General features: G+C 65.4%; 60 protein-coding genes and 1 tRNA gene (2 of these 61 cut by a window edge). 18 read left to right on the top strand and 43 right to left on the bottom strand.

Annotated features, from left to right (window positions below; translation table 11 throughout):
- Together J0H39_06750 and J0H39_06745 are read right to left on the bottom strand one after the other, a co-directional pair.
- A protein-coding gene (locus J0H39_06750) for a hypothetical protein (GenBank protein MBN9496434.1) crosses the window boundary here: on the bottom strand, positions 1-2 show a 2-nt sliver of it. The gene continues 625 nt to the left of window position 1, outside the view; a 2-nt sliver of its 627-nt coding sequence is all that appears in the window; its start codon straddles the left edge of the window (only 2 of its three bases are visible, at positions 1-2); its stop codon lies off the left edge, out of view.
- Between the two features lie 2 nt (positions 3-4).
- On the bottom strand, positions 5-913 hold the full coding sequence (locus J0H39_06745; GenBank protein MBN9496433.1) for a sel1 repeat family protein: 909 nt from the start codon (positions 911-913) through the stop codon (positions 5-7).
- A gap of 106 nt (positions 914-1,019) precedes the next feature.
- Here J0H39_06745 and J0H39_06740 point away from each other — a divergent pair, with 106 nt between their 5' ends.
- From J0H39_06740 to J0H39_06730, 3 genes are read left to right on the top strand one after another with little or no spacing between them, the layout of a single operon-like run.
- Complete coding sequence (locus J0H39_06740) at positions 1,020-1,487, top strand: RidA family protein (protein MBN9496432.1); 468 nt, start codon at positions 1,020-1,022, stop codon at positions 1,485-1,487.
- A 26-nt stretch (positions 1,488-1,513) separates the two neighbouring features.
- A complete protein-coding gene (locus tag J0H39_06735) occupies positions 1,514-2,665 on the top strand; it encodes an N-acetyltransferase (protein ID MBN9496431.1) in 1,152 nt (383 codons plus the stop codon).
- The gene (locus J0H39_06730) at positions 2,662-3,801 is read left to right on the top strand and encodes a DUF3095 family protein (GenBank protein MBN9496430.1); all 1,140 of its coding nucleotides are present in this window, start codon (positions 2,662-2,664) and stop codon (positions 3,799-3,801) included. Before J0H39_06735 ends, J0H39_06730 begins: the two co-directional genes overlap by 4 nt.
- A 3-nt stretch (positions 3,802-3,804) precedes the next feature.
- On the opposite strand, the gene J0H39_06725 is transcribed toward J0H39_06730, so the two are convergent.
- The 5 genes from J0H39_06725 to J0H39_06705 form a co-directional block, all read right to left on the bottom strand.
- Positions 3,805-4,257, bottom strand: a complete 453-nt coding sequence (locus J0H39_06725) for a cyclic nucleotide-binding domain-containing protein (protein MBN9496429.1) — start codon at positions 4,255-4,257, stop codon at positions 3,805-3,807.
- Positions 4,258-4,321: 64 nt separating this feature from the next.
- A complete protein-coding gene (gene clpA, locus J0H39_06720) occupies positions 4,322-6,688 on the bottom strand; it encodes an ATP-dependent Clp protease ATP-binding subunit ClpA (GenBank protein ID MBN9496428.1) in 2,367 nt (788 codons plus the stop codon).
- A gap of 183 nt (positions 6,689-6,871) precedes the next feature.
- Positions 6,872-7,207 (bottom strand): ATP-dependent Clp protease adapter ClpS, encoded by a 336-nt coding sequence (gene clpS / locus J0H39_06715; GenBank protein ID MBN9496427.1) that lies wholly within the window; start codon positions 7,205-7,207, stop codon positions 6,872-6,874.
- Between the two features lie 141 nt (positions 7,208-7,348).
- Positions 7,349-7,801, bottom strand: a complete 453-nt coding sequence (phaP, locus tag J0H39_06710) for a TIGR01841 family phasin (protein ID MBN9496426.1) — start codon at positions 7,799-7,801, stop codon at positions 7,349-7,351.
- Positions 7,802-8,203: 402 nt separating this feature from the next.
- On the bottom strand, positions 8,204-8,890 hold the full coding sequence (locus J0H39_06705) for a hypothetical protein (GenBank protein ID MBN9496425.1): 687 nt from the start codon (positions 8,888-8,890) through the stop codon (positions 8,204-8,206).
- Between the two features lie 175 nt (positions 8,891-9,065).
- On the opposite strand from J0H39_06705, the gene J0H39_06700 reads away from it, so the two are divergent.
- Positions 9,066-10,340, top strand: a complete 1,275-nt coding sequence (locus J0H39_06700) for a D-alanyl-D-alanine carboxypeptidase (protein MBN9496424.1) — start codon at positions 9,066-9,068, stop codon at positions 10,338-10,340.
- Between the two features lie 15 nt (positions 10,341-10,355).
- On the opposite strand, the gene J0H39_06695 is transcribed toward J0H39_06700, so the two are convergent.
- The gene (locus J0H39_06695) at positions 10,356-10,616 is read right to left on the bottom strand and encodes a hypothetical protein (GenBank protein ID MBN9496423.1); all 261 of its coding nucleotides are present in this window, start codon (positions 10,614-10,616) and stop codon (positions 10,356-10,358) included.
- 114 nt (positions 10,617-10,730) lie between these two features.
- Between J0H39_06695 and J0H39_06690 the strand changes: the two genes are divergently transcribed.
- Positions 10,731-10,805, top strand: a tRNA-Thr gene (locus J0H39_06690).
- 34 nt (positions 10,806-10,839) lie between these two features.
- On the opposite strand, the gene J0H39_06685 is transcribed toward J0H39_06690, so the two are convergent.
- Both J0H39_06685 and J0H39_06680 read right to left on the bottom strand, forming a co-directional pair.
- Positions 10,840-11,607 carry a response regulator gene (locus J0H39_06685; protein MBN9496422.1) on the bottom strand — a complete coding sequence of 256 codons (768 nt, stop codon included), beginning with the start codon at positions 11,605-11,607 and terminating at the stop codon, positions 10,840-10,842.
- Between the two features lie 62 nt (positions 11,608-11,669).
- Positions 11,670-12,842 (bottom strand): acetyl-CoA acetyltransferase, encoded by a 1,173-nt coding sequence (locus J0H39_06680; protein ID MBN9496421.1) that lies wholly within the window; start codon positions 12,840-12,842, stop codon positions 11,670-11,672.
- Between the two features lie 147 nt (positions 12,843-12,989).
- Here J0H39_06680 and J0H39_06675 point away from each other — a divergent pair, with 147 nt between their 5' ends.
- On the top strand, positions 12,990-13,469 hold the full coding sequence (locus J0H39_06675) for a hypothetical protein (protein ID MBN9496420.1): 480 nt from the start codon (positions 12,990-12,992) through the stop codon (positions 13,467-13,469).
- Positions 13,470-13,478: 9 nt separating this feature from the next.
- Here J0H39_06675 and J0H39_06670 read toward each other — a convergent pair whose 3' ends face one another.
- Positions 13,479-13,781, bottom strand: coding sequence for a transcriptional regulator (locus J0H39_06670; protein ID MBN9496419.1), 303 nt, complete (start codon positions 13,779-13,781; stop codon positions 13,479-13,481).
- Positions 13,778-14,752, bottom strand: coding sequence for a sodium-dependent bicarbonate transport family permease (locus tag J0H39_06665; GenBank protein ID MBN9496418.1), 975 nt, complete (start codon positions 14,750-14,752; stop codon positions 13,778-13,780). Before J0H39_06665 ends, J0H39_06670 begins: the two co-directional genes overlap by 4 nt.
- A 123-nt stretch (positions 14,753-14,875) precedes the next feature.
- Between J0H39_06665 and J0H39_06660 the strand changes: the two genes are divergently transcribed.
- Complete coding sequence (locus tag J0H39_06660; GenBank protein MBN9496417.1) at positions 14,876-16,285, top strand: sodium:proton antiporter; 1,410 nt, start codon at positions 14,876-14,878, stop codon at positions 16,283-16,285.
- Here the strand turns inward: J0H39_06660 and J0H39_06655 are convergent.
- The 6 genes from J0H39_06655 to carA all read right to left on the bottom strand — a co-directional run bounded on the left by J0H39_06655 (position 16,254) and on the right by carA (position 23,821).
- Entirely contained in the window at positions 16,254-16,592 is a 339-nt protein-coding gene (locus J0H39_06655) for an RNHCP domain-containing protein (GenBank protein MBN9496416.1), read from the bottom strand. The genes J0H39_06660 and J0H39_06655 overlap by 32 nt on opposite strands.
- Positions 16,589-17,884 carry a chromate efflux transporter gene (gene chrA, locus J0H39_06650; protein MBN9496415.1) on the bottom strand — a complete coding sequence of 432 codons (1,296 nt, stop codon included), beginning with the start codon at positions 17,882-17,884 and terminating at the stop codon, positions 16,589-16,591. Before chrA ends, J0H39_06655 begins: the two co-directional genes overlap by 4 nt.
- The gene (locus J0H39_06645; protein MBN9496414.1) at positions 17,881-18,660 is read right to left on the bottom strand and encodes a chromate resistance protein; all 780 of its coding nucleotides are present in this window, start codon (positions 18,658-18,660) and stop codon (positions 17,881-17,883) included. The genes chrA and J0H39_06645 overlap by 4 nt, the downstream gene beginning before the upstream one ends.
- 119 nt (positions 18,661-18,779) lie before the next feature.
- Positions 18,780-19,253, bottom strand: a complete 474-nt coding sequence (greA, locus tag J0H39_06640) for a transcription elongation factor GreA (GenBank protein MBN9496413.1) — start codon at positions 19,251-19,253, stop codon at positions 18,780-18,782.
- A gap of 116 nt (positions 19,254-19,369) precedes the next feature.
- Entirely contained in the window at positions 19,370-22,627 is a 3,258-nt protein-coding gene (gene carB, locus J0H39_06635; protein ID MBN9496412.1) for a carbamoyl-phosphate synthase large subunit, read from the bottom strand.
- A gap of 3 nt (positions 22,628-22,630) precedes the next feature.
- Positions 22,631-23,821, bottom strand: a complete 1,191-nt coding sequence (gene carA, locus J0H39_06630; protein ID MBN9496411.1) for a glutamine-hydrolyzing carbamoyl-phosphate synthase small subunit — start codon at positions 23,819-23,821, stop codon at positions 22,631-22,633.
- 208 nt (positions 23,822-24,029) lie between these two features.
- Here carA and J0H39_06625 point away from each other — a divergent pair, with 208 nt between their 5' ends.
- Complete coding sequence (locus tag J0H39_06625) at positions 24,030-24,602, top strand: TetR/AcrR family transcriptional regulator (GenBank protein MBN9496410.1); 573 nt, start codon at positions 24,030-24,032, stop codon at positions 24,600-24,602.
- A gap of 95 nt (positions 24,603-24,697) precedes the next feature.
- Here the strand turns inward: J0H39_06625 and greB are convergent, their stop codons facing one another.
- The 5 genes from greB to ykgO form a co-directional block, all read right to left on the bottom strand.
- Entirely contained in the window at positions 24,698-25,243 is a 546-nt protein-coding gene (gene greB, locus J0H39_06620) for a transcription elongation factor GreB (GenBank protein ID MBN9496409.1), read from the bottom strand.
- The gene (glcF, locus tag J0H39_06615; protein ID MBN9496408.1) at positions 25,240-26,541 is read right to left on the bottom strand and encodes a glycolate oxidase subunit GlcF; all 1,302 of its coding nucleotides are present in this window, start codon (positions 26,539-26,541) and stop codon (positions 25,240-25,242) included. Before glcF ends, greB begins: the two co-directional genes overlap by 4 nt.
- Before the next feature lie 2 nt (positions 26,542-26,543).
- Positions 26,544-27,749: a glycolate oxidase subunit GlcE gene (gene glcE / locus J0H39_06610; protein MBN9496407.1), complete on the bottom strand. Its 1,206-nt coding sequence runs from the start codon at positions 27,747-27,749 to the stop codon at positions 26,544-26,546.
- A 1-nt stretch (position 27,750) separates the two neighbouring features.
- A complete protein-coding gene (locus tag J0H39_06605) occupies positions 27,751-29,232 on the bottom strand; it encodes an FAD-binding protein (protein ID MBN9496406.1) in 1,482 nt (493 codons plus the stop codon).
- Between the two features lie 142 nt (positions 29,233-29,374).
- Positions 29,375-29,500 (bottom strand): type B 50S ribosomal protein L36, encoded by a 126-nt coding sequence (gene ykgO, locus J0H39_06600; protein ID MBN9496405.1) that lies wholly within the window; start codon positions 29,498-29,500, stop codon positions 29,375-29,377.
- 241 nt (positions 29,501-29,741) lie between these two features.
- On the opposite strand from ykgO, the gene J0H39_06595 reads away from it, so the two are divergent.
- Entirely contained in the window at positions 29,742-30,371 is a 630-nt protein-coding gene (locus tag J0H39_06595; protein ID MBN9496404.1) for a DedA family protein, read from the top strand.
- 1 nt (position 30,372) lies between these two features.
- On the opposite strand, the gene J0H39_06590 is transcribed toward J0H39_06595, so the two are convergent.
- From J0H39_06590 to J0H39_06565, 6 genes are read right to left on the bottom strand one after another with little or no spacing between them, the layout of a single operon-like run.
- On the bottom strand, positions 30,373-31,335 hold the full coding sequence (locus J0H39_06590; protein MBN9496403.1) for a methyltransferase domain-containing protein: 963 nt from the start codon (positions 31,333-31,335) through the stop codon (positions 30,373-30,375).
- Entirely contained in the window at positions 31,335-31,682 is a 348-nt protein-coding gene (locus J0H39_06585; protein MBN9496402.1) for a hypothetical protein, read from the bottom strand. Before J0H39_06585 ends, J0H39_06590 begins: the two co-directional genes overlap by 1 nt.
- Before the next feature lie 16 nt (positions 31,683-31,698).
- Complete coding sequence (locus J0H39_06580) at positions 31,699-32,025, bottom strand: AzlD domain-containing protein (protein MBN9496401.1); 327 nt, start codon at positions 32,023-32,025, stop codon at positions 31,699-31,701.
- Positions 32,022-32,747 carry an AzlC family ABC transporter permease gene (locus J0H39_06575; protein ID MBN9496400.1) on the bottom strand — a complete coding sequence of 242 codons (726 nt, stop codon included), beginning with the start codon at positions 32,745-32,747 and terminating at the stop codon, positions 32,022-32,024. Before J0H39_06575 ends, J0H39_06580 begins: the two co-directional genes overlap by 4 nt.
- The gene (locus J0H39_06570) at positions 32,744-33,517 is read right to left on the bottom strand and encodes an amidohydrolase family protein (protein MBN9496399.1); all 774 of its coding nucleotides are present in this window, start codon (positions 33,515-33,517) and stop codon (positions 32,744-32,746) included. The genes J0H39_06575 and J0H39_06570 overlap by 4 nt, the downstream gene beginning before the upstream one ends.
- The gene (locus tag J0H39_06565) at positions 33,514-34,446 is read right to left on the bottom strand and encodes an aldose 1-epimerase (protein ID MBN9496398.1); all 933 of its coding nucleotides are present in this window, start codon (positions 34,444-34,446) and stop codon (positions 33,514-33,516) included. Before J0H39_06565 ends, J0H39_06570 begins: the two co-directional genes overlap by 4 nt.
- A gap of 143 nt (positions 34,447-34,589) precedes the next feature.
- Here J0H39_06565 and J0H39_06560 point away from each other — a divergent pair, with 143 nt between their 5' ends.
- Positions 34,590-35,819 (top strand): hypothetical protein, encoded by a 1,230-nt coding sequence (locus tag J0H39_06560; protein ID MBN9496397.1) that lies wholly within the window; start codon positions 34,590-34,592, stop codon positions 35,817-35,819.
- Here the strand turns inward: J0H39_06560 and J0H39_06555 are convergent.
- Both J0H39_06555 and J0H39_06550 read right to left on the bottom strand, forming a co-directional pair.
- Positions 35,816-36,850 carry a chemotaxis protein gene (locus J0H39_06555; GenBank protein MBN9496396.1) on the bottom strand — a complete coding sequence of 345 codons (1,035 nt, stop codon included), beginning with the start codon at positions 36,848-36,850 and terminating at the stop codon, positions 35,816-35,818. The genes J0H39_06560 and J0H39_06555 overlap by 4 nt on opposite strands.
- A 79-nt stretch (positions 36,851-36,929) precedes the next feature.
- A complete protein-coding gene (locus J0H39_06550; GenBank protein MBN9496395.1) occupies positions 36,930-37,322 on the bottom strand; it encodes a RidA family protein in 393 nt (130 codons plus the stop codon).
- 79 nt (positions 37,323-37,401) lie between these two features.
- On the opposite strand from J0H39_06550, the gene J0H39_06545 reads away from it, so the two are divergent.
- Both J0H39_06545 and J0H39_06540 read left to right on the top strand, forming a co-directional pair.
- A complete protein-coding gene (locus tag J0H39_06545; GenBank protein MBN9496394.1) occupies positions 37,402-38,202 on the top strand; it encodes a creatininase family protein in 801 nt (266 codons plus the stop codon).
- The gene (locus J0H39_06540; GenBank protein MBN9496393.1) at positions 38,202-38,762 is read left to right on the top strand and encodes a hypothetical protein; all 561 of its coding nucleotides are present in this window, start codon (positions 38,202-38,204) and stop codon (positions 38,760-38,762) included. The genes J0H39_06545 and J0H39_06540 overlap by 1 nt, the downstream gene beginning before the upstream one ends.
- On the opposite strand, the gene J0H39_06535 is transcribed toward J0H39_06540, so the two are convergent.
- From J0H39_06535 to pdxH, 7 genes are read right to left on the bottom strand one after another with little or no spacing between them, the layout of a single operon-like run.
- Positions 38,759-39,499, bottom strand: a complete 741-nt coding sequence (locus J0H39_06535) for an SDR family oxidoreductase (protein ID MBN9496392.1) — start codon at positions 39,497-39,499, stop codon at positions 38,759-38,761. The genes J0H39_06540 and J0H39_06535 overlap by 4 nt on opposite strands.
- A 22-nt stretch (positions 39,500-39,521) precedes the next feature.
- On the bottom strand, positions 39,522-39,881 hold the full coding sequence (locus J0H39_06530; protein MBN9496391.1) for a hypothetical protein: 360 nt from the start codon (positions 39,879-39,881) through the stop codon (positions 39,522-39,524).
- Between the two features lie 18 nt (positions 39,882-39,899).
- Positions 39,900-40,181: a hypothetical protein gene (locus J0H39_06525; GenBank protein MBN9496390.1), complete on the bottom strand. Its 282-nt coding sequence runs from the start codon at positions 40,179-40,181 to the stop codon at positions 39,900-39,902.
- Positions 40,182-40,231: 50 nt separating this feature from the next.
- Complete coding sequence (locus tag J0H39_06520) at positions 40,232-41,059, bottom strand: universal stress protein (protein ID MBN9496389.1); 828 nt, start codon at positions 41,057-41,059, stop codon at positions 40,232-40,234.
- A 32-nt stretch (positions 41,060-41,091) separates the two neighbouring features.
- Positions 41,092-42,612, bottom strand: a complete 1,521-nt coding sequence (locus J0H39_06515) for an AAA family ATPase (GenBank protein MBN9496388.1) — start codon at positions 42,610-42,612, stop codon at positions 41,092-41,094.
- Positions 42,613-42,635: 23 nt separating this feature from the next.
- The gene (locus J0H39_06510) at positions 42,636-43,580 is read right to left on the bottom strand and encodes a cation diffusion facilitator family transporter (protein ID MBN9496387.1); all 945 of its coding nucleotides are present in this window, start codon (positions 43,578-43,580) and stop codon (positions 42,636-42,638) included.
- Positions 43,553-44,167, bottom strand: a complete 615-nt coding sequence (pdxH, locus tag J0H39_06505) for a pyridoxamine 5'-phosphate oxidase (protein MBN9496386.1) — start codon at positions 44,165-44,167, stop codon at positions 43,553-43,555. The genes J0H39_06510 and pdxH overlap by 28 nt, the downstream gene beginning before the upstream one ends.
- 126 nt (positions 44,168-44,293) lie before the next feature.
- Here pdxH and J0H39_06500 point away from each other — a divergent pair, with 126 nt between their 5' ends.
- The 5 genes from J0H39_06500 to J0H39_06480 all read left to right on the top strand — a co-directional run bounded on the left by J0H39_06500 (position 44,294) and on the right by J0H39_06480 (position 48,622).
- On the top strand, positions 44,294-44,761 hold the full coding sequence (locus J0H39_06500) for a glycine zipper 2TM domain-containing protein (GenBank protein ID MBN9496385.1): 468 nt from the start codon (positions 44,294-44,296) through the stop codon (positions 44,759-44,761).
- A 161-nt stretch (positions 44,762-44,922) separates the two neighbouring features.
- Entirely contained in the window at positions 44,923-45,765 is an 843-nt protein-coding gene (fabI, locus tag J0H39_06495) for an enoyl-ACP reductase FabI (GenBank protein ID MBN9496384.1), read from the top strand.
- Positions 45,762-46,832 carry a chorismate synthase gene (gene aroC / locus J0H39_06490; GenBank protein ID MBN9496383.1) on the top strand — a complete coding sequence of 357 codons (1,071 nt, stop codon included), beginning with the start codon at positions 45,762-45,764 and terminating at the stop codon, positions 46,830-46,832. Before fabI ends, aroC begins: the two co-directional genes overlap by 4 nt.
- Positions 46,833-46,836: 4 nt before the next feature.
- Entirely contained in the window at positions 46,837-47,367 is a 531-nt protein-coding gene (locus tag J0H39_06485) for a hypothetical protein (GenBank protein MBN9496382.1), read from the top strand.
- 4 nt (positions 47,368-47,371) lie between these two features.
- Complete coding sequence (locus J0H39_06480; GenBank protein MBN9496381.1) at positions 47,372-48,622, top strand: nucleoside:proton symporter; 1,251 nt, start codon at positions 47,372-47,374, stop codon at positions 48,620-48,622.
- Here the strand turns inward: J0H39_06480 and J0H39_06475 are convergent.
- Genes J0H39_06475 through J0H39_06460 form a run of 4 tightly spaced genes read right to left on the bottom strand, consistent with a single transcriptional unit; the run spans position 48,619 to position 52,428 of the window.
- The gene (locus J0H39_06475) at positions 48,619-49,332 is read right to left on the bottom strand and encodes a TlyA family RNA methyltransferase (GenBank protein ID MBN9496380.1); all 714 of its coding nucleotides are present in this window, start codon (positions 49,330-49,332) and stop codon (positions 48,619-48,621) included. The two genes, J0H39_06480 and J0H39_06475, sit on opposite strands and share 4 nt — an antisense overlap.
- A 17-nt stretch (positions 49,333-49,349) precedes the next feature.
- Positions 49,350-51,296: a 1-deoxy-D-xylulose-5-phosphate synthase gene (locus J0H39_06470; GenBank protein MBN9496379.1), complete on the bottom strand. Its 1,947-nt coding sequence runs from the start codon at positions 51,294-51,296 to the stop codon at positions 49,350-49,352.
- Complete coding sequence (locus J0H39_06465) at positions 51,293-52,183, bottom strand: polyprenyl synthetase family protein (GenBank protein ID MBN9496378.1); 891 nt, start codon at positions 52,181-52,183, stop codon at positions 51,293-51,295. The genes J0H39_06470 and J0H39_06465 overlap by 4 nt, the downstream gene beginning before the upstream one ends.
- Positions 52,180-52,428, bottom strand: coding sequence for an exodeoxyribonuclease VII small subunit (locus J0H39_06460; GenBank protein ID MBN9496377.1), 249 nt, complete (start codon positions 52,426-52,428; stop codon positions 52,180-52,182). The genes J0H39_06465 and J0H39_06460 overlap by 4 nt, the downstream gene beginning before the upstream one ends.
- A gap of 303 nt (positions 52,429-52,731) precedes the next feature.
- Here J0H39_06460 and J0H39_06455 point away from each other — a divergent pair, with 303 nt between their 5' ends.
- Positions 52,732-54,468 carry a hypothetical protein gene (locus tag J0H39_06455; protein MBN9496376.1) on the top strand — a complete coding sequence of 579 codons (1,737 nt, stop codon included), beginning with the start codon at positions 52,732-52,734 and terminating at the stop codon, positions 54,466-54,468.
- Here J0H39_06455 and sthA read toward each other — a convergent pair.
- Positions 54,465-55,464: the 3' portion of a Si-specific NAD(P)(+) transhydrogenase gene (gene sthA, locus J0H39_06450; protein MBN9496375.1), read on the bottom strand. Its footprint extends 416 nt past the window's final position; the window shows 1,000 of its 1,416 coding nt (coding positions 417-1,416); the start codon falls outside the window, past its right edge — the gene reads right to left on this strand; it ends in the stop codon at positions 54,465-54,467. The genes J0H39_06455 and sthA overlap by 4 nt on opposite strands.

The raw sequence follows: 55,464 nt of genomic DNA, 5'->3' as shown, positions 1-55,464 counted from the left end.
AAGCTCAGGAGCCCCGCTCCGGATCGAGCCCGGCGGCGCGCCGATAAAGCTTCGCCGCCTCGGCGGGATCGCGCGCCACGCCGCGCCCGGTTTCGTACATGCCGGCGAGGTTGTTCATCGCCCCGCGATCGCCCAGACGCACCGCACGGCGGAAAAAATCGACCGCGCGCCCGTCGTCGCGCGCGACCAATCGTCCGTCGCGATACCAGCGGCCCATATTGTTGAGCGCGGAGGCGTTATTGAGCGCCGCCGCGCGTTCATACAGCGCGAAAGCGGCGGGATCGTTGCGATCGATGCCGCGTCCGGCGGCGAACAGCGAGGCGAGATTGTTCATCGCGGCGGCGTTGTTCTGCGCCGCCGAGCGGCGATACCAATCGACGGCGATCTTGGCGTCTTGCGGGCCGCCCTCGCCGATATCGTTCATCACGCCGTACATGAATTGCGCGCGCGAATCGCCCAGTTCGGCGCCGCGCAAACTCCACTCGCGCGCCGAGGCGAGGTCGCGCGTCACGCCGCGCCCGTTGTAATGCGCTTGCGCGAGAAAAAACGCGGCCGAGGGCAGGCGCGCGGACCATGCGCGCTCGAACATTTTGACGGCCGAGACTTCGTCCTTCGGCACGCCTGCGTCGCCATTGGCGGCGAGCAAGCCCATCTCGACATAGGCGACCGGCTCGCCCTTGCCCATCGCTTGGACGAGCAGCTTGCGCATTTCGCCCAGATCCTGCGCCACGCCGTCGCCGCGCCGATGCATCATGGCGAGGCGTACCAGCGCCAAGCCTTCGGGCGTCGAGCGCAGCCCCGGTTGCTCGGAGGCGGTTTGCGGACGAGAGCCATCGCCGGGATTGGCGACGCAAGCCCCCAAGGCCAACGCCATCCCGGCCGCGACGCCAATGCGGAAAAGTTTCGAGCGCATGGAAAGATGATGGGCGAGCCGCGCCCGCCCGGCAAGCCCCCTGGCGTAACCCGAATGGGGCCGCTATCGTCGCGCCCTTTTCCGCCTCCAGCGAAGGGAAATACCCATGACCGGCACGATCGACGCCCGCTTGAAGCAACTCGGCATCGAATTGCCCCCCGGCTCCGCCCCGGCCGCGAATTACGTGCCCTATGTCGTCACCGGCAAGCTCGTGTTCATCGCCGGCCAGATTTCCCAGAAAGACGGCAAACCGGAATTTTTAGGCAAGCTCGGCCGCGAATTCGGCGTGGCGGAAGGCCAGCAGGCCGCGCGCCTGTGCGCGCTCAGCATCCTGTCGCATCTCAAGACCGCCGCCGGCGGCGATCTCGACAAGGTCGCGCGCTGCGTGCGCCTGGGCGGCTTCGTCAACGCCACACCCGAATTCACCGACCACCCCGCCGTCATCAACGGGGCGTCGGACATGATCGTCGAAGTTTTCGGCGACAAGGGCAAGCATGCGCGCGCCGCCGTCGGCACGTCGTCGCTGCCGCGCGGCGTGGCGGTCGAGATCGACGCGATCTTCGAACTCGCATGATCGCGAAATAGCGCTATCCTGGGCCCATGCCCGATGGCGCGCTGACGCTGAAGATCGACGCGGTCGAAAGCCTGGCCGCGATCACCCCCGCCGAATGGGATGCGTGCGCGGGTACGGATAATCCGTTCCTCGGTCACGCCTTCCTGTCGGCGCTGGAGGATTCGGGCAGTGTGGGCCCGCGCACCGGCTGGGCGGCGCATCACCTGGTCGCGCGCGACGACGCGGGCACACTTGTCGGCGCCGTGCCGCTCTACGCCAAAAGCCATAGCCAGGGTGAATACGTCTTCGACCATAGCTGGGCGCAGGCCTATCAGAACGCGGGCGGGCGCTATTACCCGAAGCTGCAAGCTTGCGTGCCGTTCACGCCCGTTCCCGGCGCAAGGCTGCTCGCGCGCCCCGGCGAAAGCCGCGACGCGGTGCGCGAAGGCCTCGCACAAACCCTGGCCGGTTTGCCGCGCTCAAGCGGCGTGTCGTCGCTGCATGTCACCTTCTGCGACCAAAGCGACGCCGAATTGTTGGCGGAGAACGGCTTCGCGTTGCGAAGAGGCGTGCAATTCCATTGGGAAAATCGCGGCTATGGCAGCTTCGACGATTTTCTGGGGGCGCTATCCCATTCGCGGCGCAAGGCGATCAAGCGCGAGCGGCGCGACATCGCCGCGACCGGCATCGAATTCGTGGGCCTGACCGGCGGCGATTTGCTGCGCGAGCATTGGAGCGCGTTCTTCGCGTTCTATATCTCGACGTCCGACCGCAAATGGGGCAATCCCTATCTCACGCGACGCTTCTTCGATCTGCTGCATGATCGCCTAGCCGACAAGGTGCTGCTGATCCTGGGCCGCAAAGACGGCGAGTGGGTGTGCGGCGCCTTGAACCTCATCGGCGCCGATACGCTCTATGGCCGCAATTGGGGCGCTTCGGTCGATCTGCCGTTCCTGCATTTCGAGGCGTGCTACTACCAAGCGCTCGACTTTGCGATTGCGCGCGGATTAAAGCGCGTCGAGGCGGGTGCGCAAGGCGAACACAAGCTGCAACGCGGCTATATGCCCGTGTCGACCTGGAGTGCGCATGCGCTGCGCGATCCGGGCTTCGAGAAAGCCGTGCGCGATTTCTGCCGCGCCGAGGACGACGCGATGCGCGCGCATATCGACGAACTCGCCGCCGAAGGGCCCTACAAATGAGCCTGCCCGCGATCCGCGATTTCGCGCGCGAAGGCTACGACCCCGCGCGTTATCAGGCGCTGGGGCCCGATTGGTTCCTCGCCGTCGCGGATGTGGAGGCGAGCACTAAGCTCGCAGGTGCCGGCCGCGACCGCGACGTGAATTTCGTCGCCGGGGCGGCGGTCGCCGTGCTGTCCACCGTCGCGACCCGGCCGCCCGACATGACCGCCTGCCAATTCGGCGGCGACGGCGCCATCGCCGCCGTATCGCCGGGCTGCGAAGCCGCGACGCGCACCGCATTGGCGGCGCTGGCGCATTGGGCGGCGGCGGAGATCGACATTCCGCTGCGCGTCGGCCTCGTGCCCGTCAAGGCATTGATCGACGCGGGCCACGACGCGCGCGCGGCGTTGCAGGATTTCGGCGGCGGCAATGTGTTCGGGCAGTTCCTCGGCTCGGGCATCGCGGCGGCCGACGCTTGGGTCAAAGCCGACGGCAAATGGCGCATCGCCCCGGCACCGGGCGAGTTGCCGGGCATCGAGGGCTTGTCCTGCCGCTGGCAGCCGGTCCCTTCACGGCGCGGCCATGTGCTGTGCGTGATCGTCGATCCCGCCCCCGGTGCGGCGGGCGAAGCGGCCCTGGCGCGCTTGCTGGCCGATTTCGAGCGCATCGTGCCGGGCGCGACCGCAGCACCACTGGGCGATGGCGGCGATCTCGAACCCAAAGGGATCCCCGCTTGGCGCGCCTTGCGCAACGAGATGCGCGCGCAGAAACCGGGCGCAAGGCTCAAGCGCTTGGCGGCGGCGGTCGGCGGCATGATGATCCTGAAGACCGTCCACGCGCTGGGCGGCAAATGGGGCCGCATCGACACGAAAAACTACACGCGCGGCCTCGCCGAGCGTTCGGACCACCGCAAACTCGCCGGCGGCCCGCGCTTCGTGCTCGATGTGACAGATGCGGAAGAGGCCGCGATCCAGGCCGCCCTGGCGCGCGAGGAGAACGCGGGCGCCATCGCGTTCGGCACGGCGCGCGCCGACAGCACGACGATTACCTGCCTGGTCGGCGATTTCATGGCCGACCGGCATGTCCATTTCGTCGATGGGGACGGTTTGGGATTCTGGCGGGCGGCCAGCGCGTTGAAGGCCAAACGCGCGGCGTGACGCTTACGCCGGCGGCGCTTTGGGATCGACGTCGTTTTTGATTTCGACGCCCATTTCCTTGAGCTTGGCGCGCAGCACTTCGTTCTGCGTTTGCGAGATCAGGGCGTTGCGCGTCATCACGCGCAGATTTTCGACGAACATGCGCAGCAAGGCGCGCACGAACGGATCGGCCGCGCGCATCTTCTCGGTGAATTGATCGGCCGAGACCAGAATGACGGTCACGTTGGTCGAAGCGATGGCGTCCGCCATGCGCTTCTTGCCGTCGATCAGCGCCATCTCGCCGAAAATCTCGCCGGCGGCGAGCTGGGCGATGCGCTTGGTCTGGCCGCCGACATTGCGCACGATATCGACCGTGCCGCTTTCGATCACGTAAGCCGCGTCGCCCGCGTCGCCGGTGCGGAAGATCGTCCGCCCATTGGCGAAATGCTTGCGGGGAAGAATCGTTTGCTGCGACATCGGTCGAGTATCGCGCGATTCCGCCAAAAAGCGAAACGGGCGGGGTTTCCCCCGCCCGTTTCTTCTACTCCACCATCGCGGGGAGTTTGGGAACGTCCTTTTCAGGATTGGCCGGCGGCGGGTAGTCGAAAGCGAGCTTGCCGTTTTCGACCTTCACGCGGACCTTGCCGCCCTTCGCCAGACGGCCGAACAGCAGCTCGTCCGCCAGCGGCTTCTTGATATTCTCCTGGATCACGCGGCCGAGCGGACGGGCCCCGTAGAGCTCGTCGTAGCCCTTCTCGGCGAGCCAGGTGCGCGCCTCGTCCGACACCGACAGAACGACCTGACGGTCGGTCAGCTGGCGCTCCAACTCGCCGACGAATTTGTCGACGACCTTGTTGATGACCTCCGGCGACAGCCGCGCGAAAGCCACCGTCGCGTCCAGACGGTTGCGGAATTCCGGCGTGAACATCCGCTTGATCGCTTCCTCGTCCTCGCCCACGCGCATTTCGTTGCCGAAACCGATCGCGGGCTTGGCCTGTTCGGCCGCACCGGCGTTCGTGGTCATGATCAGGATCACGTTGCGGAAATCGACGTTCTTGCCGTTGTGATCCGTCAACTTCCCGTGATCCATGACCTGGAGCAGGATGTTATAGAGATCGGGATGCGCCTTCTCGATTTCGTCGAGCAGCAGCACGCAATGCGGATGCTGGTCGATCGCGTCGGTCAGCAGACCGCCCTGATCGAAACCGACATAGCCCGGCGGGGCGCCGATCAAACGCGAGACCGTGTGGCGCTCCATGTATTCGGACATGTCGAAGCGCTTCAACTCGACGCCCAGCGACAAGGCCAATTGGCGCGCGACTTCCGTCTTGCCGACACCCGTGGGGCCGGAGAACAGATATGAGCCGATCGGCTTTTCGGGTTCGCGCAAACCGGCGCGCGCCAGCTTGATCGCCGCGCACAAGGCTTCGATCGCCTTGTCCTGGCCGAACACGACGCCCTTCAACTGCTTGTCGAGATTCTGCAGCACTTCCTTGTCGTCGGTCGAAACCGATTTGGGAGGAATGCGCGCGATCTTGGCGACGGCCGCTTCGACGTCCTTCACGTTGATCGTCTTCTTGCGGCGTGCGGCCGGCAATAGCATTTGCGCCGCCCCCACTTCGTCGATCACGTCGATCGCCTTGTCGGGCAGCTTGCGGTCGTTGACGTAGCGCGCCGACAATTCGACGGCCGCGCGCACCGCGTCCTTGGTGTAGCGGACCTTATGATGCTCCTCGTAGTAAGGCTTGATGCCTTCGAGGATCTTGATCGCGTCCTCGACCGACGGTTCGTTGACGTCGATCTTCTGGAAGCGGCGGACCAGCGCGCGGTCCTTTTCGAAATAGGTCCGGTATTCCTTGTAGGTCGTCGAGCCGATGCAGCGCAGGCCGCCCGAAGCGAGGGCGGGCTTCAGCAAGTTCGATGCGTCCATCGAGCCGCCCGAAGTGGCGCCCGCACCGATCACGGTGTGGATTTCGTCGATGAACAGGATCGCGTTTTCCTGCGCTTCGAGTTCCGACAGAACGGCCTTCAACCGTTCCTCGAAATCGCCGCGATAACGCGTGCCGGCCAGCAGCGTGCCCATGTCGATCGCGTAGATCACCGCGTTCTGGAGCACTTCGGGCACTTCGCCCTTCACGACCTTGCGCGCGAGGCCTTCGGCGATTGCCGTTTTGCCCACGCCCGGATCGCCCACGTAAAGCGGGTTGTTCTTGTAGCGCCGGCACAGGATCTGGATCGTGCGCTCGACCTCGGCATCGCGGCCGATCAGCGGATCAATCTTGCCTTGCGCGGCCTTCTTGTTGAGGTTGACGCAGTAAGCCTGGAGGGCGCCTTCCTTGGGCTTCGCCCCTTGCTTGCCTTCGCCGCCGCCGGATTGACGCTCGGGCCCGCGATCGGCGGGACCGCGCTCGCCCGATTGGCCGGTGGTCTGCTCCTCGTCCGCCCCGCGCACGCGGCGCGGCTCGGACTTGCCCGGCACCTTGGCCACGCCGTGGCTGATATAGTTGACCGCGTCGAGCCGCGACATGTCCTGCTCCTGCAGGAAATAGACGGCATGGCTCTCGCGCTCGGAGAACATCGCGACCAGCACGTTGGCGCCGGTCACTTCCTCGCGGCCGGAGGATTGAACATGGATCGCGGCGCGTTGCAGCACGCGCTGGAAGCCGGCCGTGGGCTTCGCCTCGCCGCCGCGGCTGGTGACCAGCCCCGCGAGTTCGTTGTCGAGATATTGGGTCAAGTCCCGGCGCAGCTTGTCGAGATCGACGCCGCACGCGCGCAAGACCGCGATCGCGTCCTGATCTTCGGTCAGGGCCAGCAGAAGATGTTCGAGAGTCGCATACTCGTGACGCCGCTCGTTGGCGAGGGCGAGCGCGCGGTGCAGGCTCTGTTCGAGATTGCGCGACAGCATCGAGAGGTCCGCTCCCTTTCCGTCACGCCCCGTCGCGCAATTGCGGCGGAGCGGCCCACAAGCCGGGCTTTGCAAGCCTCGCGCCGGGACGCCCGGCGCGAGTCCTAAGACTATAAATGTAAGTGCGCTGCGGTGTCTTTGCCAGTGATGGACGGCAAACAGCCGCGAATGCGGGAAAACTTCTCACTCTTTTTCGAGTGTGCAGCGCAGCGGATGCTGATTCCGCCGGGCGAATTCGGTCACTTGGTTCACTTTCGTCTCGGCGACTTCATAGGTGAACACGCCGCACACGCCCACGCCGCGGCGATGGACATGCATCATGATCGTCGTCGCTTCCTGGCGGGATTTGCCGAAAAACCGCTCCAAGACGTGCACGACGAATTCCATCGGCGTGTAATCGTCGTTGAGCATCAGCACCTTGTACATCGCCGGCTTCTTGGTGCGGGTGCGCGTTTGCAGCGCGATGCCCGAGCCGTCGTCGCCGCCGCCGGTGCGATCGGTATCTTTGTCCTCGCTCATCCTGGAATCCGAAACCCTCTTTCAGCCCGATGATATGGCATCCGGGCGGGGCGAATAAAGGGGCTGGCGCCGCAAAAGAAAAACCCGGCCGCCCTTGCGGGCGACCGGGTCTTTGCCGGCTTGAAGTGCCGGATGGGGCTTTTAGGCCGCCAGCGCGGGCTTCAGCATCTTTTCGACCGCGACGTTGACGCGGGCGTTGATCGGCTCGAGCGCCTCGTTCGTCACCTTGATCGAGGCTTCCGAGACCTTCGTGCCTTCGGCGACGAACTTGTCGAACGTCGTCTTGGCGAAATCGGTCTGCAGGTCGACCGCTTCCTTCAGTGTCTTGGCGCCGAGCATCGCCTTGGCGACGTTGGCCGAAGCCTCGAACGTCTCCTGGGCGAACGCGGCCCACGACTTCGACACCGATTCCACGCCCTTGGCGTAGGTGGTCGAGGCCACGACGAACGCGTCGAGGTTTTCCTTGTTGAACTTGGCGGCGTCTTCATACGCCTTCAGCGTCTGGGCCGAGGCCTTTTCGACCTGGGACTTGGCGTCGCCGAAATACTTGTCGAACGACTTGACGTCGAAGAACGCTTTGAACTGATCGGTCATGGCGAATGTTCCTTTGATGAACTGTTCCCCGATGGCCGGGGCTGGGACGGGTTTGGCCGCAGGCACCGCCGGAGCGGCCGCGACTTGGACGGGAGGAAGGCTGGGCTTCGCGGCCGGGACGGGCTTGGCAGGGGCCGCAACGGCTTGGGCCGGCGCCTTCGGCGCGGCTTTGCTCGGTTGCTTCGACTTGCCTTTGCCCATCTTGGTCGCCTTCGCTTCGTCGTCCTCGAGTGGGGTTGTGCCGCTTTGTGCAGCGCAACATGACGCGAATATAGCCACTCGAACGCAAGCGTCAAGGGAGTTTTGTGCGGCGCAACAAAAAACCCTCGCACCGCAACATAAACCCTTGCGGCAACGAGGGATTTTTTTAGGCCTGAAATCCGCCAGGCGGTATTCCGCTGATCAGAACGGCGTCAGGATGTTCCCGAGCTCGCCATTGCGGACGACCATCTCGAAATTCCGGTCGGGTCCGTTGTCGCCGGTGCGCCGGCTGATATAGGCGCCATAGGTGTTGGCGAAGGGCTTGGCGGGCGGAAGGCTGGTCGTATCGTGGCTGTAAAGCAGCGGCGGGAAGCGCAAGGCGGCAAAACCCGGCGTCTGGTTGACCCAGGCGTTGAAATGGAATTTGCCGCCCGCGCAGGCGCTGACCGCCCAATAAAAATCATAGGATTGCAGGCGCATGCCTTCCTGCGCCGGGGCGCCGAAACCGTCGGCCTCGACCTGGCGGATCAAGGCAAGATAATCGGCGCGGCTCAGATTGGCCTCGGCTTGGCGCTTGATGCCTTCCGGGCGGATCGGCCAGGACAGGGGAAATTCGAAGACCCGAATTTCCGAGTTGCCGACAGTGACGTTCAATTTTCCGCCGTCTTCCGTCTGAATCAGGTCGTAGCTACGGACTTGTTCGTCGAATACGGCGTTGTAGACGAACCGATAGCGCGCGGGCGCATCGGCAGCGCAGGCCGATTTGATGTCTTGCCCGGCGAGGTATTGGAAATACGAGAACCGCCCGACGACCGGGTTGTTGACCCGCGACGTGTCGGCGCAAGCGGCCAACGCCAGAGCAATTCCCAACAGCGCGACGCGTTTCATGTGGATCCTCGATTCGAGTCGAAAGTACGACGCCAATGGCATGGAATCGCGGTTTTTTATGGACATCAAGATTCGCTCTCGATTATCGTTCGGACTGCAACGAATTGAAACATTCGTCGAGTCGCACCCTCCAGACTCGGGCCACGAAAACCACTCACTTCAGGAATCTTTTCGCGTGACCCCTGCTCTGAATATCCTAACGCATCGCCTCGTCCGCTTGTTCCCGGTCCTCGCCGTGCTGACGGCGATTGTCATCGGCGGTGCGGCACCCGCGCAAGCGCGCTACGCGTCGATCGTCGTCGATTTCGAATCCGGCCGCGTGCTGTCCGAACAAGGTGCGGACGAGCGCCGGCACCCCGCGTCGCTCACCAAGATGATGACGCTGTTCCTGATCTTCGAAGCGCTCGACGCGGGCAAGATCACGCTCAACACGCGCTGGAACGTGTCCGAATACGCGGCCGGTCAAGCGCCGACGAAACTCAATCTCCAAGCGGGCGACCGCGTGGCGGTGCGCGACATCATCCTGGGCATGGTCACGCGTTCGGCCAACGATGCGGCGATGGTCGCGGCCGAAGGTCTCGGCGGGTCGGAAGCCAAGTTCGCCGATATGATGAACAAGCGCGCGCGCGACATCGGCATGACGCGCTCGAATTTCGAAAACCCGCACGGCTTGCCGAACGACGCGCAGATCACCACCGTGCGCGACATGGCCACGCTGGGCCGCGAGATCATCAAGCGTTATCCGCATCACTACGCGTTCTTCTCGACCCAGCAATTCACCTTCGAAGGCCGCAAATACGCGAACCATAACCGGTTGATGAACTGGTATCAGGGCGCGGACGGCATCAAGACCGGCTATATCCGCGCCTCGGGTTTCAACCTGGTCGCGTCGGCCGTGCGCGACGGGCGGCGCATCGTCGCCGCCGTGATCGGCGGGCCGAACCCGTCGGAACGCGATCAGTATACCGGCAAGCTGCTCGACGCCGGTTTCGGCCGCGGCGATCTGCCCGTCGCCACGACGCGCGTCGCGAAAGCGCCGCCCGCGCGCAACGCCGCACCCGCGCGCGCGCAAGCCACCAGCGCCACGCCCAGCAACGCACCGGCACGGCGCGCCAACCCGCCCCAGCGCGCGCAGCAAACCTCCGCCGTCGAACACGCCGACAAGCCCGAAGAATGGGGCGTGCAGGTCGGCGCCTTCTCGCGCATCGACGCCGCGCGCCGTGCGGCCAACGCCGCGCAGAAAATCGCGCCCACCTATCTCAGCGACGCGACCGTCGATATCAGCGAAGCGGGCAAGCGCTATCGCGCGCGCCTGTTGGGCATCACGCAGGCGCAAGCGCGCGAAGCGTGCCGGGCGCTCGACAAGCGCGATATGGACTGCATGACGCTGGGCCCGGCGCAAAGCCGCCCCTCGACGCGCCTCGCCGACGCGAATTCGCGCCGCAAGTAAGTTCCGCAAAAAACCCTAACGCCCCAAGCCGGCCATCGCCGGCGGTTTGGCGGTCGTCGGCACCATGCCGCCCGCCGCCCCGCCGGTGCGCCCGTCGGTCAGGCGGCGCAATTTGCCCTCGGTCACCATGCGCTCCAGCACCGAGAAGACCTGCATCGTGGGGGCGCCCACGGCGTCGGCGATTTGACCCAATGAAAACGTGCCCTTGCCCTTCACCGCGGCGCGGATCAGGGGTTCGGCCAGTTCGGGCGATAGCATCTTGGGCGGGGCCGCCATAACCCCGATTTTGGGCCGGTTGGGGCCCTCGCGCAAGGCGAGTTGCGGCCCGGGCCCGTCTATGGCATAGACCCGGCCCCGCGCTGATTTTCGGGTCCGCCCTAGGCCCCGAGCGCTGCCGTAGCTCAGTGGTAGAGCGCGTCCTTGGTAAGGACGAGGTCCGGAGTTCAATCCTCCGCGGCAGCACCAGCGGGGTTCACAGAAATCCCCGCCTTAAAACGGATCAAAACGCCGGCAGAAGCCGCGTAAGCGCGTCGGCGACTTGGCGCTCCGAAATCGGCTTCGAGATCGCGGCGTCGGCCCCCATCTTTTTGGCGGCGAGCAGCGCGTCGTCGGGCGTCATGCGCGTGTCGAGCCCGCCCGAGATCGCGACCACGGGCAGATGGCCCCAATGCTCGCGCACGTATTTGATGCCTTCCACGCCGCCCATGCCGGGCATGAAGATATCGGTGATGACGATATCCGCCCCCAGCGTGTCCCAGCCCGCGAGCGCTTGTTCCCAGGTCGGCTTCACGACCGAATCGTAGCCGCGCTTGCGCAGATAGGCTTTGAGGATTTCGCCGATCGTCTCGCTGTCGTCGACGACCAGCGCCATCGGCTTGCGCTTGGCGCCGAAGCCCTTGCGCATGAGGTCGTCGATCCGGCGCGAAAGATCGTCGTGCGACACGGGCTTCATCGACAGGAAGTGGGCACCCGCCGCGCGGGCCCCCGCCAGCATTTCGGTGTCGGTCTTGTCGCGCTGGGGCTGGGCCAGCGCGATCACGCCCATATGCGGCCAGCGCCGCTTCAAGCGCGGCATGTCGGCGATCATTTCGTCGTCGAGCCCATCGACATCGACCACGGCGATCTTCGGCGCCATCGCCAGCCCCGCGACCGAAGGATCGCCGGGCGTGCGCGCCGTCACCGTTTGATAGCCTTTACCGGAAAGACCGGCCGCCAACGCCTGCAACGATTCTTCGAAGGCATCGATGAGGAGAATGGGACCTTTCATGGCCCGGGGCACTTAGCGCGCCCCAGTTGTCCTGACAAGCCCTCTATCGCCCTTGGGTACCGTCAGCTACGCAAAGGCTCCAAGATAGAGACGTAATTCGCGACAGCGGCACCGCCCATGTTGAAAACGCCGGTGATGCCGGGCTTGGGCACTTGCATGTCGCCGGCACGCCCCGTGGCCTGCATCGCCGCCATGATGTGCATCGACACGCCGGTGGCGCCGATCGGATGGCCTTTGGCTTTGAGTCCGCCCGACGCGTTGACGGGCAATTTGCCGTCCTTTTCGGTGAGGCCTTCCATCGCGACGCGTCCGCCTTGGCCCTTCGGCGCCAAGCCCATCGCCTCGTATTGGATCAACTCGGCGATGGTGAAGCAGTCATGCGTTTCGACGGCAGCGAGATCGCCGAGCGTGAGCTTCGCGTCGCCCAGCGCCTTGCGCCACGCCATAGCGCAACCTTCAAAATCGACGATGTCGCGTTTGGACATCGGCAATAGATCGTTCACCTGCGCCGTGGCGCGCAGGGCGACCGCCTTGCCGCCCAACGCCAGCGCCGTCGGCAAGTCGGCGAGCACGAGGGCCGCCGCACCATCGGAGACCAAGCTGCAATCGGTGCGGCGCAACGGCCCCGCGACCAGCGGATTCTTATCCGACACCGTGCGGCAGAATTCGTAGCCGAGATCCTTGCGCAACTGTGCGTAAGGATTCACGGCGCCGTTCTTGTGATTCTTCGCGGCGATCTTCGCCATCGCGTCGGACGGGTCGCCGTAACGTTGCGCGTAAAGCTGCGCGATGTGGCCGAACACGCCCGCGAAGCTCATGCCGGGGCGATCCTCCTCCTTGACGTAGGAGGCTTTCATCAAGATCTCGCCGATCTTGTCGCCCGGCGTTTCGGTCATCTTCTCGACGCCGACCACGAGCACCACGCGCGCTTTCTTCGCGGCGATCGACGTCAGCCCCAAATGCACGGCGGCCGAACCGGTGGCGCACGCGTTCTCGACGCGCGTCGCCGGTTTGAAGCGCAACGCATCCGACGCTTGGAAGACGAGCGAGGCGGGGAAGTCCTGCTTCACGAAGCCGCCGCCGAAATGGCCGACATAGATTTCGTCGACGTCGCCGGGCGCCACGCCCGCATCGTCCATCGCCTGAACCGCGACTTCCGCGATCAACGCTTCGAGGTCGAGCCCCTCGCGTTTGCCGAATTTGCCGTGCGACCAGCCGACGATGCATCCCGCCATGGCGCCCTCCTCGGACGAATTTCAAGCCGTCGAATTTCCGCATTTTATCAGGGGCTTGGCGATGCGGCAATTCGCCGGGTGCCGGGCGTCCAAATCGCGCGCAGAAATGGCACAGAAAGATTGTGGTTATTAAGGGGGACCGGTCCGATGACAAAACCGCGCGATATCGCTTCGATCCGCGCCGGATTGCACCGCGCTTTGGGCCTGCTGCCGGAAGAGCGCATCGCCGCCGCCACAGGCAAATCGGCGTCGCTGTTCCGCAAATGCGCGGACCCCGACAACAAGCGCCACCGCCTGCAAGCCGAAGACGCCGTGGCGCTCGATGCAGCCTGCGTGGTCGCGGGCGAGCGCGCGCATATCCTCGAATCCTATCGTCAGGCGCTGGATGCCCGCGTGGCGGAACTGGGCGGGCCTTGCGCCCATCGCGCGACCGATCCGTTGCGCCGCGTGGCGCAAGCGACCCGCGAATTGGGCGCCATCGCCGGTGCGGTCGCCGAGGCCGAGCAACCGCTCACGCCCGAGACGACGCAGCGCATCGCCAATCTGGTCGATCGCGCGCTCGATACGCTGACGCATCTCAAAAACGATTTGCGCGACACCACGGGGGCCGCGCAAGCCGCCGTGTGACACGGTGCGTCAGACGTATTTATCGCCGCGCACGACGTCGACGTCGCTGGTCCACGCGATCGTGGCGTAATGCGGGAAATAGGTTTCCGCCAGATGCGCCATGATGCGCGCGGCGACATCGGCGCCGACCACCGCTTCGATGCGCAGATTGGTTTCGCCCACGCGCCCCGCGCGCTTGGCGCGCGAACCTTCGCCATGCGCTTCGCTGGTCGTGTAGCCGCTGGCGCCCAAGCGTTTCACGTCGGCCACGATCTTCGGCGCGATCGTTTCCTCGGCGACGATGACGACGAGTTTCAGCGGTGTCAGCATCAGCGTCCTCCGGCCAGATATTGCGCGAAGGCCGCATAGAGCGGTAGCCCCGCGAGCAGGTTGAACGGGAACGTGATCGCCAACGACGCGGTCAAGTAATAGCCGGGCGACGCGTCGGGCAACGCGATGCGCACCGCCGCGGGGGCCGCGATATAGGAAGCGCTTGCCGCCAACACGCCCAGCACCGTGGCACCACCGACCGACAGCCCCGCGATCCCGCCGAGCCACACGCCCAGCGCGCCATGCAGCAGCGGCATCGCGATCGCGAAGCCGAACAGGAATGCACCCACACGCCGGAAATCGGCGAAGCGGCGCGCCGCGACCATGCCCATGTCGAGCAGGAACAGGCACAACACGCCCTGGAACGGTGCCGCGAAAAACGGTTCCACCGCGCGATAGCCCGAAGCGCCGGTCAAAAAGCCGATGGCGAGGCCGCCCGCGAGCAGCACGATGCTTTTCCCGGCCAGCACTTCGGGCAAGGCCGCGCGCCAATCGGCGCCGCCGCCGGGCGCCGCGATCTTGGCGAGCATCAGCGCCACGACGATGGCCGGCACTTCCATCGCCGCGAGCACGGCGGGCATGAAACCTTCCGCCGAATGGCCCAGCGCTTGCGTATAGGCGATCGCGGCGATGAAGGTGACGGCGGAGACCGAGCCGTAATGCGCCGCGATCGCCGCCGCATCCGCCACGCCAAAGCGGCCCCAGCGGCGCAGGATGTGGAACGACCACACCGGAATGACCAGGCCGAGGCCGATCCCCGCCGCCATCGCCCCCGCCACGGCCGCGAAGGGCGCATCCGACAGCGCCACGCCGCCTTTCAGCCCGAGGGCGAAAAGCAGGTAAATCGACATGACCGTATAGATCTGGTCGGGGAATTTGAGGTCCGAACGGACCCATTGGGCGGCGGCGCCGAGGGCGAAGGACAGCACCATCGGCGACAGCAAATTCAGGCGGACGATTTCCAGCGTCGACATGCGCCGAATATAGGTTTCGTCGCGCGCTTTGCCACCCCGTCCGCCCGCCGAGTTCGCTTGACGGGGCGGTTGCCCCCGGCCAAGTTCTCCCGCCGATAAGCGTGGAATGGCGGGAGTTCGGGTATGTCGATTCGGGTGCTAGCGACGGCGGCGATTTTATCCGCCCTGCCGGGAACGGTTTTCGCGGCGGATCTGGACGGAGCCGCCCTCGCTTGGCCGTGGGCCATTCCGTTCTGCGGCCTGCTGTTGTCGATCGCCATCATGCCGCTCGCCGCACCGTCGCTCTGGCACCATCATTACGGCAAGATCGCGCTGGCCTGGGCGCTTGGCGTGATCCTGCCCTTCGTCGCCTCGTTCGGCTTCGCCACCGCCTTCGCCGCGATCTGGCACACGATGGCGGCCGAATATATTCCCTTCCTGATTCTGCTCGGCGCCCTCTTCACCATCGCGGGCGGCGTCTATGTGAAGGGCAATCTGCACGGCAGCCCGAAGACCAACACGGCGTTGCTGGCCGTCGGCACGGGCATCGCCAGTTTCACGGGCACGACCGGGGCCGCGATGCTGCTGATCCGCCCCGTCTTGCGCGCCAACGACGAACGCCGCCACAACGCGCATGTCGTGATCTTCTTCATCTTCCTGGTCGCGAATATCGGCGGCAGCTTGACGCCGCTGGGCGACCCGCCGCTGTTCCTCGGCTTCCTGAAGGGTGTCGGCTTCTTCTGGCCGACGGTCCATCTGTTCCTGCCGATGCTGACGGTGACCGCAATCCTGCTCGTCGCGTTCTACGCGCTCGACAGCTGGTTCTATCACCGCGACGAAGCCTTCAAGGCCAAGTACGACCCCACGCCGGATGCGCCGCTGTCGATCGAAGGCAAGGTGAACATCCTGCTGCTCGGCGGCGTCGTCGCCGCCGTGCTGATGTCGGGCCTATGGAAGCCCGGCATCGCCTGGAACATCGCGGGCACGGTCATCGAGTTGCAGGGCGTGGCGCGCGACGTGATCTTGCTGGCGCTCGCGTGGCTCTCGCTCAAAATCACCCCGCCCGGCTGCCGCGAGGCGAACGCGTTTTCCTGGGGGCCGATTCAGGAAGTCGCGAAACTGTTCTTCGGCATTTTCGTCACCATCGTGCCGGTTATCGCGATGCTGAAGGCCGGCAAGGACGGCGCTTTCGCGGGCGTCGTCGCCGCGGTGACGAACCAAGACGGCTCGCCCAACGCGGCGATGTATTTCTGGCTGACCGGCATTCTGTCGAGCTTCCTCGACAACGCGCCCACCTATCTCGTGTTCTTCAACACGGCGGGCGGCGATCCCGCGACGCTGATGGGCCCGCTCGCCACCACGCTCGCCGCGATTTCGGCCGGGGCGGTGTTCATGGGGGCGAACACCTATATCGGCAACGCGCCGAACTTCATGGTCAAGGCGGTGGCGGAGGAGAACGGCGTGAAGATGCCGAGCTTCTTCGGCTATATGCTGTGGTCGATCGCGTTCCTGATCCCGTGCTTCATTCTGGTCGACCTCGTTTTCTTCCTATAGCGCCTTCCGCCGCCGCGCGCGCCAGCGCATAGATCGCGTCCGCATCGTCGCCGGGCGAGGTGCGGCAGCGGCGCGTGACGCCGCATTTGTCGCACACATGCACGATCGAGCGTTTGCCGCCCTTCTCCTCGACCGCGACGGGGCGCATCGCACCGCCGCAATCCTCGGCGCGGTCGCCGGGCGAGACGTCGACATGCAGCGACCACAGGCATTTCGGGCAATGATTCGTGTAGCCGTCGCCGCGCGTTTTGGCGCCGCATTTGACGCACGTGAAATCCTCGACGCGACGGGTGAAGGAACCGCTCATAGCCCGGCGAGCATCCGCACGACGCCATAGAGCGCACCGCCCGCGACCAGATAGTGGATCGGCGGGTTGAAGCGCACAGACACGACGAAGGCGATCGCCGCGACGGCGATGGCGATCAAATCCGGCCCGGTCTTCGGCAAGAACACTTCCTGGCCCAGGAACACGGCGAGATTCAAAATCACGCCGACGATCGCGGCGGTGATCGCCGCCAGCGCCGCCGACACGGCCTTATTGGCGTGCAAGCCCTCGACATAGGGCGCGCCCGCCAGAATGAACAAGAAGCTCGGCAAGAAGGTGCAATAAGTCGCGAGGAACGCGCCCGCTACGGCGGCCGTCGCGGGATCCGCCGCGCCGCCGTTCCAGCCGGCATAGAAGCCGACATATTGCAGCACCAGGATCAGCGGGCCGGGCGTCGATTCCGCGAGCGCCAAACCGTTGAGCATGTCGTCCGCCGACAGCCAGCCATAGAGATTGACCGACGCGTCGGCGATATAGGGCAATACGGCATAGGCGCCGCCGAAGGTCACGAACGCCGCCTTGGTCATCAATTCGGCGAGATCGGCGAAGGGATAGGCGCCGAAAATCGCGACGACCGCATAGACCGGAATCGCCCACAGCACGACGAAAAGCGCGACCAGCTTGGCGATACGTGCAGCACCATTGCGCGGCAATTCGCCCGCTTCGCCGGGCGTCGCCGCGTGACCGGCGGGGGCGAAGAAATTCCCCCAGCGCGACGCGAAGGCGCCCAACGCGGCCGCGATGGCGACGACCCAGGGGAAATCGATCCCGGCGAAATGCAACGCGCCGAAGGCGAAACCGGCCAGCGCCGTCGCCTGCCACGTGGTCAGCGCCTTCTTGCCGATGCGCCACACCGCATGCGCGACGATGGCGACGACGACGGGCTTCAACCCGTCGAACACCGCGCCGACCCATTTCGTGTCGCCGTAATGCGCGGCGATCCACGACAGGATCAGCATCGCCAAGGCGCCGGGCAGCACGAACAGCCCGCCCGCGACGATACCGCCCCAGGTCCCATGCAGGCGCCAGCCGATATAGGTCGCGAGCTGCTGGGCTTCCGGCCCCGGCAGCAGCGTGGCGAAGGACAGGCCGCGCAGAAACGGGCCCTGCCCGATCCATTTATGCCGATCGACCAGATCGGTCTGCATCATCGCGATCTGCCCGGCCGGCCCGCCGAAGGACAGGCAGCCGAGTTTCAGCCAATAGACGAAGGCTTCGCCGAAGCTCGGCCGGTCGGGGAAAGCGGGCGCGTTCGCGTCGGGCATCGTCGTCATCCTTGCTTCGGCGGCCAGCCGTGTTTTTCTTCGCGGGCCGTCAAAGCCCAGGCGTAGAGCGCATCGTAGAGCACGAATCCCTGACGCAGCATCGCATGATCGTCGGCGGGATTCATCGCCGACAAGCCCAGCGACATCGCCAGAAGCCCGGCGGCTTCGGGCGCCAGATCGGGCCGCCCGGTATCCGCGCCGCGCACGATGGGGGCGAGGGCGCGCAGGCCCGGATCGTCGAGCCCATACCGCGACAAAAACGCGTCGAAGCTGCAATTCTCGCCGTCATGCGAGAATTTGACGCCGGGCACGTCGAACGGTTCGGCGTCGAGGCGCTTCGACGCCGCGATCACCTCGCCGGACGGGACGAAATGGAATTCGGCCTGCGGATCGACGAAACGCGCGATTAGCCACGGGCAGGCGACGCGATCGATCTTCGGCCGTTCGCGCGTGACCCAGCGTGTGGGCGCCATCGCGGGTTTCGGCGCCGTCGGCTTGCCCGCTTCGCGCCAGGCTTCGAACCCGCCGTCGAGGAAACGCGCGTCATGGCCGCCCGCCCGCAACGCGGCCGCCGTGCCTTGGCTGACCGCGTGCCCGTGCACGCAGAACACGACGATCGGCGCGCCGGCGGGGATTTCGCCCATCCAGCGATGGACCAACGCGGGGTCGCGATACGCCGCCCCCGGAATGGAAGCGTCGGCGGCACGGAACACCGGCCGGCGGCGCACGTCGTAAAGCGTTGCCCCCGGCAGGTCGGAAAGTTCGGCGATGAAAATGGCGGTCATGGATATTCCTCCTCGAACGTATCGAGAAGGCAGTGCTTGGAGGTTTCCCTCTCAAGACCGGGGCGACTGCCGCAAGCCCCGAAGATGACCCGTGTTTTAGACGGCGCGCGCGGCGCCGTCTATTTGAATTTCACCTTCATGATTTCGTAGGCCTTGTGGCCGCGCGGTGTGGCGACCTCGACCGTATCGCCGGCCTGCTTGTTGATCAGCGCGCGCGCGAGCGGCGAGGTGATCGAAATGCGGCCTTTCTCGATATCGGCTTCGTCCGCGCCGACGATCTGATACGTCGATTCCTCGTCCGTATCCTCATCCGCCAGCGTGACCTTGGCGCCGAATTTGATCTGCTTGCCCGACAGCAAGGCGATGTCGATGATCTCGGCGCGGCTGATCTTGTCCTCGAGTTCCAGAATGCGGCCCTCGATGAAAGATTGGCGCTCGCGCGCGGCGTGATACTCGGCGTTCTCCGAAAGGTCGCCGTGATCGCGCGCCTCGGCGATCGCACGAATGATCGCGGGCCGCTCGTTCGACTTCAAATTCTTCAACTCGGCTTCGAGGCGCTCGTAGCCCTCGGGCGTCATCGGAACTTTGTCCATTTATCGCGAACTCTCGTCCGTTTCCTATACCTCGCCCTCTTCGGCAAAATCGCACGCCCGCGGTCGGTTCCGGGGGAACCGGCCGCCCGGTCCGCAACGCGTTTCGGGAGGCGCCTTCAGAAGGCGCCCTTAAAGTACGCCTGGAGGGGGGCTACTTCAAGACTGCCGGCGCGCAAGGCCCCGATCGCCTCCACCGCCGCCCGGCAACCCGCCAAGGTGGTGTAATAGGCGATCCCCGACATCAGCGCCGTATGCCGCAAACTGAATGAATCTTCAACGGCTTGCGCCCCCTCGGTGGTGTTGAAAACCAGGTCGATCTGACCCGATTTCATCGCATCCACGATATGGGGGCGGCCTTCCAGAACCTTGTTAACCTCGGTGATGCCCTCGACCCCGGCCCGGGCGAGATAGGCCGCCGTGCCGCGCGTCGCGACGATCTTGAACTCCATCTCCTGGAGGCGCTTGGCCATCTGAACGGCGATCTTCTTGTCGCCGTCGCGCACCGACAGGAACACCGTGCCCTTGGTCGGCAGGCGTTGCCCCGCGCCGAGCTGCGACTTGGCGAAGGCATGGCCGAAATCGGCGTCGATGCCCATCACCTCGCCGGTCGATTTCATCTCCGGCCCCAGCAGCGTGTCCGTGCCGGGGAAGCGCGCGAAGGGGAACACGGCTTCCTTCACGGCGACGTGATCGAGCTTGCGGTTCTTCTTGAGCTTGAACGACGCGAGCGTTTCGCCGGCCATCACGCGCGCGGCGATCTTGGCGATGGCGATCCCGGTCGCCTTCGCCACGAACGGCACGGTGCGCGAGGCGCGCGGGTTCACTTCCAGCACATAGACCTCGCCGTCCTTCACGGCGAACTGAACGTTCATCAACCCGACGACGCCCAGCGACGACGCGAGCGCCACCGTCTGGCGTTCGATCTCCGCGATGATCATCTTGGGCAGCGAGTATGGCGGCAGCGAACACGCGCTGTCGCCCGAGTGAATGCCCGCCTCTTCGATATGCTCCATGATGCCGGCGACATGGACTTCCTTGCCGTCGGCGAGCGCATCGACATCGACCTCGATCGCGTCGGTGAGGTAGCTATCGATCAGCACCGGGTTCTTGCCGGAGACGCGCACCGCCTCGTGGATATAGGTGCGCAGCGCATCGGGCGTGTGCACGATCTTCATCGCGCGCCCGCCGAGCACGTAAGACGGGCGCAGCAGCACCGGATAACCGATGCGCGTCGCCTCGGCTTCCGCTTCCTTCAGCGAGAACGCCGTGCCCGACGGCGGCTGCTTGAGCTTCAGCTTGTCCAGGAGCTTCGCGAAACGCTCGCGATCCTCGGCCAGATCGATCGCGTCGGGCGACGTGCCCAGAATGGGAATGCCGGCCGCTTCGAGCGCCGACGCGAGGCGCAGCGGCGTCTGGCCGCCGAACTGGCAGATCACGCCGACGACTTCGCCGTTGGTCTGCTCGCGGCGCACGATCTCGATCACCGTTTCGGGCGTCAGCGGCTCGAAATACAGGCGATCCGCCGTGTCGTAATCGGTCGAGACGGTTTCCGGGTTGCAGTTGACCATGATGGTCTCGAACCCGGCCTCGCGCAGCGCGTAGACCGCGTGCACGCAGCAATAGTCGAATTCGATCCCCTGGCCGATGCGGTTGGGCCCGCCGCCCAGGATCACGACCTTGCGCTTGTCGGTCGCTTCGTCCTCGCTCTGCGCCACGCCGAAAGACGGCGTTTCGTAGCTCGAATAGAGATAGGGCGTGCCCGACGCGAATTCGGCCGCGCAGGTGTCGATGCGCTTGAACACCGGCAACTGGCCGGCGGCGCGGCGCGCGGCGGCGACATCGGCCTCGCTCTTGCGCGTCAGCGTGGCGAGACGCGCATCGCCGAAGCCGAGCTTCTTGATCTCCAGCCAGCCCGCCTCGTCCTTCGGCAAGCCTTTGCGCTTCACCTCGGCTTCCGCGGCGACGATGGCGGCGACTTGGCGCACGAACCACGGATCGTAGGAACAGGCGCGGCAGATTTCCTCGACCGACAGCCCGATGCGCAGCGCCTGCGCGATCACCAGCAGGCGATCGGGCGTGGGTTTCGACAACGCGGCCAACGCGGCCATGCGTTCCTTGCCCGGCTCCTGGCCGGGCACGTCGATTTCGTCGAGGCCGGTCAGGCCCGTTTCCATCGAACGCAGCGCCTTTTGCAGCGCCTCGGCGAAATTGCGGCCGATCGACATCGCCTCGCCCACCGACTTCATCGCGGTGGTGAGCAACGCCGGCGTGCCGGGGAATTTCTCGAAGGTGAAGCGCGGCATCTTGACGACGACGTAGTCGATCGTCGGCTCGAACGACGCGGGTGTCGTCTTGGTGATGTCGTTGGTGAGTTCGTCCAGCGTGTAGCCGACGGCGAGCTTGGCCGCGACCTTGGCGATCGGGAAGCCCGTGGCCTTTGACGCGAGGGCCGACGACCGCGACACGCGCGGGTTCATCTCGATCACGATCATGCGGCCCGTTTTCGGGTCCACGGCAAATTGCACGTTCGACCCGCCGGTCTCCACACCGATCTCGCGCAGCACCGCCAGCGAGGCGTCGCGCATGATCTGGTATTCCTTGTCGGTCAGCGTCAGCGCGGGGGCGACGGTCACGCTGTCGCCGGTGTGCACGCCCATCGGATCGACGTTCTCGATCGAGCAGACGATGATGCAATTGTCGTTGCGGTCGCGCACGACCTCCATCTCGTATTCCTTCCAGCCGAGGACGCTTTCCTCGACCAGCGTGGAGCCGACGGGCGAGGCGCGCAGCGCGCCCAGCACGATCTGCTCGTATTCGTCGGCGTTGTAGGCGATGCCCCCGCCGGTCCCGCCCATCGTGAAGGACGGGCGGATGATCGCGGGCAGGCCGACATGCTCGAGCGCCTTTTTCGACTCGTCCATCGACGTGACGAGCATCGAGCGCGGGCAATCGAGCCCGATCTTCGCCATCGCATCGCGGAAGCGCAGCCGATCCTCGGCCTTGTCGATCGCGTCGCGCTTGGCGCCGATCATCTCGACGCCGTATTTCTCCAGCACGCCCATCTCGGCGAGCTTCATCGCGGTGTTGAGCGCGGTCTGCCCGCCCATCGTGGGCAACAGCGCGTCGGGGCGCTCCTTGGCGATGATCTTCTCGACGATCTCGGGCGTGATCGGCTCGACATAGGTCGCGTCGGCCAAACCCGGATCGGTCATGATCGTCGCGGGGTTGGAATTCACCAGGATGACGCGATAGCCTTCGTCCTTCAGCGCGCGACAGGCTTGCGTGCCCGAGTAATCGAACTCGCAAGCCTGGCCGATGACGATCGGCCCGGCGCCGATGATGAGGATCGAGGAAATGTCCGTCCGTTTCGGCATGGCTCAGCGCGCCTTCTCTTTGGCGATCAAATCGACGAAGCGTTTGAAGAGGTAATGGGCGTCTTGCGGACCCGGGCTCGCCTCGGGGTGGTACTGCACCGAGAAGGCCGGGCGGTCGGTCGCGGCGATGCCTTCGTTCGTGCCGTCGAACAGCGACACATGCGTGACGCGCGCGTTGTTCGGCAGCGTTTCGGGCAGCACCGCGAAACCGTGATTCTGGCTGGTGATCTCCACCTTGCCGGTGTCGAGATCCTTGACCGGATGATTGGCGCCGCGATGGCCGCGCGGTAGCTTGGTCGTCTTCGCACCGAGTGCCAGCGCCATCATCTGATGGCCCAAGCAAATGCCGAAGATCGGCATCTTTTTGTCGAGCAGCGCCTTGATCGTCGGCACGGCGTAGACGCCCGTCGCCGCCGGATCGCCGGGGCCGTTGGACAGGAACACGCCGTCGGGCTTGTGGCGCAGCACGTCGTCGGCCGACGCATCGGCGGGCACGACCGTCACGTCGCAACCGGCGGCGGCGAGGCAGCGCAGGATATTGCGCTTGGCGCCGTAATCGATGGCGACGACCTTGAAGCGCGGCCGATCTTGCGTGCCGTAGCCCTTGCCCAACACCCAGGTCGTTTCGGTCCAATGATACGACTGGCGCGTCGTCACGTCCTTGGCGAGGTCCATGCCTTCCAGGCCCGGCCACGCTTTGGCTTCGGCGCGCAACGCGTCGACATCGAACTTGCCGTCGGGTGCGGTCACAATCGTGCCGTTGGGCGCCCCGCCGTCGCGGATATGGCGCGTCAACGCGCGCGTATCCACGCCGACGATACCGGGCAGCCCGTGCGACTTCAGCCACGCATCGAGCGATTTGTCGCTACGGAAATTCGACGGCTCGGTCGGTTCCTCGCGCAACACCAGACCGCGCGCCGCCGGGGTGATCGTTTCGATGTCTTCGATATTGGTGCCGACGTTCCCGACATGCGGGAAGGTGAAGACGATGATCTGCCCGGCATAGGACGGGTCGGTCAGAATTTCCTGATAGCCGGTGATCGAGGTGTTGAAGCAGATTTCTCCGGTCTTACGAGCCGGTGCCCCGATCGCGCGGCCCCAGAAGATCGTGCCGTCGGCGAGCACCAACGCGGCGGTCGCCCCGGCGGGAATCCCCGCCTTGTTTTTCGGGAGGGTGCGGGTGGCGCTGACCATGCGGGGCTCCTGGGTTGGCGATCGGCGGCGGGTCTAGGCGCCTGCCCAAGCTTTGGTCAAGCCCGGATACGCCGCCCGCAAGCCGCTGAAATCATGAGAACTTCCATGCACCGCCAAGCGGCAGCGCCGACTCGCCGGGTGATTCCGGCTCGCTTTAATGGACCGATTGGTTTAGTTTGTACCTATCGGTCCATAGAGATTTACCGTCATGCCCCGAATTGTCGCCGAACGCCAAGACGTGCTGCCCAAGCTCGCGGAAATCTTCCGCAAGCGCGGCTATGACGGCGCCAGTCTTTCCGAAATCGGCAAGGCGACGGGCTTGGGCAAAGGCAGCCTTTATCACTTCTTCCCCGGCGGCAAACCGCAAATGGCGGAGGACGTGCTCGCCGAGATGGACGCGTGGTTCGAAGGCAATATCTTCGCGCCCTTGCGATCGATCCCGGCGGGCGACGCGAAGGAAGCGCGCGCGCGTTTGACCGAAATGTGCCGCGCGCTCGACGCGTATTTCAAATCAGGGCGGCGCGTGTGCCTGTTCGGCGCCTTCGCGCTCGCCGATACGCGCGAAGCCTATGCCGCGCGCATCCGCGGCTATTTCCAGCGCTGGATCGAAGCGATCGCGCGCGCGTTGGTCGTGGCGGGACGTGCCCCCGCCGATGCGCGTACCGAGGCGTTCGACGCCGTGGCCTGCATCGAAGGCGCCATCGCGTTGTCGCGCGCCGCCGACAACCCGCCCGCTTTCGCGGGCGCCATCGCGCGTTTGCAGGCGCGGCTGGTCGCCTGAGCCCAATCGTCATCCCGGCCAAGCGGATCGCGACAGCGAGCCGCGCGAGCCGGGATCCCGGGTCTCGCTGACGCTCGCCCGGGATGACGAAGAATTCAGTACTCGATCTTCAGGACTTCGAGCGTCTCGACGCCTTTGGGCGTGCGCACGTCGATCAAATCGCCCACGCGCGCCTTCAGCAACGCGCGCGCGACGGGGGCGACCCAGGCGATGGCGCCCGGCTCGCTATCGGTCTCGTCCACGCCGACGAGCCGCACCGTGCGTTCCTCGCCCTCGCCGTCGGCATAGGTGACGCGTGCCCCGAAGAATACCTGTTCGCGGTTGGTCTGGCGCGCGGGATCGACGATCTCCGCGATCTCCAACCGTTTGGTGAGATAGCGGATACGCCGGTCGATCTCGCGCAGGCGGCGCTTGCCGTAGATGTAATCGCCGTTCTCCGACCGGTCGCCATTGCCCGCCGCCCAGGACACGGTCTCGACGACTTTCGGCCGCTCGACGCGCAGCAGATGTTTGAGTTCGTCTTGCAGCTTTTGCCAGCCGGCGGGCGTCATCAGATTGCGCGACCCGCCCGGCAGCGGTGCGGGTTCCGGGCCGTCATCGTCGTCCGAATCGTCGTTCTCTTTGGTGAAGGCTTTACTCACGCTAACGCTTCCGGTTTGGGTCCGCCGGCCGCCCAATCGAGCAATTCCACCGTATGGACGACCGGCACGGACGCCGCCGCCCCGATCTGCGCGATACAGCCGATATTGCCCGCCGCGACCAGATCGGGCTTCAGCGCTTGCAGATTCGCCACTTTGCGCGCCTGCAGCTGCTGGGCGAGTTCGGGCTGCATCAGATTATAGGTGCCGGCCGAGCCGCAGCACAGGTGGCCTTCGGCGGGATCGCGAATCTCGAACCCCACATCGGCGAGCAGCTTGCGCGGAACACCGCCCAGCTTCTGCCCGTGCTGAAGCGAACACGCCGAGTGATAGGCGACGACGAGTTTCTCCGGCGCCTTCGCCTGCCCCATGCCGAGCTCGGTCAGTAATTCGGAGATATCCTTCGTGCGGCGCGATACATCTTCGGCGAACGCTTTCAGATGCGGGTCCTCGCGGAACATGAAGCCGTAATCCTTGACCGTCGTGCCGCAGCCCGAGGCGTTGACCACGATCGCGTCGGGCCCCGCCCCGCCCCACAGCTTCATCCAGGCGCGGATATTGGCGGCGGCGGCTTCATGGCTCGCCTCGGTCTTGCCCATGTGATGGACGAGCGCCCCGCAGCAGCCCGAGCCGTCGGCAATCGCGACATCGCAGCCCAAGCGCGTGAGCAAGCGGATCGTCGCGTCGTTGATCTGCGGCGCGAGCACACGCTGCGCGCAGCCTTGCAGCAGCGCCACGCGTTTGCGCGTTTTTCCTTCGGCTGGAAACAGCTTGATCCCTTCCATCGGCGAGGGCGACGGAATGCGCGCGGGCGCCATATCCAGAAGTGCGCGCATCCGGCCAAAGAAACCCTTCGACGGCAGCAGCGCGCGCAACGGCTTCGCCAGCAACGCGCCGATCAACGCGATGCGCATCCGCCCCGGATAAGGCAAGATCGCCGCCAGCACGGCGCGCAACGCGCGATCCAGGAAGGGGCGCGTATAGGTCTTTTCGATATGCGCACGCGCATGATCGACGAGGTGCATGTAGTTCACGCCCGACGGGCAGGTCGTCATGCACGAGAGGCACGACAAGCAGCGATCGACATGCTTGACCGTGCGCGCATCGGCGGCGCGGCCGGCTTCCAGCATGTCCTTGATCAGATAGATGCGCCCGCGCGGGCTGTCGAGCTCGTCGCCCAGCGTCACATAGGTAGGGCACGTCGCGGTGCAGAAGCCGCAATGCACGCATTTGCGCAGGATCGTTTCCGACTCCCGCGTATCCGCATCGGCCAATTGCGCGAGGGTGAAATGGGTTTGCACCGTCAGACTCCCGCGTACATCCGGCCGGGGTTGAGAATTCCCGACGGATCGAATTGAATTTTGAGGCCGCGCGTCAGGGCCATCACGGGCGCGCTGAGCGGCTCGAACACCGGCACGGCTTTGCGCGCGGCGTCGGACGCGCGGATCAGCGTCGCATGCCCTTGGCCCATCGCGGCGCGCAGCGCCTCGGCATAGGCGGCGACTTTCGCGTCCGCCATCGCGAGCCACACCAGCCCGCCGCCCCAATCGAAATAATAGGCGCTGTCCGGCAAGGCGGCGACGAGATCGGGCGCTTGCGTCGCCGCCAGCGACACGCGCCACAAGGCGGCGTCGGCGGGCAGCAGGGCGCGCACGTCGCGCACCTCCTCCCAGAAAATCTTGGAGCGCATCGAGTGCAGCTCCTCCTGCCCCGCTTTTTCGGGCAAAGCTTTGCGCAACGCTTCGCAGCGCGCGGCGACGGAAACGGCCGTGCCCTCGACGCGGATCGCCGTGACCGACGCGCCTGCGTTCTTTACGTGATCGACGGCCGAATGCGCGGCCGTGGCGGCCGGAAGATACGCCGCCCCCGAGACTTCCCAGGGCGAGTTCAACGCATCGGCCAGCAGGGCCACCGCCTCAATCGGCGTCAAACCGAAGGCCAGCACCGTGCGCGACTTCGGCGGGGCGGGCATCACCTTGACCGTGACGGTATCGAACACGGCGAGCGTGCCCATCGAGCCCGCCATCAGCTTCGGCAGATCGTAGCCGGTGACGTTCTTGACGACCTTGCCCCCACCCTTGAATGCTTCGGCGCGGCCCGAGACGGCGGAGAAGCCGAGGAAATGATCGCGCGCCGATCCGATTTTGACGCGGCGCGGGCCGCCGAGATTGGCCGCGAGCGCCCCGCCGATCGTGCCGCCGCCGACTTCGCCGCCATACAAGGGCGCAAGGTCCGGCGGCTCGAAGGCCAGCATCTGCGCGCGCTGTTCGAGCAGCAGCAGAATGTCGCGCATCGGCGTCGCCGCACCGCAGGTCAGCACGAGTTCCTCGGGCTGATAGTCGATATCGCCCTTCAGCGCCGAGGTATCGAGCACCAGCGACGACGCGACCGGCCGGCCCAAGCCGCTTTTGGTGCCGAGGCCGCGCACGTCCACCGCGCGTTCGTTGCTGACGCAGGCGGCGATCGCGTCCTTCAATTGGGCCGCGTTGGTCGGTTTGAAAACTTCCATCTCAGAACCGCGGCAAATCGGGGAAAGGAATGGCGCCGCGCTGCACATGCATCCGGCCCATCTCGGCGCAGCGATGGAGCTGCGGGAAGACCTTGCCGGGATTGAGCAAGCCGTCGGGGTCGAAGGCGCATTTGACGCGCAGTTGATGGGCGAGATCGGTCTCGTCGAACATCGAGGGCATCAGATCGCGCTTTTCGATCCCCACGCCATGCTCGCCGGTCAGCACGCCGCCGACTTCGACGCACAGGCGCAGAATATCGGCGCCCAGCGCTTCGGCCGCCGCGAGTTCGCCATCTTTGTTCGCGTCGAACAGGATCAGCGGATGCAGATTGCCGTCGCCGGCATGGAATACGTTGGCGACGCGAAGCCCGTGCTTGTCGCCGAGCTGGCCGATGCGCGTGAGCACTTCCGACAATTTCTTGCGCGGCACCGTGCCGTCCATGCAGACGTAATCGGGGCTGATGCGCCCGACCGCCGGGAAGGCCGATTTACGGCCCGCCCAGAAACGCAGACGCTCCTCCTCGCTTTCCGAAATGCGGATGGAGGTCGCGTTGTTTTCCTTCGCGATGCGCCCGACCGTGGCGATCAACTCGTCGCATTCGGCTTGCGGCCCGTCGAGTTCGACGATCAGCAGGCTTTCCGCGTCGAGCGGATAGCCCGCGTTGGCAAAGGCTTCGGCCGCGTGGATCGCGGGCTTGTCCATCATCTCGATCCCGCCGGGGATGATGCCTTCGGCGATGATCTGCGCCACGCAATTGCCGCCGTCCTCGACCGTCGGGAAACCGATCAAGGCGCCGCGCGCAGTTTGCGGCTTGCGCAGGATTCGCACGGTCACTTCCGTGACGACGCCGAGCAACCCTTCCGAGCCGACGACGAGGCCGAGCAGATCATAGCCGCCCGCATCCATATGCTTGCCGCCGAGGCGCACGATGGTGCCGTCCATCGTCACCATCTCGACGCCCAGCACGTTGTTGGTCGTGAGACCGTATTTGAGGCAATGCACGCCGCCGGAATTTTCCGCGACATTGCCGCCGATCGTGCAGGCGATCTGCGAGGACGGGTCCGGCGCGTAATAGAAGCCGGCATGCGCGACCGCGTTGGAGATGCCGAGATTCGTGACACCCGGCTGCACGCGCGCGCAGCGGTTGGTGTAGTCGATCTCCAGCACCTTGTTGAATTTCGCCATGCCGAGCAGCACGCCGTCTTCCAACGGCAAAGCGCCGCCCGACAGCCCCGTGCCCGCCCCGCGCGGCACCACTTTGATGCCCTCCGCGTGGCAGTATTTCAGCACGGCGGCGACCTGTTCGATCGTCGAAGGCAGCACAACGACCATCGGCAATTGCCGGTACATCGCCAAACCGTCGCATTCGAACGGGCGGCGCCCGATTTCCGAATCGATCACGCCGTCGCCGGGCACGATGTCACGCAAGGCGGCGACGATCGATTCGCGGCGCGCGAGGATTCCCCGATCGGGGGCGGGCATCACGAGCATGGGCGGCTCCCTGGACTTCGTTTCCTTGTAAAGCGGCGGGCGCCAAAAAGAAAACCCCCGGTACCGGATCCGGTACCGAGGGTTTTTCGTTCCTCAAGAAGCGGCGGAGAATTTCCCGCCGATTCGCGCGAAATCAGCCCTGGCGGGCCTTGAAGCGCGGGTTCTTCTTGTTGATGACGTAGACGCGGCCCTTACGACGGACGATCTTGCAGTCCTTGTCGCGCTTCTTGGCCGACTTCAGCGAGTTCACGACCTTCATGGCAAGCTTCCGTCCGAGAGTGAAATACGGGTTCGGCCGAGGTTGCCCCCGGCCGAATGAGGCGCGGAACATAGGGACATCCCCCGCCCCTGTCAACCGGGGTCTGGCGGCCCGGAATATCGGGGCGGACACGTACACGAAAATGACCAATTTTCGGTGCGCCACCGTGATTTAGCACGATGGACAGGCCGCGTACCCGCCCGTAAAGTGCGCGCTTTCAGGGACGCTTCAAACGCCGCCAATGTCACTCGAAAGCTGGATCGACTGGATCGCCGGGTACGGCGATTGGTTCTACCTTCTGACGTTCGTCTGGACGTTTTTCGAAGGCGAGACCTTCGTCATCTTCGCCGGTATCGCGGCGAGCCCCGCTTTCGAAATTCTGCGCGTCGATTATCTGATCGCCTGCGCGTGGATCGGCAGTTTTTGCGGCGACAATCTCTATTTCTTCCTCGGGCGGCGCTACGGCCATCGTTTGATCGCGCGTTTCCCGCGCCTCAAACCGGGCACCGACGTGGCGCTCGACCTTCTGCACAAATACAACACCGGCTTCATCCTCGCCTTCCGCTTCATCTACGTGGTGCGGAATTTCAGCTCCTTCGCCTGCGGCATGAGCAATCTGTTCTGGCCGCGCTTCATGATGCTGAACTTCATCGCGGCGGGCGTGTGGTCCTGCACCTTCGCGGGTGCCGGCTATCTGCTGGGCGAGGTGTTCACCAAGGCCGCGTGGCCGATCAAGATCGTGGTGCTGTGCCTGTTCGCCACGCTGATCACGCTGGCGATCCGCACCCATCGCGCCAATAAGCGCCGCGTGGCCGAGGCCGCCGCGCGCGAAGCGGCCGAAGCCAAAGCGATCGAAAACTCGCCGGCCTGATCTATTGGGCGGCCGTGGCGAGGATGCGCGCGACGCGCAGATCGCCCGATTGCAGCGCACCCACACGGCGCTGCCACAACTCTGCTTCGCCCATCAGCGCCCGGCCTTCGTCGGCGTTCAATTCGCCGCGCTTCACCAGCGCGTCGATCTTCGCCCAGCCGGTCAACACCGTGCGCATGAACGTCTCGGTGTGATCTTCCACGCCCAGGACCGCGAGCCCCGCTTCTTTGAGGCGCGCGGCGAGTACGGGCAACGTCGCGAGCCGGGGGGCGGTCGCCTCGCCCAGGCGATAGGCGTCCAGCGCCGCGCCATGCGCGTCCTCGCGCGCCAGGCAGAATTCGACAACGAGCAGGCGCCCGCCCGGCTTTAACGACGCCGCGACGCGTTTGAGCAGCACCGTCTTGTCCGACATCAGCGACAGCGTGTTGCGGATCAGCGCCGCGTCGTAATGCCTGGGCTTGAAAACGTCGCGGTCGATGTCGAGAAAGTCGATCGGTGCGCGATCGCCCAGCGACGCGGCGATCGACAATCCGTGGCCTTCATGGGCGAGATCGGGCGACAGATCGAAACCGTCGATTATCGCGCCATAGGCGCAGGCCATCGCGCGCGTGCCGCCGCCAAGGCCGCTGCCGATATCCAGGCCCCGTCCGTCGCGCGGCAGTTTCAGCGCGCTGGCGATCGTGACCGTGTAGTCGATGCCGCCGGGGAACGAGAACCCGTCGCCCCACACCATCTGCGCGACCTTCACGCGTTCGGGCGGCCAAGTTTCGCGCACGAGGACCTTGCCCGTGGGTTTGACGCGCGGGCGTGGGGCGGCGATCACGGGCGGCGGGGACGCTGCGTCCGCCTCGGCGGCCCGCGCGCGCGCTTGGAATTCGTAGCCTTCCCACCACGCGTGGAATTTGGCGCGCGCCTCGGCTTTGCCGTCCCACCAACGCGAAAGGGAACTCCGTTCGCCCGACATCAATCCGCCGGCCGCAAGCCATCGCGCGGTGTCGCGAAGCGCGGCGCGGCATTGCCCACGCCAAGCCCGATCAACTCGCCCGCCGCGTCGAAGGTCAGGATCACGACTTCGCCGCGCCCGTTGTGCGCCGTCGCGCGATAGCAGCCATCGACGAGTTCCATCTTGTCGAGCCCGACGAAACCCATATCGAGCAGCGTGGATGTGATGCGATCGATCTTGTCGCGCGCCAAGCCTTCGGCCGTGCATTCGGCCGCCGCCGGGGCCGGGGCGGGTACGGGCGCCGTCGGCGACTGCGCGAAAACCGGCGCGGCGACGATCGACAAGAGAAGGGCGATGAAGCGGGTCACGATGCGCAATTCTACATCAGCCCAGCCACGCCGCCAGTGCGACGGCGCCGGTTCCCGCCCCGCAGCCCAGGAAGACGTTGCGTCGCGCCAGGAAAAACACGCCGATCGCCAGCGCGAAGGCAGACAGACGAACGGTCAACGTCAATTCCAACAAGCCGCCGGCCGGAAAGACGACAAGCCGCACGACCAAGGCGGCGAGCACGGCGTAGGCGATGCAGGAAAACCATTCGAAGGCGCGTCCCTGCGGGTCGAGCCGCCCGCCCACCGCCACACCGAAGGCGCGCCAGAAATAGGTTGCCAATGCCGTGACCACGGCGGCGATGTAGATGCCGAGCGGGCTCATGCCGCGCCCCGCTTCGACAGAATGTAAGCGAGCGAGCCGCCCGCCACGCCCGCGATCAACAAACTCCATTCCGGCACGAAAGGATGCAGGATCGCGCACAACCCCGCGCCGCACAGCATCGACAAGACGCGCTGACGGTTGCGCAGATCCTGCAACATCAGCAGGCCGAAATAGAGCGGATTGAGGAATACGAGGGCCAGCGACACGGGATGCGGGAACACGCCCGCGGCGAAATAACCGATCGCACAACCCGCGAGCGACGCCGCCCACAAGGTCAGCGCGCAACCCATGAACCACGACAGGCGCTGTTCGCGCGGAACTTGGGGTGCGTGCAGCATGGTCAGCGCCCAGCATGTGATCGCGACCCAGTTGGCGGCGAGATAAAGCCGCCACGCCGGCCGGCCTTCGACGCGCACGACCGGCAGCATCACCGTGCACATCGGCGCCAAGCGCATATTGGCGAGTGCCACGCCCAGCGCGATCGCCAGCAGCGGCGCGCCGGCCAAATAAAGCTCCACCATCACCAGCTGGCCGGGCAGCGCCCAGGCGGTCAGCGTGGTGAACATCGCGATGTCGAGCCCCAAGCCGTTGTCGCGCACGAAGCCGCCGAAGCCGACATAGGACGCGCCGAGCACCAGGGCCGGCATGCCAGCACCAATTTTGGCGCCGGCGCGCAGGCCTTCGCGCACCGGCGACGGCGATGGAACGGAAACGTGTGTCACGCGGACGATTGTGACGCGGCCGGGCGGTAGAATTCCAGCGCCGTTTGATAGAGCGCCTTGCGGGCCAGCTCTGCGCCCAAAGCACTCTCGATCAAGGCGAGGTCCGCCGGCTCGAACGGGCGGCGCGCGCGCGTCGCCGGCAGATCGCTGCCGAACATCAACGCGTCGGGCGCCGCCGCCGCGATCTTTTCCATCGCCTTGATCGGATCGAGCAACGCGCGCCCGAACCCCGCCGCCTTCACCTTGGCGCCGCCACGCGCGAGTTCGACGACATGACCGAGGCTGGGTTCGTTGAAGCCCAGATAGTCGATCGCGAGTTTGGGCAGGCGCGCGAGGATCGCAAGCTCGTCGGCGGCGAGTTTGGAAAGATCGGCGTAGATCTCGACATGCCAGCCGCAGAGTTTGTGGAGGCGCTTGGCGAAACTCTCGATCCGCGCCAATCCTTCGCTCGGATTGCGGCGCAAATCGTAGCGCACGGCGCGCACCCCGCCTTCGTTCAGACGCAGGATTTCATGATCGAGCATCGATTGCGGGATCTGCGTCACGCCGACATAGCGCGGCCCAAGCTCGGCCAAGGCGGCGACGAGATATTCCTGATCAAAGGCCTGGAAACTGCCCGAAATGATCGTGCCGCCGGCGAAACCCAAGCCCTCGATCGCGTGCCGGTAATCGGCGCTCGTATAGCTTTCGGGCGGCGCGTCTTCGAGGGCGATCAGCGGAAAGCGCGGATCGACGATATGGAAATGGGCGTCGAAGATCGGCGCCGTCATAAAGGCTCGACGGCGAAGCGGATTTCGCCCGACAAGGTTTCGCCGGGGGCGAGCACGCGCACGCCCGTATCCGCCGCCCCTTTCGCCATGCGGTTCATGCCGTCATTGGCGTGGCTGACCGGCTCGACGCAGAAATAGGGTTTGCCCGGCGGCACGTAGATCACCGCGTGGCCGAAGACCGGATCGGCCGCCATGTGCAAAACGAGCCCCGCCTCCGGCCATTCGATCCGTGCCGCACCCGTCCAGCCCGCGAAGCAATTGTCGATCGCGAGCGGTGCCACCAGCTTGCCTTCGGCGAAATTCCACGCGGGCGGGATCGGCTCGAACGCCACGGGCATCATCCCGTCGTCGTTGCGCCAATACCCCGCGGCTTGCGTGGACAGGCGGGCCCCCGTCGTACGCGCGAAAAACGGATGGATGCCGATCCCGGCGGGGGCCGGCACGTCGCCCGTATTGGTCAGCGAAACCGCGAGCGCGAAGCCGCCGGCATCGATCCGGAAGCGCTGCTCCGCGCGAAAGGCGAAAGGCCATTCCGCGGCACGGCTGCCGCTCGCGTCGTGATCGAGGGTGAGCGTCGCTTGCGAAGCGCTCGCCTCGGCCACGCTCCAGGCGCGCTGCCAGGCATTGCCGTGGATCGAATGCGGATGCGAGCCGAAATTCGGCGCGAGGCGGAATTTTCGCTTCGCAAAATACAACGTGCAATCGCGCATTCGATTCGAATACGGGATCAACGGATAACTCGCCGCGGCGCTCGCGTTGCGCGCGGACAAGGCGGCCTCGCCGATCGGGCGCATCAAATCGAAACCGCCGCCCGCCTTGGTGCGGAACGCGCCGATGATCCCGCCCATCTCGGGCACGAGTTCGAGCGACAGATCGCCCGCCGCGAGCGTCAGGAGTCGGGGGAGATGGCCAGCACCGGCAGATGTCACGTCGATATTCCGCGCGTTGGGATTCGGTGGAAATGCCCGCGAATTGTAACCCGAATCGAGGCCCGATCGGGAAGGACCGGAGTGATTGCACCGTCCTCGCAGGTGGAATATTGTTGCCGCACGCTTTTCACCCTTCGCCGTACGTGACCGATTTGAACGCCCCGCCCGCCAAAAAGCCCGAGCCGAAGAAGAAGAAGAAGTCGCTATCCCCGATCCTCGATCAGATCGTGTATGGCGGTTCGTCGGTGGCGTTGAGCCTGATCAAGATGCAGGCGATCGCGGGCGACCGCGCGCTGTTCCGCTCGCCCAGCCTCAACAAAACGGTCATCTTCAAATATCCGAATTTCGATCAGCAACTCGCCGATCAGCCAACGCCCCCGCCGGCGACCGCGACACCGGCGGCGGCGGCGGCACCTTCCAGCGAAGGGCCGAAGAAAGCCGATCGTCCGATCGAAACCGCGATCTACATTCCCCATGACGCGGAGGAGATCGCCGCCGGCGGTTACGCGATCTATCTGCGCCAGCGCGATTTCGAAAATCTGATCAAGCACCATGTCGGCATCGACATCGGCCAGATCTCGCAAGCCTACGAGCGCGACGTCGAAATCCTGCGGCTGATCGATTCGATCCCGTCGCTCGACCCGTTCCTGCTGAAAAGCGCGCTGGCGAAGTTCCAGGACGAAGTCCATCCCGGCTATTTCTCGATCTCCGAGGTCGAGGAAACCGGCATCAAGACGCTGATCGCCGGCAAGGTGAACCCGATCGTCGCCAAGGCGCTGGGCCTCACTTCCGCCAACGACGTCAACGAACGTTCCGCGCGCTTCCTGCAAGCGTTGTGGGACCCGACGATGCCGGAAGCGAAACTGTTCGTCTCCGCCTTCGGCATTTCCGGCGATCAAGCGCAGCAGATTTTCGAAGGCTGGAAGGGCGTGTCGTTCTACGAGCACACGTTCAACCGCAACAAGGCGGCGACCGCGAAGGTGCTGTCGTGGCTCAACTCGCCCGACGCCATCCCGCTCGATATCCGCGAATACAAGCACTACAAGGAACAGCAGGATATGTTCCGCCAGCAGGTCATCAAAAAGCTGCGGAACATCATCTCCACCGTGTCGGCGATCTTCGGCGAATATACGATCTGCCACGGCAAGTTCATGAACGAGGGCGATCCCAAGCCCTTCCGCCAGTTCCTGGCCGGCGTCTATCGCCGCTATTGGGTGCTCGGCTATTGCTCGATGGCCGTGCTGCACGCGTCGAGCATTTTCGACCGCTTCATGCAGAGCGCCATCCAGAACCGCCTGCAATTCGACCAGCTCGATGAAATGCTGAAGCGCCTCGACGTGTCGCTCAACAGCCAGTCGGACGGCACCGTTTAACGCGCGCCTTCGGCGCGCTGAACGATCGCGCCGTACCACCCGAGCCCCGGATAAGTCTCGTAGCCCGGCGTCGCCGCGAAGGCGACCGTCGTGCCGTCGTCGCGTTCGTAGGCGCCGGTGCGCTCGCCTTTCGTCTCCAAGCGGAATGTCTCCGCGAGCGCGCCTTGGTCGTCCGACGCGGCGATGACGCGCCCGGTCGAATCGACGATCAAACAGCGCGTGCGCTCGCGCTCGTGCGCCAGCAGCCGCACGGATTTGACGACCGCCGCCGATTGCGCGGCCCAATCGAAATGTATGGCGAGCGCGCCGAGGATATCCCCGTTGCTCGCCCCGCCTTTGCGGATGGCGGTCGCGAACGTCGCGACGGGGGCGTTCTCCAACAACGGATCGCGCGCGACCTCCATCGCGACGTAATCGTCCCCGCTGCGCAATCCCATCGCGCGGCGGTACCATTCCGCGCGCGAGACGTCCGACCCGGCGACCGGAAACCGCCCGGCGCGGCCGCTGGCGACGACGCGGCCCGCCGCGTCGGCCACCCAAATATCGAGATAGACGGTATAGGCGCCCAGAATGACACCGAGCCGGCGCCCGGCCGTCGCGGCCGTCTCGGGCACGGCGTTTTCCAGCGCGTCGACGACGGCCGCATCGGTCGCCCACCAGCGCACGTCGCAGGAGCGTTCGTAGAGGTTCCGGTCGACGATATCGATCATCGCCAGCGACAGATCGGCCAAACGCTGGCCGCGCATGCCCGCGACCATTTCGGCGCCCAGCGTGGCGAGTTCGCGCGTCGCCGCGGCGAGGTCATTCGACAGCTCGTCGGCGATGCGCGAAATCGAAATCGACACGGATTTGACTTCGTCGGCGACGACGGCGAATCCGCGTCCCGCTTCGCCCGCGCGCGTCGCTTCGATTTTGGCGTTGAGCGCGAGCATCTTCACGCCGCGCGTGACCGCGTTGATTTCGCCGATCTTATCCTCGGCCAACCGGCCGACATTCCGCGCCAAATGGACGACTCGTTCTGGATCCGCCACGTCTTCGCTCCGCAAAATTTCCGCACGCGCAACGTGTGCGCTACGCGCGGGCTTGCAAGCGTCTTGCCAAATCGCGCGATCAGCCGCGCGGACGGGCGGCGACGATTTCGATCTCGACCTTGAACTCGGGCTTGGTGAAGCCCGATACGATCACCAGCGTCGAGGCCGGCGGCGCCAGCCCTTCGAGCCACGCGTCGCGCGCGTCCATATAGGGGCGCATTTCCTCGCGCGACGTGACGAAGGCGTTGATGCGCACCACGTCGGCGCGCGCCATGCCCGCCGACGCCAACATCGCGTCGAGATGGCGGAAGATGACCGCGCATTGGCCCGCACAGTCGGGCGGCAGCGTGCCGTCTTTGGCGAGGCCAAGCTGGCCCGACGTGAACAGAAAACGCCCCGGCATGTCGACTTCCACCGCATGGGAATAGCGCGCGAACGGGGCCGAGAGTTCCGGCGGATTATGGCGTTTCATGACTAAACCTCTCGCCTTCTGGCGCGAACGGGACGGGTCCACTATATATCCGGCGGAAATCAATTCGGGGAAGTTCGACATGGCTCAGGCTTGGCGCAATTGGCTGGATCTCACGACCGAGGAGTTCCGCACCCTCGACCCCGCCAAGACCGTGGCGTTGCTGCCGGTCTCGGCGGTCGAGCAGCACGGGCCCCATCTGACCGTCGCGGTCGATCAGGTTCTGTGCGAAGGCATCGTCGCGCGCGCGGCGGGCATGGCGGGGGCCACGCCGGTCGTCGTGCTGCCGCAGCAGGACGTGGGCAAGTCGAACGAGCATCTTGCCTATCCCGGTACGCTGTCCTTCTCGGCGGAAACGCTGATCCGCATTTGGACCGAACTCGGCGAATGCGTGCATCGCGCGGGGCTTCGCAAATTCGTGATGTACAACTCCCATGGCGGCCAGCCGCAGATCATGGACATCGTCGCGCGCGATCTGCGCGTGCGCCTGGGCATGGCGGCGGTCGCGACGTCGTGGTGGGCGTTCGGCATGCCCGAAGGCCTGTGGGATCCGAAAGAAGCGAAATTCGGCATCCATGCCGGCGGCGTAGAAACGTCGATGATGATGCATTTGGCGCCGGAGAAAGTGCGCGACGCCAAGATCGACAATTTCGTGCCCGGGCAATTCGCCCTCGCCAAGGAATTCGAATTGCTGACCTTCACCGGCCAAAGCGCGCTCGCCTGGCAGGCGCAGGACATCCACATTTCCGGTGCCGTCGGCAATGCGCGCGATGCGGACGCCGAGCGCGGGCGCAAGGTCGTCGATCACGCGGCGGCGAAGCTCGTGAAGCTGCTCGACGAAGTCTCGCGTTATCCGCTCGACCGCATCCGGGACCTGCCCTGATGCCGCGTCCGGGCGACCGTTCGCTGATTCCGGCCGAGGCGGTGCGCCTGGCGGCGTTGGGCGAACTGTCGCGCGGGAACGTGACGCTCGGCGCCTTGTCGATGTCGGTGCGCGGGTTCGTGTCGCGCCTGATGGGCCCGTCGCTCGACGTGCTGGGCGTGTCGATCGAGCAATTGCGCTATGACGGGATGATCGAAACGGTCGGCCGGCGCGCGGGGCCGGGCCAAAGCCTGACCGCCGACAGCGAATTGACGCTGACCGACAAGGGCCGCGAAGCCCTGCGCGATCTATTGCGCGGGCCGGTGCGCGGGCCGATGACCGATCTGTCCAAGATGGTCGTGGCGCTGAAGCTGCGCTTCCTCGAATTGCTGCCGCCCGAAGATCGCGCGGCGCAGCTCGACCAGCTCGTCGAACTCGCGGAAAGCGAGATCGCGCGCCTTAAAGACCTCGTCGCGCGCGGCGCCGACGGGCTGATGGGCGAATGGCTCGCGCAGGATATCGCCGAAGCCGAACGCTGGCGCGATTGGTACGCCGCCAAACGCGCGGCGATCGGCCGCTAAACCAAATTCTGCCCGCCGTTGACCGGGATTTCGGCGCCGGTCACATAGGCGAAATCGGACGAGCACAGCGCGAATATGGCGTCGGCCGTTTCGCCGGCCGTGCCCATGCGCTGCATCGGGATGCGGTTGATCAGCGGCTCGTATTCCGGCGAGATCATTTCGGTCACGATCTCGCCCGGCGCCACGGCGTTGACGCGAATGCCCAGCGGCGCCAACTCCACCGCCATTTCGCGCGTGAGGCCGGAGAGTGCGGCCTTCGAGGTGGAATAGGCCGAACCCGCGAACGGGTGGGCGCGATGCGCCGCGATCGAGGTGATGTTGACGACGCAGCCGCGCGCGCGCGCCAGCGACGCCGCGAAGCCGCGCGTGAGATCGAGCGCGGCGAAGAAATTCAGTTCGAAGACTTTGTGCCAAGCGTCGAGTTCGCCGTGTAGCACGCCCAGCCGTTCCTTATAGGGCGTCTTGGGGCTCACACCCGCGTTGTTGACCAGCGCATGCAGCGGCGCCTCGCCCAATCGCTCGTTCACCTCGTCGACGAAGCGGCGGCGGTCGGCCGGCACCGACAAATCGCAAGCGACGTGATGCGCCCAATTGGGATCGACCCGGCAATCGACGGGGATCACTTCGCGCGAACAGGTGAACAACCGCCAGCCCGCGGAGGCGAAACGCTTCACGGTCGCGTGGCCGATCCCGCGCGAGGCGCCGGTCAGGACGAGGGTTTTTTGAGCTTCCGCCATAAGCGGAGTTTAGCCCGCAATCTCAGCGGACGGAAACGACCTTGAACGGCAGGATTTCGCCGTCGTGCTCGGTAATCGACACGTATTCGCCGGGCGCGAAACGATGGCGATCGAATTTGAAGATCGGCTCGTCGTCGTCGGCACCGGCCGCGTAGGAAAACGCCCAGCGCCCGCCGCGGGCGTGGATCAGCAGGCCGGTTTCGTCGGCTTCGCCGCGCGCGAAACGGCGCACGGTGCAGCGGTCCTTATCCTTCTTCCAGCCGTCGGGATCGAGATGGCCGTCCGCCGTCAACGGTGCCGCGAACTCGTAGCCGATTCCGGAATCGCCGTCCGGCTTCGTCTTGGTGCGCGCGAGTTCGAGGCGGATATGTTTCAAGGCCATCGTGTTCCCCACTTCAAATCAGTTCGCCTTGCCGCATTCCGGATTATCGGGATGCGTTTGACAGAAATGCCGCAAGGCAAGTTTGAGCGTCGCCGCGCGGACATGATCGCCGCGTTTCATCGCCCCGGCGATGTCGTCGAGGATCATCGCCTTGACGTGTTTCACCCCGGCGGAATCCTGACATAGGAAGGCGCCGAGCTCGACGGCCGCCATCTCGGAGATATGTTCGTGCTCCGCGATCGCGCGCACTTCGTCCGCCGTCAGATCGGCGAGCGACAGGCAATCCACCCAGGTCAACATGGCAAGCCCCTCCCCCCGGCGGGCTTGCCGGTGCCGTTCGCGACGCGGTGTTAATGCGCCATCAGCACCGGCAATGTGGCGTTCTGCAAAACGTGACGCGTGACGCCGCCGAACACGAGCTGGCGCAAGCGGCTATGCGTATAGGCGCCCATCACCAGCAGGCCGCAGCCCGCCTTGACCGATTCCGCGAGCACATGCGGGCCCGCCTGGATCGTCGGCACGTCGGCGCGCGCGATGTCGATCTTCAGCCCGTGGCTCGCCATATAGGCTTCGAGCGGCGCTTGATCGTTTTCCGCCACCTTGATGCCCGCGACGATCGCGACGACTTTGCTGGCCCCTTTGAGGAACTGCATGCCCGCCCCCAGCGCGCGCGCGGCTTCGCGGCTGCCGTTCCAGGCGAAGGCGACGGGCCCGTCGAACGAAACCTCGCCCGACAGCGGCGCCACCATGACGGGACGGCCGGTTTCCAGCAGCGCCGTTTCGAACGCGACGGTCGAGGCGATCTGGTCGTCCTCCGACGGGCGCGGCAGCACGATCAAATCGGCGAAACGACCGTAGCGCGCGATCGCATCTTCCTCCGAACCCTCGGGCTCGATGAGTTCGCTATCGACGCCGGCGGCTTTGCTCCACGCGGCGTAGGTCGCGCGCGCGGTCTCGGCGCGGCGCTTCAGATCCTTTTCGGCCGCGCCGACGATCTGTTCGACCAGCGCGCCCGAAGCACCCTCGCCCACGAAGGGAACCGCGTCGCGCGGATCGCCCGCGGCGTGCAACGCTTCGACGCGCGCGCCGAATTTGCGCGCGACGGCGGCGGCTGTCGCCAGCGCGCGTTCGTCGGCAGTGGAACCGGACAGCGGAACGAGTACGACCTTGAAGCCCATAGCGACCTCCATTTCACGAAGGAGATTACACCCTAGATATCGGGTTGGGATTGACCTGCATCAACCGCGCGGCATGCCTCGGAAATTACTTGCGCCGGCGCGGCGGCGGCATCGAGATGCCGCCAATCGATCTCCCCCAACTCGCGCGAATTCTGCCCGGCCGCCACGGCGACACCGGCATCCGACGCGTCGTCCGTCCGTCCGGCGACGCGGGCGAGCCGCGTTTGCGCCGGACAATCGAGCCACAGACCTTGGAATTCTACACCGGCCGCACGGGCGATGTCGCGCATCGTATGCCGCTCCGCCGGGTCGGCGAAAACCGCATCGACGACCACCGAATGCCCGGAAGCGAGGGCCGCGCGCGCGCGCGTATACAAACTCTCATAGACCGCGCGGCTGGCTTCGCGCGTATAGCTCTCCGGCGGCAGCTTCTCTTCGGGCTCCACGCCGGCCAAGCGCTTGCGCTCCACGTCCGTGCGCAGGATGACGGCCCCCGGCGCCACGCCGATACGCGGCGCGATCCCCGACGCGACCGCCGATTTGCCCGACCCCGACAGGCCGCCGACGGCGGCAAGGATCGGTTTCGGCCGTTCCGCCAGGAACGACCGCGCCAGTGCGAAACAATGGGCGGCGATGTCATGTTCGTCGCGCGCGCGCGTTTCGTCTTTCTGATTGGCGGCGGAAAAGCCGCGCGTCTTGGCCGCGATGGCCGCGCGCAGCGACAAGAACAGCGGCATCAGGGCGAGGCCCGCCTCGTCGGGCCGGCGTTGCAGGTAGCGCGCGAACACCGCGTTGGCGAGATCGCGCCGCCCGATGCGGATCAAATCGAAAATCGGAAAAGCGAGATCGTAGAGCGTGTCGATACACGACACGCGATCGTCGAACTCGATCCCGTCGAAAGGCACGGGGGCGCCGTCGATCGTGCAGATATTGCGCAAATGCATGTCGCCGTGACAGCGCCGCACCGCCCCGCTCGCGCGGCGCGTTTCGATCAAGCGGCGATGTTGTGCGATTTCTTGGCGCGTCGCGCGATCGAGCGCTTCGACAGCACCTTTGTCGAACAGCTTGGCGAGGTCTTCGGCGTCGCCGTCCTCGACCCAGCGCAGATCATCGGTGCCGCCATGCGACGAAACGCTCGCCGCCACGTCATGCACGCGCGCCAAAACATCGGCCAGCAAGCGCATGTCGCGCCCGTTCAGATCGCCGCGCTGCGCGCGCGCATCCCACAATCCGGCCCCGTCGAAGCGGCGCATGACCACGATCCAATCGAGCGCGTCGCCCGATCCGCCGATCCCGGCTTCGGTGACTTTCTCGACGCCGAGATAGAGATCCGGCGCCCAAGCGCGGTTCACGGCGATCTCGGCACAGCACATTTTTTCGCGCAATCCGCACGTCGAGAAATCGAGGAACGGGAATTTGACCGCGCGTTTGAGCTTGTAGGCGTGCGCTTGGGTCAAGAACACGGCGGAGATATGCGTATCGATCCGAACCGGCGTCTCGCCGCCATGCGTCGCGGGATCGGCGAGGATCGCGATCGCGCGGTCCTGGCCCATCGTCCCGCTCCCCCTCGCGCCCATCAATGCGCGTCGCGGCGGTTTTCGACGATGCCGGCGGGATCCATATGGACGATCACGTCCGATCCCGGGAAGGCGGCCATCACCGCCTCCTCCACCGCGTCCGCCGCCCCATGCGCCTGGTGGAGCGTGAGGTTGCCGTCGATTTCCAGATGCATCTGCACCGAGATATTGGGCCCGACCGCGCGCGTGCGCAGATCATGGACGTCCAAAATCAGCGGATTGGCGCGCGCGATCGCGATGATTTTTTCGCGCGTTTCCTCGGGCAATTCGCGATCCATCAGGTGATCGAGCGCGTCGCGCCCTATCTTCGCCGCCCCCCACAGAATATAGGCGCCGATCGCAAGTCCCGCGAGCGGATCGAGGATATCGATCCGGAACACCATCGAGGCGAGCAGCGACACGATGACCGCGCCGTTCAGCAGAAAGTCGGACGCGTAGTGCAATCGATCGGCACCCACGGCCAGCGAACCGGTCCGCGTCACCACGTATATCTGATAGCGGACCAGCGCGAAGGTCAGCACCATCGACAACGCCATGACGGCGATGCCGACCTCGCCGCTTGTCACCGGCACGGGCGTCCACAAGCGATGCACGGCCTCCGACAGCAGCAGCAGCGCGGAGCCGCCGATGAACGCGGCCTGGGCGAGACCGGCCAGCGCTTCCGCCTTGCCGTGGCCGAAGCGATGTTCGGCGTCGGCGGGGGCGAGCGCATGGCGCACCGCGAACAAATTCACGAGCGAAGCCGCCGCATCGAGCAAAGAGTCGAGCAGGCTCGACAGTACCGACACGGAATCCGTGATCGCCCAGGCGCCGGTCTTCGCGACGATCAGAAGGCTGGCGACCGCGACCGAGGCATAGGTCGCGCGGCGCATCAGCGCGCCGCGTTCCTCGGGCAATACGGTTGCGGCCGGCGCGGTCACGGGAATTGACGCTCCGTGCGCCATTTGTCGCCGTCGCGCCGATGCACCAGCCGCTCGTGCAAGCGGAACGGCCGGTCGTGCCAGAATTCGATCGTGACGGGCTTCACGCGGAAACCCGACCAATACGGCGGGCGCGGCACCGCGCCCAGCCCGAATTTCAGCGTGTACTCGGCGACGCGCCGCTCGAGCGTGAAGCGCCCTTCCATCGGCCGCGATTGCTGCGAGGCCCACGCGCCGATCTGGCTGCCGCGCGGGCGCGAGGCGAAATACGCGTCGGCCTCCGCTTCCGTCACGATTTCCACATCGCCTTCGATGCGCACTTGGCGGCGCAGCGACTTCCAATGGAACAGCAGCGCCGCCTTGCGATGCGCCAGAAGCTGCGTGCCCTTCTTGCTTTCGAAATTCGTGTAGAAAACGAAGCCGCGTGTATCGAAATCTTTCAGCAGCACCATCCGCAGGCTGGGCATGCCATCCTGACCCACCGTCGCGACGGCCATCGCTTCGGGATCGTTGATTTCCTTCGCGCGCGCTTCGTTGAGCCACGCCGCAAAACGTGCGACAGGATCGACGGCCGGATCGAGTTCGGACGGGGACTGGGATTCGCTTTCCATGGCCCCTAAATAGACCCAGCCAACGCTTCGACCAAGACCGTGTTTGGAATAGACTGCGAACGGGAATCGTTATCGTTTCAGGACGGAATTTCGCAACCCGTCGAACCGTCGAAGGAGGACGGAAAAATGCGTGGGATCAAGATTTTCGCCGTCGGCGCCATCGCCCTCTCGCTCGCCGCCTGCGCGGAAGGCGGGCAAAAGGAAAATGTCGGCACCGTGCTGGGCGGTATCGGCGGCGCGGTGCTTGGCTCGCAATTCGGCGGCGGCCGCGGCCAGCTCGTCGGCGTCGCCGTCGGCACGCTGGCTGGCGCGTTCCTGGGGCGCGAGGTCGGCAAATCGCTCGACAAGGCCGATCAGGCCCATATGCAGCGCGCCGAAACGGCCGCGCAGACCGCCCCGGTCGGCCAGCGCATCAGCTGGAGCAATCCGGATTCGGGCAATTCGGGCACCGTGACGCCGACCCGCGAAGGCCGCGATCAGGCCGGCAACCAATGCCGCGAATACCAGACGACCGTCACCGTCGGCGGCAAGCAGGAACAGGCCTATGGCACCGCCTGCCGCCAACAGGACGGCAGCTGGAAGGTCGTCAACTAACCTTCCGGCCCATCGCGCGAAATCGGACCCGGTCCCGCCCCCAGGCGGGGCCGGGTTTTTTGCTGCTCCGCACATAATCCGGCCATCCCGGCGTTGCCTGACCCGGACTTTCGTGTAGGATGCCGGCCAATTCGCCAGTCGAAACGCGGACTTAGAAACGCATGTCGGAATCCAAAGCCCTGTTGCAGGGCAAACGCGGCCTCATCATGGGTGTGGCCAATGATCGCTCTATCGCCTGGGGCATCTCCAAGGCGGTGGTCGAACACGGCGCCGAAATCGCCTTCACCTATCAGGGCGAGGCGCTGGAAAAGCGCGTGCGGCCCTTGGCCGCACAGCTCGGCTCGGATTTTCTGATCTCGGCCGACGTCACCGACACGGCGTCGCTCGACAAGGCGTTCGACGAGATCGCCAAGCGCTGGGGCAAGCTGGACTTCGTCGTCCATGCCATCGCCTATTCCGACAAGGACCAGCTGAAGGGCAAATACGTCGACACGACGCGCGAGAACTTCCTGAACTCGATGGACATCTCGGTGTTCTCGTTCACGGACGTGGCGCGCCGCGCGCGCCCGATGATGAAAGAAGGCGGCGCGATGCTGACGCTTTCCTATATCGGCGCCGAACGCATCATCCCGCATTACAACGTGATGGGTGTCGCGAAGGCCGCCCTCGAAGCCTCGGTGCGCGCGCTGGCCGCCGATCTGGGGCCGGAGAATATCCGCGTCAACGCGATCTCGGCCGGCCCGATCCGCACGCTCGCGGCGTCGGGCATCGGCGATTTCCGCTACATCCAAAAATGGAACGAGCTGAACGCGCCGCTGCGCCGGGGCACGACGATCGAAGACGTCGGCGGTTCGGCGCTTTATCTGCTGTCGGAACTCGGCTCGGGCGTCACCGGCGAGGTTCTGCACGTCGATAGCGGCTATCACGTCGTCGGCATGATGGCGACGGAATCGGCGGGCGAGCTTTCCGATCTGCTCGCCGGCTTCAAGAACAAGGGCGCATGAGCGCCAATTCCTTCGGCACGCTGTTCCGGGTTACGACCTGGGGCGAAAGCCATGGCCCGGCGCTGGGCGCCGTCGTCGACGGCGTGCCGCCGCGATTGGCGCTGGACGAAGCCTTCATTCAAGGCTTCCTCGACAAGCGCAAGCCGGGCACGTCGCGCTTCGTCACGCAACGCCGCGAGTCCGACACGGTCGAGATCCTGTCGGGCGTGTTCGACGGAATGACGACCGGCACGTCGCTATCGTTGATGATCCGCAACGAGGATCAGCGCTCCAAGGACTATTCCGAGATCGCGGCGAAGTTCCGCCCCGGTCACGCCGACTACACCTATTGGGCGAAATACGGCATTCGCGATTATCGCGGCGGCGGGCGTTCGTCCGCGCGCGAGACGGCGGCGCGCGTCGCCGCCGGTGCGGTCGCGCGCCGCGTGCTGGGCGATGGCGTGACGATAAGGGGCGCGGTCGTGCAGATCGGCCCGCACAAGATCGACCGCGCGAAATGGGACTGGTCGGCTTGCGCCGAAAATCCCTTCTGGTGTCCCGATCGCGCCATGGCCGCGAAATGGGAAGAATTTCTCGACGCGACGCGCAAGGCGGGATCGTCCGCCGGCGCCGTGATCGAAGTGGTCGCCGACGGCGTGCCCGCCGGCTGGGGGGCGCCGATCTACGGCAAGCTCGACTCCGATCTCGCCGCCGCGATGATGGGCATCAACGCCGTGAAGGGCGTGGAAATCGGCGACGGTTTCGCCGCCGCCGAATTGTCGGGCGAAGCCAATGCCGACGAGATGCGCAGCGGTAACGCGGGCCCGACCTTCCTGTCGAACCACGCGGGCGGCATTCTGGGCGGTATTTCCACCGGTCAGCCGGTCGTCGTGCGTTTCGCGGTGAAGCCGACCTCGTCGATCCTGTCGCCGCGCCGCACGATCGATATCGACGGCAACGAGACGGAAATCGTCACCAAAGGCCGCCACGATCCGTGCGTGGGTATTCGCGCCGTGCCCGTCGGCGAAGCGATGATGGCCTGCGTGCTCGCCGATCATAAGCTGCGCCACCGCGCGCAATGCGGCTGATTCCGTGGCGCTCGATCTGAAGACTTTGATCGTACGCCGGTCGCGGCGCATGGCGGGTCTCAATCTCCTTTTCGCGTCGGGCGTGTTCGGCCTCGCCGTCGCCGTCACCTGGCAAGCCTGGCAACAAGGCGAAACGCTGGGCGCGGCGCTGTTGTTCCTCGCCATCGCGGCGTTCTGGGGCGTGCTGATGGGGCAGCAATTCCGCGACGACACGCCCAAGATCGTCGTCGGCAAAGACGGGCTCGAAATGCCCGGCGTTTCCGATGCGCCGCTCGGTTGGGACAAGATCGAGGAATTGGCGCTCGGCACGGGCATCCGCGCGCTCGGCGGCGGGCGCCTCGACGTCTATGTCGATCCCGAGACCTATTCGAAGCTCAAGCTCGGCAATCGCTGGATGGGCGATCTGATCGTCCGCCGCCCGGGCACGAAGCCCGGCTTCACCATTCTCGGCGCCGGACTCGACACCAAGCCGCGCCTCGTGTTCGAGGCGATAAGGCGCCATTGGCCGCCGGCGGAAACGGCTCCCAAGGAATAACGCGATGGACCGGCTGCAAGCGTTTATCGGCATGTTCGCGATTCTGGGTATCGCCTGGACGCTGGCCGAAAATCGCCGCCATGTGAGCCTGCGCGCGGCGTTGCTGGGCCTTGCCGTGTCGTTCGTCTGCGCGGCGTTGTTCCTGAAACTGCCTTACGTCGCCACGACGATCGGGCTGCTGAACGCGCCCGTCCAAGCGATCGCGGACGCGACGCGCGCAGGGACCACCCTGGTCTTCGGCTATCTCGGCGGCGGCCCCTTGCCGTTCGACGAGAAATTCCCGGGCGCCTCGTTCGTCTTGGCGATCCAGGCTTTGCCGATCGTGCTGGTCGTCTCGGCGCTGACGACCGTGCTGTTCCATTGGGGCGTGATGCCCGCGATCGTGCGCGCCATCGCCTGGGCCTTGCGCCGCACGATGGGCGTGGGTGGGGCCGTGGGCCTGTCGACCGCCGCGAACGTTTTCGTCGGCATGGTCGAAGCGCCGTTGTTCATCCGCCCGTATCTGGCGAAACTCACGCGCGCCGAACTCTTCGTCGTCATGGTCGGCGGCATGGCGTCGATCGCCGGCACGGTGATGGTGCTTTACGCCACACTGATCGGGCGCATCGTGCCCGACGCCTTCGCGCATATCCTGATCGCGTCGCTGCTGTCGGCTCCCGTGACGATCCTGATCGCGCGCATCATGGTGCCGGAAACCACACCGGGTGCGACCGAGGGCGAATTGGGACCGCTGGAGCCCGTCGCCAACGGCGCGATGGACGCGATCGTGAAGGGCACGGCGGCCGGCCTGGAACTGTTGCTCAACATCTGCGCGATGCTGATCGTGCTGGTGGCGCTCGTCGCCTTGGTCAATGCGGGCCTTGGCCTGCTGCCGGACGCGTTCGGCGCGCCGTTGAAGATCGAACGCATGCTGGGCTGGATCTTCGCGCCGATCTGCTGGCTCATGGGCATTCCGTGGTCAGAAGCCCCGCAAGCGGGAGCATTGCTCGGCCTCAAGACGGCGCTCAACGAATTCGTCGCCTATCTGTCGCTGGCGGGCGACGGCGGTGCTGGATTGTCCGAACGCACGCGGCTCATCATGCTCTACGCGCTGTGCGGCTTCGCCAATTTCGGGTCGCTGGGCATCATGATCGGCGGCATGGCGACGATGTGCCCGGCGCGCCGGCCGGAGATCGTCGAGCTCGGCTTCAAATCGCTGGTCGCGGGCACGCTCGCCACCTGCCTGATGGGCGCGATGGCGGCGGTTCTCTACTAAGCGTTCTTGCGCGCCGCGATCAGGAATTCGCGGTTGCCTTCGGGTCCCTGGATCGGGCTCTCATCCTCGCCGAACACGGTCCAGCCGATGCGCGGCAGCCATTGCGCGATGCGCGCGCGCACTTCCGTATGAAGTTCGGGCTCGCGCACCACGCCGCCCTTGCCCACGCGATCCTTGCCGACTTCGAATTGCGGCTTGATCAGCGCCACGACGACCGCGCCCGGCTTGGCCAACGCCAACGCGGCGGGCAACACGGTTTCGAGGCCGATGAAACTCGCGTCGCACACGACCATATCGGGCGCTTCGGGGATGATCTCCACCGTCAGATGCCGGGCGTTCGTCTTTTCGAGCACGATCACGCGCGGATCGTTGCGCAGCTTCCACGCCAACTGCCCGTGGCCGACATCGACCGCGTAGACCTTCGCGGCCCCCTTGGTCAGCAGCACGTCGGTGAAGCCGCCGGTCGAAGCCCCCACATCGATGGCGGTCTTGCCCGCGACGTCGATGCCGAACGCCTCGATCGCATGGGCGAGCTTCAAACCGCCGCGGCTGACCCAGGGATGCGGCTGGCCGCGCATTTCCAGCGCGATGTCCTCGGCAACCGGCGTGCCCGGCTTGTCGAGACGCTTCTCGTTCGAGAAGACGAGGCCCGCCATGATCGCGGCCTGCGCCTTGGCCCGGCTTTCGGCCAAGCCCCGCTCCACCAGCAATTGGTCGAGGCGCTTCTTCAAGCGCGCTTTTCGGCGCGACCCAGCGCCGTCAACGCCGCGTTGGCGATCGACCGCGTATCGAGGCCCGCTTCGGCGTATTGGCGTTCGGGCGTGTCGTGGTCGATCAAGCGATCGGGCAGCGTCAGCGCGCGGATTTTAAGGCCCGCATCGAGTGCCCCCGCATTCGCCAAAGCTTGCAGCACGGCGGCGGCGAAACCGCCTTGGCTGCCTTCCTCCACCGTCAACACGACTTCGTGCGACCGCGCGAGACGCAGCACCAGATCGAGATCGAGCGGCTTCAGGAAGCGCATATCGGCGAGCGTGGCGCTCAAACCCTGCTGGGCGAGCGCGTCGCACGCTTTTTGACATTCAGCCAAGCGACCGCCGAGATTGAGGATCGCGACCGCAGTCCCTTCGCGCAACACGCGGCCCTTGCCGATCGCCAGCGTCTCGCCCGCGTCGGGCATCGCGACGCCGATCCCTTCGCCGCGCGGGAAACGCACGGCGATCGGGCCTTGGTCGTAGGCGGCGGATGTCGCGACCATGCGCGCCAAATCGGCTTCGTCGCCCGGCGCCATCACGACGAAATCGGGCAAGCAGCCGAGATAAGCGAGATCGTAGATCCCGGCATGGGTCGCGCCGTCCGCCCCCACCAACCCCGCGCGGTCGAGCGCGAAGCGCACCGGCAGGGATTGCAGCATCACGTCGTGCACGACTTGGTCGTAGCCGCGTTGCAGGAAGGTCGAGTAGATCGCCACGAACGGCTTCAACCCGTCCGCCGCCATGCCCGCCGCGAAGGTGACCGCGTGCTGCTCGGCAATACCCACATCGAAGCAGCGCTTCGGGTGTTTCTTGGCGAACAGATCGAGGCCCGTGCCCGACGGCATCGCCGCCGTCACCGCGACGATCTTCGGGTCCTTGTCGGCCGCGTCGATCAGCGCATCGGCGAAGACGCGCGTATAGGTCGGCGCCTTGGCGCCGGCGGGCTTGGCCGCACCTTTGAGAACGCCGTCATTCGCGACTTGCAGATCGAACTTGTTGACCGCGTGGTAGCGATCCTCGGCTTCCTTGCCGAAGGGATGGCCCTTGCCCTTTTGCGTGATCACATGGATCAGCACGGGCCGGTCGTCGCGGCTGTCGCGCACATTGCGCAGGATCGGCAGCAAATGGTCGAGATTATGGCCGTCGATCGGGCCGACGTAATAGAAGCCCATCTCCTCGAACAGCGTGCCGCCGCCCGCGACCATGCCGCGCGCGAATTCCTCGGCGCGCTCGGCCGCCTGGAACAAGGGCTTGGGCAAATGGCTCGCCACTTCGCGCGCCAGGCTGCGCAAGCCCACATAGGGGCGCGAGGAAATGAGGCGCGAGAGATAGGAACTCATCGCGCCCACCGGGGGTGCGATCGACATGTTGTTGTCGTTCAAGATGACGATCAGGCGCGCGCGCATAGCGCCCGCGTTGTTCATCGCCTCATAGGCCATGCCGGCGGACATCGAGCCGTCGCCGATGACCGCGATGCAATGACGCTTGTCGCCGTTGAAATCGCGCGCGACGGCCATGCCCAGCGCCGCCGAAATCGACGTCGACGAATGGGCCGCGCCGAAAGGATCGAATTCGCTTTCGCTGCGCTTGGTGAAGCCCGACAAGCCCCCACCCTGGCGCAACGTGGAAATGCGATCGCGCCGGCCGGTGAGGATCTTGTGCGGATAGGCTTGGTGACCCACGTCCCAGATCAGCCGGTCGCGCGGCGTATCGAAGACGTGATGCAACGCGACCGTCAGTTCGACGACGCCAAGCCCCGCCCCCAAATGCCCGCCCGTGCCCGCGACGGCCGCGATCGTCTCGCGGCGCAATTCCTCGGCGACGTGCTTCAGCTCGCTCGCGTCCATTTTGCGCAAGAGCGCGTGGTCGCAAGCGCGATCGAGATGGGGCGTTTCGCCCGAATTATGCCCGGGCCCGCTCATGATTTGCGCGCCACGGTCCAGCGCGCCAAGGCGCGCAGATTGTCGGCCTTCACGTCGAACACGTCGAGATGCTTGGCCGCTTGTTCGGCCAGCAGCGCCGCCTGGGCGCGTGCGCGCTCCGGCCCCAGGATCGACACGAAAGTCGCCTTGCCGCGCGCTTGGTCTTTGCCCGTCGCCTTGCCCGCATCCACCGAGGAACCCTCCACGTCGATCAGGTCGTCCGCCATCTGGAACGCGAGGCCAAGATCGTGGGCGAATGCGACGAGGGTATGGCGGATATGGGCTGGCGCCTTGCCCAGAATGGCGCCCGATTGCGCCGCGAAGGCGATCAACGCGCCGGTTTTCAGGCGCTGGAGGCGCGTGATCTGGCCGATATCGAGGCTTTCGCCCTCGGCGGCGAGGTCGATCTGCTGGCCGCCGACCATGCCCTCGGCCCCCGACGCCAAGGCGAGGGCGAGCACGAGATCGGAGCGCACCAGCGGATCGGCATGGGTCAGCGGATGGGCGAGCACTTCGAACGCCTTGGTGAGTAGCGCATCGCCCGCCAGGATCGCGGTCGCCTCGTCGAACGCCTTGTGCACGGTCGGCCGGCCGCGCCGCAGATCGTCGTCGTCCATTGCGGGCAGATCGTCGTGGACGAGGGAATAGCAATGGACGAACTCGATCGCGCAGGCGACGCGCAGCGCGCAGGCTTCGTCGACCGCGAACAGCTTGGCCGTTTCCAGCACCAGGAAAGGCCGCATGCGCTTGCCCCCGCCCAGGCACGCATAGCGCATCGCCTCGTGCAGATCGGCCTCGAGTCCATCGCCCTTGGGCAAAAACGCGTCCAGCGCCGCCTCGACCTTGGCGGCGGTCGCGGTCAGCGCTTGGGCCAGCGTATCGGTCATCGATCCGCGTCGAACGGCGTCGCTTTCGCCTCGCCGCCGGAAATCTGGATCTTTTCGATCCGTGCGGCGGCCTCGGCGAGCTTCTTCTCGCAATGTTTTTTCAACGCCGCACCGCGCTCGTAAGCGGCGACGGATTCGTCGAGCTTGCCCTTGCCCTGTTCGAGCGCGCGCACGATCCCTTCGAGCTCCGCAAGCGCGTCCTCGAAGGAGAGTTTGGCGATATCGGCCGGAGTCCCTTGCGTCATGCCCGGTTTATAGGCGCCCCGGAACGCAAGGGCAACGGGGTCGGGCGGCCCGCCCCGGCTCCGGTGCCTGGGGATGGTTCCGGACGCGGATACGCGAACTCGGATCGCTTGGCCCCGCGCGGCCGGAATCGTCCGTCCGCGAACCTTGTTTCGGACGCTCGAAATTCGGCGGCCGTCATCGCCAGTACTCCGACTACTTTCGAAAACATTCGACTTTAGGATTTATCTCTCTTGTATTGGCGATTTCAAATCCCAACCATGCTTCGTCGTTCACTGAACGACCTAAAAGCCGGGAGGCAAAAAATGAATCGATTGGTCCGGGGCGCGATCGGGATTTTGGCGTTGTCGTCTATGCTCACCGGCTGCGGCCATCTCGGCAAATCGATGATCGAAGGTGAGTTCTACAGCGAGAAGCCCTTCGTACCTGCGGGTACGATCACGGTTCTTCCGCCAAAGCTCGACCGGGTAGACTTGTTTTCCCATATAGCGCGCGGCGACTACTGCGTTCACTACAAGATCATAACCGGATACGAGCATCCGTTGGCGAAGGCGGCTCGAACACAGCATACACCGCCGCCGACGCAATCAACGACGCCCCAACAAACGCCCGCATCGACAGCGCCGACGAAAACTGCGTCCTTCGGATGGATTCTGAGTGCCTTCATTCCGGCTGCCGCAGCCGAGAACGAGAAGCCCCAGCCCGCTGCGGGAGAGAAGGTCGTGCCCGCCCCGCCCCCTACCGCAAACCGTGGCGCCGATACGAACAGGGTTGCTGAGGCTTGTCGCGACGATATCAATAGATTGGCGTCGACGAGCAACGAAACGAATTATTCGGTCTCGCAACGTTTGGCGCGCGCCTACGACGAATTCGCGCGCGGCTCCGCCGATGGAACAACACCGACTACGACCGAGCTTCGCTATCGCCGGAACGAAATTCAAGACGAAGTGATCCGCGCGTCCGAGCAACGCTGCAATGCCTACAAGCTTTATCTGCAGACGGTGCAGTCGAACGCTTCGTTCCTGTCGGGCAGCGCTTCAACGATCCTCGGCGGATTGGGCGCTATCTTCACAGATTCCGGCGTGTCGCGCGCATTGGCGGGCGCCGCCGGCATCTCCGCAGGCGTCGGCGCACAATTCCAGGATAGCTTCTTTATGAGCCTGGCCGTGCCAGCGATCTCGGAAGGGATCGATAACGCACGACAGACCATATTCAAGCAGATCCGTCAGCAGCGCGATAGCGACATAAACGGCTACACGTTGCAGCATGCGTTGCTCGACGCGGTGCGTTACGATGGTTCGTGTAGCATTCCGCGCGGCCTGCAAGAAGTGGCGGACGCGGCGCGCAACGTCCGCAACCCTTCGGCGTTCGTGATGCAGCGGGCGATCGATCAGTTCGCAATGGCGCGGCAAAGCTTGAACGATCTCACCCGCACCGAAGGCGGAGATTTCCCATCCGGCGGCATCATCGGACCGCCGATCGACCGGGATAGCCCGTCGAGCCTGTTGGCTTTGGTCAATCAGTCGCCCTTGAAGGCGATCCAAGCGCAGATCGACAATGTGAATACCCAGGAGCAAAACACGGATATTCGTCTATCGCGATTCTTGGCGGCGGCCGCGACGGAGGATGTGGGCACTCTGGAGCCCGCTGTTGCGATCGTGCGCAAAGAACTCGCCGCCGCGCGGGATCGAACGACGGCGGCGATCAATACTGACGAAATCAAAAAATCCGCGCAGGAGATCGACGTGAAACTGCGCGGGGCGCGACGCTCTTACGCGGACGCGCGGGATGACGCGGCAAAACGCGATATCGCATTCGCCGAAATCAATGTCCAATCCGGCGAAGCGCAATCCAAAGTCCTCGCCGAAATCGAGAAGGCGGCCTTGCCGTTCTTCAGCGCGGTTATCGCCAGCCGGGCATCGAGCGGCGCGATATCGAAGGATCAAAAAATCCAATATCTATGCCGTGTCCACGCTCTATTCGTCGCGGTCCACAAAGCGGAACAGGAGCCTGAGGCGCCGGCCGCCTGCAAGAAGCCCTAACCCAGCCGGTTGATCCCGTCGAAAGCCGCGGTTTTGTAGCATTCGGCGAGGGTGGGATAGTTGAACACCGTCCGCACGAAGTAATCGACCGTGCCATCGAAGGCCATCACGGCCTGGCCGATATGGACGAGTTCGGACGCCCCCTCGCCGATGATATGCACGCCCAGCAGCTGGCGCGTTTCGGCGTGGAAGACGAGCTTCAGCAAACCCGTCTTATCGCCGATGATCTGGCCGCGCGCGATTTCCTGATAGCGCGCCTTGCCCACTTCGTAGGGCACGCCGGCTTCGGTCAGCTCTTCCTCGTTCTTGCCGCAGGTGCTGATCTCCGGGATCGTATAGATGCCGTAGGGGAACAGCTCCGGCACCGAGGTCGCATCCACGCCGAAGGCATGGCACGCGGCAAGCCGCCCCTGCTCCATCGAGGTCGAAGCGAGGGCCGGGAACCCGATCACGTCGCCGACGGCGTAAATACCCTTCACCTCGGTCTGGTAATGCGCGTCGACCTTGATGCGCCCGCGTTCGTCGGCGGTCAGGCCCGCATGGGCGAGATCGAGATTGCCCGTCGCCCCCGTGCGGCCGATCGAATAAAGCGCCTTCTCGGTGACGATCTGCTTGCCCGATTGCAGCTTCACCTTGACGCGCGCGCCATGCTCGGCGTCTTCAGTGTATTCGAGGCCCTCGACTTCCTCGCCCAAGCGGAACGTCACGCGGTTCTGGCGCATCTGATAGACCAGCGCGTCGGTGATTTCGTGGTCGACGAAATCGAGCAGGCGGTCGCGCTTGTCCACGACCGTCACGCGCACGCCCAGCGTTGCGAAAATCGTCGCGTATTCGGCGCCGATGACGCCCGCCCCGATCACGCACAGCGATTTGGGCAGGCGCTTCAAGCCCAGCACATCGTCGGAAATGAAGATGTTCTGCGCATCGAACGGAATGCGGCCCGAGCGCGTGGCGTTGGTGCCCGTCGCGATCACGATACGGCGCGCGCGAACCTCG

This window comes from Alphaproteobacteria bacterium (assembly GCA_017308135.1).
Taxonomy (GTDB): domain Bacteria; phylum Pseudomonadota; class Alphaproteobacteria; order CACIAM-22H2; family CACIAM-22H2; genus Tagaea.
Note: the sequence above shows the minus strand (reverse complement) of the source record. Positions and strands in the feature narration are given on the sequence as shown.

Bases quoted from the DNA above. Each gene is read 5' to 3' on its own strand.
- J0H39_06680 (MBN9496421.1), bottom strand. From the start codon at position 12,842: ATGGCGGGATGCATCGTCGGCTGGTCGCACGGCAAATTCGGCAAACGC.
- J0H39_06550 (MBN9496395.1), bottom strand. From the start codon at position 37,322: ATGAAACGCCATAATCCGCCGGAACTCTCGGCCCCGTTCGCGCGCTAT.
- ykgO (MBN9496405.1), bottom strand. From the start codon at position 29,500: ATGAAGGTCGTGAACTCGCTGAAGTCGGCCAAGAAGCGCGACAAGGAC.
- carA (MBN9496411.1), bottom strand. From the start codon at position 23,821: ATGGTCAGCGCCACCCGCACCCTCCCGAAAAACAAGGCGGGGATTCCC.
- carB (MBN9496412.1), bottom strand. From the start codon at position 22,627: ATGCCGAAACGGACGGACATTTCCTCGATCCTCATCATCGGCGCCGGG.
- clpS (MBN9496427.1), bottom strand. From the start codon at position 7,207: ATGAGCGAGGACAAAGATACCGATCGCACCGGCGGCGGCGACGACGGC.
- J0H39_06695 (MBN9496423.1), bottom strand. From the start codon at position 10,616: ATGGCGGCCCCGCCCAAGATGCTATCGCCCGAACTGGCCGAACCCCTG.
- J0H39_06530 (MBN9496391.1), bottom strand. From the start codon at position 39,881: ATGGCCTTGAAACATATCCGCCTCGAACTCGCGCGCACCAAGACGAAG.
- glcE (MBN9496407.1), bottom strand. From the start codon at position 27,749: ATGGAAGTTTTCAAACCGACCAACGCGGCCCAATTGAAGGACGCGATC.
- J0H39_06545 (MBN9496394.1), top strand. From the start codon at position 37,402: ATGGCTCAGGCTTGGCGCAATTGGCTGGATCTCACGACCGAGGAGTTC.
- J0H39_06540 (MBN9496393.1), top strand. From the start codon at position 38,202: ATGCCGCGTCCGGGCGACCGTTCGCTGATTCCGGCCGAGGCGGTGCGC.
- J0H39_06580 (MBN9496401.1), bottom strand. From the start codon at position 32,025: ATGAGCCCGCTCGGCATCTACATCGCCGCCGTGGTCACGGCATTGGCA.
- J0H39_06570 (MBN9496399.1), bottom strand. From the start codon at position 33,517: ATGACGGCGCCGATCTTCGACGCCCATTTCCATATCGTCGATCCGCGC.
- J0H39_06525 (MBN9496390.1), bottom strand. From the start codon at position 40,181: ATGTTGACCTGGGTGGATTGCCTGTCGCTCGCCGATCTGACGGCGGAC.
- phaP (MBN9496426.1), bottom strand. From the start codon at position 7,801: ATGACCGATCAGTTCAAAGCGTTCTTCGACGTCAAGTCGTTCGACAAG.
- J0H39_06725 (MBN9496429.1), bottom strand. From the start codon at position 4,257: ATGTCGCAGCAAACGATTCTTCCCCGCAAGCATTTCGCCAATGGGCGG.
- J0H39_06645 (MBN9496414.1), bottom strand. From the start codon at position 18,660: ATGACCGCCATTTTCATCGCCGAACTTTCCGACCTGCCGGGGGCAACG.
- J0H39_06535 (MBN9496392.1), bottom strand. From the start codon at position 39,499: ATGGCGGAAGCTCAAAAAACCCTCGTCCTGACCGGCGCCTCGCGCGGG.
- J0H39_06740 (MBN9496432.1), top strand. From the start codon at position 1,020: ATGACCGGCACGATCGACGCCCGCTTGAAGCAACTCGGCATCGAATTG.
- J0H39_06735 (MBN9496431.1), top strand. From the start codon at position 1,514: ATGCCCGATGGCGCGCTGACGCTGAAGATCGACGCGGTCGAAAGCCTG.
- J0H39_06470 (MBN9496379.1), bottom strand. From the start codon at position 51,296: ATGAGCGGGCCCGGGCATAATTCGGGCGAAACGCCCCATCTCGATCGC.
- J0H39_06460 (MBN9496377.1), bottom strand. From the start codon at position 52,428: ATGACGCAAGGGACTCCGGCCGATATCGCCAAACTCTCCTTCGAGGAC.
- fabI (MBN9496384.1), top strand. From the start codon at position 44,923: ATGTCGGAATCCAAAGCCCTGTTGCAGGGCAAACGCGGCCTCATCATG.
- J0H39_06685 (MBN9496422.1), bottom strand. From the start codon at position 11,607: ATGAAAGGTCCCATTCTCCTCATCGATGCCTTCGAAGAATCGTTGCAG.
- aroC (MBN9496383.1), top strand. From the start codon at position 45,762: ATGAGCGCCAATTCCTTCGGCACGCTGTTCCGGGTTACGACCTGGGGC.
- J0H39_06625 (MBN9496410.1), top strand. From the start codon at position 24,030: ATGCCCCGAATTGTCGCCGAACGCCAAGACGTGCTGCCCAAGCTCGCG.
- clpA (MBN9496428.1), bottom strand. From the start codon at position 6,688: ATGCTGTCGCGCAATCTCGAACAGAGCCTGCACCGCGCGCTCGCCCTC.
- J0H39_06675 (MBN9496420.1), top strand. From the start codon at position 12,990: ATGACAAAACCGCGCGATATCGCTTCGATCCGCGCCGGATTGCACCGC.
- J0H39_06465 (MBN9496378.1), bottom strand. From the start codon at position 52,183: ATGACCGATACGCTGGCCCAAGCGCTGACCGCGACCGCCGCCAAGGTC.
- J0H39_06595 (MBN9496404.1), top strand. From the start codon at position 29,742: ATGTCACTCGAAAGCTGGATCGACTGGATCGCCGGGTACGGCGATTGG.
- J0H39_06510 (MBN9496387.1), bottom strand. From the start codon at position 43,580: ATGGCGCACGGAGCGTCAATTCCCGTGACCGCGCCGGCCGCAACCGTA.
- chrA (MBN9496415.1), bottom strand. From the start codon at position 17,884: ATGACGACGATGCCCGACGCGAACGCGCCCGCTTTCCCCGACCGGCCG.
- J0H39_06480 (MBN9496381.1), top strand. From the start codon at position 47,372: ATGGACCGGCTGCAAGCGTTTATCGGCATGTTCGCGATTCTGGGTATC.
- greA (MBN9496413.1), bottom strand. From the start codon at position 19,253: ATGGACAAAGTTCCGATGACGCCCGAGGGCTACGAGCGCCTCGAAGCC.
- J0H39_06665 (MBN9496418.1), bottom strand. From the start codon at position 14,752: ATGTCGACGCTGGAAATCGTCCGCCTGAATTTGCTGTCGCCGATGGTG.
- J0H39_06655 (MBN9496416.1), bottom strand. From the start codon at position 16,592: ATGAGCGGTTCCTTCACCCGTCGCGTCGAGGATTTCACGTGCGTCAAA.
- J0H39_06745 (MBN9496433.1), bottom strand. From the start codon at position 913: ATGCGCTCGAAACTTTTCCGCATTGGCGTCGCGGCCGGGATGGCGTTG.
- J0H39_06605 (MBN9496406.1), bottom strand. From the start codon at position 29,232: ATGCCCGCCCCCGATCGGGGAATCCTCGCGCGCCGCGAATCGATCGTC.
- J0H39_06730 (MBN9496430.1), top strand. From the start codon at position 2,662: ATGAGCCTGCCCGCGATCCGCGATTTCGCGCGCGAAGGCTACGACCCC.
- J0H39_06455 (MBN9496376.1), top strand. From the start codon at position 52,732: ATGAATCGATTGGTCCGGGGCGCGATCGGGATTTTGGCGTTGTCGTCT.
- pdxH (MBN9496386.1), bottom strand. From the start codon at position 44,167: ATGGAAAGCGAATCCCAGTCCCCGTCCGAACTCGATCCGGCCGTCGAT.
- J0H39_06590 (MBN9496403.1), bottom strand. From the start codon at position 31,335: ATGTCGGGCGAACGGAGTTCCCTTTCGCGTTGGTGGGACGGCAAAGCC.
- J0H39_06705 (MBN9496425.1), bottom strand. From the start codon at position 8,890: ATGAAACGCGTCGCGCTGTTGGGAATTGCTCTGGCGTTGGCCGCTTGC.
- J0H39_06500 (MBN9496385.1), top strand. From the start codon at position 44,294: ATGCGTGGGATCAAGATTTTCGCCGTCGGCGCCATCGCCCTCTCGCTC.
- J0H39_06520 (MBN9496389.1), bottom strand. From the start codon at position 41,059: ATGGGCTTCAAGGTCGTACTCGTTCCGCTGTCCGGTTCCACTGCCGAC.
- J0H39_06660 (MBN9496417.1), top strand. From the start codon at position 14,876: ATGTCGATTCGGGTGCTAGCGACGGCGGCGATTTTATCCGCCCTGCCG.
- J0H39_06515 (MBN9496388.1), bottom strand. From the start codon at position 42,612: ATGGGCCAGGACCGCGCGATCGCGATCCTCGCCGATCCCGCGACGCAT.